The sequence below is a fragment of the Zhengella mangrovi genome, from assembly GCF_002727065.1.
GTDB lineage: Bacteria > Pseudomonadota > Alphaproteobacteria > Rhizobiales > Rhizobiaceae > Zhengella > Zhengella mangrovi.
Window position 1 is genome coordinate 1 of record NZ_PDVP01000017.1, and the last position, 55,689, is coordinate 55,689.

The following is a 55,689-nucleotide window of genomic DNA, read 5'->3' on the forward strand; positions in this document are numbered from 1 at the left end:
CGCCTTGAATTCCGGCGAATGCTGCTTCCGTTTCGACATCTCTGATCTCCTTCTCGTCGAAGATCAGCAGACAGCAATTCATAGCCTACGTCAGCGTCCGAAATTCGGGGGGCAGCTCATGTTCCTTGGACGAGGAACGGACCGTTGCGATGCGCAGCTACGCGCTGAAACCGGCATGTGCCCACCTGGTCCGGTAGTCGGCGTGGGCATAAGTCTTTCGAGTTCCGATATGGGGAAACGCGGCCGTAAGGAAGCAAGACCGATCCTCTCCACAGGGCGACATAAGTCCACCGCTGGGGAAGAGAACCGCATCGCCTTTTTTAAATATAGATTTCAGAAGTTTCGATTCCTAATAATAGGCCCGCCCGATCCGCCACTTGCCCTCGCAAAAGCGTCCTCCCCATCTGGCTGCCGCCGGATTTTCTCGTTGTTTTCGAGGGTTATTCGGTAGGGGCTGAGCACTGGCCCCGGTGCCAAGTGGTGCGGAAGCCGTCTCTCAGGGCCTATAGTCTCCGGACCTGATGACTGCGGCGATCTGGTCAATAGCTAGCAATTCTATGATTTTACAACTCGATCATGAATCGGTGAATTCACTCCGCTGGCAGATCCGTTCCAAGGAGAAGCGCCCGAAAACAAACAAAAGGTGAATTGCCTCTGGATTCACTTCTTGTTCTCGGTCCGATTTGGGGCCGTGAACAGTATGTCCGGTTACTAGAGTGAAATGGCCACAACAGACATTCACCAGCAGTCCCGGCATTCGAACCTTTGGTCCGGGTCGGTTGCTCATCGGTGACGCTCAATCGAAAGGCCCTTTGATGAAAGATTAGCCTTTCGGCATTGTCTCCACCATTGATTCTCGTCGCGCCATACCCTCGAACCATTCGGCCAAGCGCGGCCGGGACGAACGCCAGTCATGGTCGGGGAAGCGGAAATCCAGGTAGCCGAGGGCGCAGGCGCAGGCGATCTGGCCCGCGTCGATGTCCTGCCGCCCGGCGACCGTCGCCGCCATCCGGTCGAGCGAAGAATCGATCTTGTCCATCTGCCCCTGCAGCCATTCCGGCCACAGCTTTTCCGCAGGGCGCATGACGGTCTCGTAACGGGCGAGAAGGGCGGCATCCAGCAGGCCGTCTGCCAGCGCCTCGCGCGTGAGCACATCGAACCGCGCCGGCCCTTCGGCAGGGTACATGCGCGTTCCGCCATGCAGCGTATCCAGGTACTGGCAGATGACGCGGCTGTCGTAGAGAGCCGTTCCGTCATCGAGGATCAGCGCCGGAATCTTGCCCGTTGGGTTGACCTTGACGATCGACGGATCGCGGGCGACGGGACTGGCCGCGCAATCGACATGGGTGATCCTGTCCGCCAGGCCGGTTTCGTGCGCCAGCACCATGACCTTGCGGACATAAGGCGACGCGGGAGAAAAGAAGAGTCTCATCAGGCTTGTTCCCTCGGTTTCTGCTTTTCGGCCCGGACCCGGGTCAGGGCGCTGGTTTCTCCGGCCGACACGATGGTGTCCGACCCGGCCGGCGAGTGGCCGATACCGGCCGGCAGATCGCCGCGTTTCACGCATTCGCACAGGTACTCCCCGGCGAACTGCACGTGCTCGCGCATGATCGCTTCGGCACGCGTGGCGTCCCGCGCGGCAATGGCGCGAAGCACCCGGTGATGGTCGTCATGGCTGCGGACCATGATGTCGTGATCGAGCCAGATGATCAGGCGATTGGAGGCGAAAGGGATGTTCTGCGTCTGCCGGACGAAATCGGATATCCAGCGGTTGGCGGCCGCATCCAGCAAGGCATCGTGGAACCGAACGTTCATGTCGCGGTAGGGATCGATGTCGCGAGGATCCAGGCTGGCCTTGGCCAGCAGGCGGTCGCCGGTTTCCAGCCATGATTCGAGCGTCTCGATCCGCTGCGCCGGCAATCCCGTGCGCGCCGTGATGGCAGCAGCCTGGCCCTCGAGAACAGAGCGGGCGACGTAGGCCGCGCTGACATCTTCCAGCGAAAATTCGCGCACCGTGTAGCCGCGATTGGATTCATACTGCAGCAGACCCTCGTTGGCGAGATTGGCAAGGGCGGTGCGCAAGGGGGTGCGCGAGACACCCAGTGCCTCGGACAGCGGGATCTGCTGAAGCTTCTGCCCGGGGCGGATGTGCCCGCTCATGATGTGTTCCCGCAGGACATCCGTCACTTCTTCGGTGCTGGTTATGGCCATCAGGGATTTCCTTTCATGCCGTCTGCCGCCTCGAGGCTGCAGATCGTTGTCCTATGTGGCACGGGAAAAGTGAACAGCGCAACAAAAATGTATCCAATTATTGGCCCGCTGCAGAAAGATCGCTTGACATGTGCGCTGATTTCCACTTTTTGTATCCAAAATAAGGCATCGCGACATCCGGTCGCACATGCTGGGAGGATCCACTTGGGAAAGCGCGTGCTCATAACGGGCGGCGGCCGGGGAATCGGCCGGCGGATCGCCGAAGTCTTGGCCGGGGAAGGATACCGGCTGGTCGTTTCCGACATCGATGCGGCCAGCGCGGCGGCGGTGGCCGACGCTCTTCCGGGCTCCGGTCACAAGGCCGTTGCCTGCGACGTCCGCGATGAGGCGTCGGTTGCGGCGCTGTTCGGCGAGGCCGAAGCTGAAGGCCAGATTGGATCCATTATCTGCAATGCGGGCATCCTGCTGCTGCGCGAGGGCGGCGTCAGGCCGTCCATCGTCGAGACGACGCTGGAGGAGTGGCAGCGCTCGCACGACGTGAACCTGACCGGCGCCTTCCTGACGATCCGCGAGTTCCTGCGCCGCCGGACCGCGACGCCCGCAGACGGCGGCGGCCGCATCGTGACATTCACCTCTTCGGCCGCGCAACTGGGCGGATACCGGTCGTCGTCGGCCTATATTTCATCCAAGTCCGGCATCATCGGGCTGACCAAGGCTGCCGCCAGGGAATGCGCCGCCATGGGCATCACCGCCAATGCCGTCGCGCCCGGTCTCATCGATGCGCCGATGCTCCGCCTGTCTCTCAAGGAAGGCGACGAAGCGGCCGCTGCCGCCAACATCCCGCTCGGGCGCATCGGCACGACCGATGATGTCGCCGGCGCGGTCTCCTTCCTGCTGTCCGACAAGGCGTCCTACATCACCGGATCGGTGATCGACGTCAACGGCGGCTACAGGATGCAATGAGATGGACCGCGCGATCGAAAGCGGTCTCCGCCTGCTGTCCAATCTCCTGATTGCCGTTGCCGGCATCTGCCTCGCCCTGATGATGGTGCATGTCATCGCCGACGTCGCGCTGAAATATGTCGCCAATGCCCCCATCCCCGGCACGGCCGAGATCGTGGCGCATTATTACATGGTCGCTGCCGTGTTCCTGCCCTTGCCTCTGGTGGAACTGAACAACCGGGCGATCTTCGTCGACCTCTTCTACCACATGATGCGGCCGCTGCTTCAGCGCGCCTCCATGCTGCTGGCCTATGGCGCCCAGATCGCCTTCTTCGGCGTGCTCGCCTGGCAGACGTCGCACGACGCGATGGCTGCCTATGCCAAGGGCGACCTTGTCGAAGGCATCATCAACGTCATCATCTGGCCCGGGCGGTTCTTCCTGCCGATCGGCTTCTGGCTGGCGGTCGCCGTCTCGATCCTGCGGTTCCTGCAGGTCCTGACCCGTCGCGACTGGGCCGAGGTCACCTCGCCGACCCCGGGCGACAGCGCGCCGGAGGCCGTCTGATGGACCGTATCGAGATCGGATCGGCCGGCATCGTTGTCGCCCTGCTGCTGATCGGCCTGCGCGTGCCCGTCGGTGTCGTGCTGGGTCTTGTCTCCTTTGTCGGCATTGCCTCCATCACGTCGATGAAGGCGGCCTGGGGCATCCTGACGGCCATCCCCTACAGTTTCATTTCCAACTGGAGCCTCTCGGCTGTACCGATGTTCCTGCTGATGGGCTACATCGCCTCCCAGGTCGGACTGACCCGCGGCCTGTTTTCCTCCATGCGCATGTTCATCGGCGCCATCCCCGGCGGACTGGCCTCGGCCACGGTCGTCGCCTCGGCGCTGTTTGCCTCGGCCTCCGGTTCGAGCGTGGCCACGGCGGCGGCTTTCTCGCGCATCGCCGTGCCTGAAATGCTGCGCTCGGGCTACAAGGCGTCCCTGGCGACCGGCGCCGTCGCGGCCTCGGGCACGCTCGGTTCGCTCATTCCGCCCTCGGTGCTGATGATCCTCTACGGCATCTTCACCGGCACATCGATCGGCGCGCTCTTCGTCGGCGGCCTGCTGCCCGGCATCCTGTCGGCAGCCGTCTACATCGCCATGATCACCATCCGCTCCTGGGCCGATCCGTCGCTGGCCCCGGTTGTGCGGGAAACCTACACCCGGGAGGACCGGATCGCGGCGCTGAAGGACACCTGGCCGCTGCCGGTGCTGATCATCGGCATCCTGGGCGGTATCTTTGCCGGGGTCTTCTCGCCCACGGAAGCCGGCGCCATCGGCGCGGGGCTTGCCATCCTGATCGCACTGTTCCGGCGCTCGCTGTCCATGCCGGCGCTGTCACGGGCGATCATCGAGACGGCCGAGGGCACGTCGACGGTCTTCATCATCGCCATAGGCGCATCGATGTTCTCGGTCTTCATGGGGCTCTCGACCCTGCCCAACGCGCTCTCCGGCGCGCTGCTGCCGCATGTTGACAACATTTACGTGCTCATCGCCCTGATCTCGGTCCTGTTCATCGTGCTCGGCATGTTCGTCGAGAGCATCTCGCTCATGCTGCTCACCCTGCCGGTCATCCAGCCCATCCTGACCGGCATGAACGTCGACATGGTCTGGTTCGGGATCATCGTCATCAAGCTGCTGGAGATCGGCCTGATCACGCCGCCGGTCGGCCTCAACGTCTACGTCATGAAGAGTTCGCTCGGCGACCAGGTATCGCTGACGCAAATGTTCAAGGGCGCCTTCTGGTTCATCCTGATGGATATCGTGACCCTGGCGCTACTCGTCGAATTCCCGTCCATCACGCTGCTCCTGCCGCAACTCATGCAATGAGCGGCCGGACCGGATCCAGAGGCATTCACGCCATTCAAAACGGAGGAAACGAAATGCGAATGACCATGCTGAAGGGCCTGACGGCCGCCACGCTTCTCGCCGGGACGGCGCTCGCCGCCCACGCGGAGACCTACCAGATCAACGTCGGCTGGGCGCCGACGCACATCATCACCAAGAATGCCTATACCGATTTCGCCGAGTCGGTGAAAAAGGCATCCGGCGGCAACCTGACCTTCGAGGTCTTCACCGGCGGATCGCTGCTCTCCACCAAGGACACGCTCGGCGGCGTGGCCAACGGCGTCGCCGTGGCCGGCATGGTCACCGGTGCCTACCTGCCCGCCGACCTTCCGCTCGACAACACCGGCGCCGACATGGCCTTCGTGGCTGACAACCCGATTGCCGCGGCCTTCGCCTGGACCGAGCTGAACTTCGTCAACCAGAAACTCCAGGACGAGTGGAAGAAGAACGGCGTCGTCTTTGGCGGCGGCTATTCCACGCCGGTCTACAATTTCATCTGCACCTCCGAAGTCAAGTCGGCCGACGACATCAAGGGCAAGAAGGTCCGCACGGCCGGCGCGGCGCATGTCCGCTTCGCCGAATTCCTGGAAGCCGTTCCCGTGTCCGTCTCCTTCGCCGAGGTCTACACCGGGTTGCAGCGCGGTTCGCTCGATTGCGCCATGGCCGATCCGACCGCGCTGGTGTCCGGCTTCAAGATCGCCGAGGTCGCCAAGTACATCACCATGCTGCCGATGGGCACGCATTTCTCCGGCGCGTCCTGGGTCTACAACCCGGATTTCTGGAAATCGATCTCGGCTGACGACCGCCGGCTGCTGTTCGACCAGATGGCCCTGGCCCAGGCGCACATGCAGATCGACTACAACGCGCAGGTCGCGGAAAACCTGAAGGGCGGCGAGGCGCAGGGCGTCAAGATCGTCGAGCCCGATGCCTCCCTGAAGGGTAAGCTGGCCGAGTTCAAGGACAGCTATGTCGCCACGCTGCCGAAGGTGGAGATGGAAAGCCGCAAGGTCGAGGATCCGACCGACATCATCCAGGGCTATGTCGAGCTGGAAGCCAAGTGGAAGAAGCTGCTGGAAGGCGTCGACAACACCGATGCCGAGGCGCTGGCCGGCCTGCTGAAGAAGGAAGTCTTCGACAAGCTGGACGCCGGCACCTACGGCGTCAACTGATTGAAGCGATCCGCCGGGCGGCCCCACCGCCGCCCGGCGTTCCCGTCCCTGATTTCCGGATATCCAAAATGCCTGCACTCGATGACAACCGCCCCGTGGCGCTGGTGACCGGCGCAGCCGGCGGCATTGGCCTCGCCATCTCCCGCCGCCTCGCCGAGGACGGCTTTGCCGTCGTGATGACCGATATCAACGAGGAGCGGCTGGCCGCTGCCGCGCAAACGGTCGCCGGCGAGACATCGACCCGAACCGTCGACATGACGGATGTCGCGGCCCTTGAAGTGCTCGTGGCGGAGTTGCCGCGCCTGGATGCGCTGGTCAACAATGCGGGCATCTTCGATACCAATCCGGTCGAGAAGCTGACCGGAGACGATTTCCGCCGCATGTACGAGATCAACACGGTCGCGCTGTTCGAACTGTCGCGCCTGGCCGTCGCCAGGATGGCCTCGCAAGGCGGCGGGCGGATCGTCAACATCGCATCACGGGCGTTTCTCGGCGCGGTCAGTTGCGCGCATTATGCCGCCTCCAAGGGCGCCGTGGTCAGCCTCACGCGCTCCATGGCTCTGGAAGTGGCGTCAAGCAACATTCTCGTCAACGCCGTGGCGCCCGGCATCATCGACACGCCCCTGCTGCAGGCCTGGGACCAGGCCGAACGCGACCGCATGGCCCGCTACCAGCCGCTTGGCCGCATCGGCCAGCCGGAGGACATCGCCAACATGGTGTCCTTCCTTGCGTCACCGCGCACCGATTACATCACCGGCCAGGTCATCGTCGTCGATGGCGGCCGCTCGGTCGGAGGCGGCAATGTCTGACCGCCTTGAGGGGCTTGCCGTCATCACCGGCGCCGGCTCGGGCATCGGCAAGGAAACGGCCCGACTGTTCGCCTCCCGCGGCGCCAGGCTCGTGCTCGTCGACCGTGACGCGGAGGCGCTGTCGGCCCTTTCCGGCAGCGACTTCGCCGGCGCGATCGCCGCGACGCTTGCAGCCGATGTCGGCGATCCGGCAATGCCGGGGCAACTGGCCGCACTGCTGCGGCCGCATGGTGCACCGCGCTATCTCGTCAACAATGCCGGCATTGCTGCTGCGCCGCCGATCCTGGAGACGCAGGACAGCGACATCGAGCGGTTCCTTTCCGTTAACGTCGCTTCGGTGTTCCGGCTCTGCCGCACGCTGATCCCGATGATGCAGGGCGGCGACGCCGCCATCGTCAACGTCTCGTCCGTGTTCGGCCTGACCGGCGTCAGCGGCGTGTCGATCTATTCGCTGACGAAAGGCGCAGTCGCGGCCCTGACCGTGCAACTGGCGACCGAGTTCGGCCGCGACGGCATCCGCGTCAACGCGGTCGCGCCCGGTCTGATCCACACCCCGTTGACCGATGCGCGCATCCGTTCGGGCGCGCGGGCGCAGAAGCACATGATCGACGAGGCGCCGATCGGCCGCGCCGGGACGCCGGCCGACGTGGCCGAAGCCATTGCCTTCCTGTGTTCGGGCCGTGCGTCGTTCATTACCGGGGAAATCCTGAAGATCGACGGCGGCTGGATGAACGCCCGCCTGCCGCGCCAGTGAGACAAGACCATGACCTCTCCATCGTCCCTGCCTGACAGCGCCGATGTCGTGATCGTCGGCTCGGGTGCCGCCGGGCTTTGCGCTGCAATCACCCTGAAGCTTGGCGGGCTCGAGCCGGTCATCCTGGAGAAAACCAGCCATTTCGGCGGCTCGACGGCCGTCTCCGGCGGTGCCGTCTGGATTCCCGGCAATCCGCACAGCGAGGACGTCGGTCATCACGACACGCGCGAAGCCGCGATGGCTTACCTGGAAGCGGAAATCGGCAATCGTCTGAACCGTCCCGTGGTGGAGGCCTTCCTCGACAACGGCCCGGACATGGTGCGCTTCCTGGAAGCCAACACGGCCGTCCGCTTCGCCGCGCGCGCCACCGGGCCCGACTACCATCCCGACCTGCCCGGTGGAACGCTCGGCGGCCGCGTCATGGACCCGCTCGACTACGATGGCCGGGAACTCGGTGCGAACTTCGACAAGCTGCGCCCGCCGATCGACGAATTCACCATCCTGGGGGGCATGATGGTGGGTCGCACCGACCTTGGCCACCTGCCGAAGATGCTGCGGGATCCGAAGTCCTTTCTCTACGCCACCAGGGTCGTGGCCCGCCACTTGCTCGACAGGATGACGCACAAGCGGGGCACCCGCCTCGTGCTCGGCAATGCGCTGGCCGCGCGGCTGGGCAAGACCGTCTTCGACCTGGGTATTCCATTACTCCTGGACTCGCCGCTGACGGGGATCGAAAAGGACGCGGAAGGGCGCGTGGCCGCGGTGCGCTCGGGCGATGCGCGCATCGAGACGCGGCACGGCGTGATCCTGGCGGCAGGCGGCTTCCCCTCGAACGACGGGATGCGCAAGGCCCATGTCGAGCATGCGCAGTCGAGCGCGCATTATTCCATGTCGCCTGCAGGGAATACGGGCGACGCGATCATGCTGGGCAGCGAGGCCGGTGGAACGACCGGCAGGGACAACCTTCACCCGGCCTTCTGGACGCCGGTGTCGCGGTTGAAGCGGGCCGACGGGACGACCGTTTCGTTTCCGCACCTGTTCCTCGACCGCGCCAAGCCCGGCCTGATCGCCGTGACGGCGGAGGGAAGCCGCTTCGTCAACGAAAGCGCCTCCTATCACGACTTCGTATCCGGGATGATCGACGTCATGCGGGCCGGTGGCGAAACCCGCTTCCACCTGGTCTGCGACCACCGCTTCATCCGTCGCTACGGCCTGGGCGCGGTGCGCCCGTTCCCGGGGCGGATCGCGCCATTCCTGGAGAGCGGCTACCTGGCGCGCGGCGAAACCATCGCCGAACTGGAAGGCAGGCTCGGCCTGCCGAAGGATGCGCTCGTGCGCACGGTCGACCGGTACAACAGCCTTGCGGCAGCCGGCGAGGACAGCGATTTCCACAAGGGCGGCAGCGCCTACAACCGTTATCTCGGTGATCCCGAGAACAAGCCGAACCCGTGCCTGCGGCCGATCGACCAGGGACCTTTCTACGCGGTGCAGGTCTGGCCGGGCGATATCGGCACGTCCATCGGTCTCGTGACGGATGCATCCGCCCGCGTTCTGGATGGCGGGGGCGAGCCGGTTCCCGGTCTCTTTGCCTGCGGCAACGACATGAACTCGATCATGGCCGGTTCCTATCCCGGTCCGGGGATCACGCTCGGACCGGCACTGACGTTCGGCTACATCGCAGCGAAGCATATTCTTGAGCACAAGGAAGCCTTGAAATCTGACAACGCTTCAGCGTCGATGAATCGATAACGTGTCAACTCCGATTTGCAGGCTGCTCGATCAGCCAACAGTTTGTGCCATCGACTTTCATATGCGATGCCTTTCAAATCCTGTCGCTTCGCTGCCGATATTGTCCACTTTCAGGTAGCTGAAGTCTGATCGCGGCCGGCGGATTGAGCGGCGCAAAGCGGACGTCTACAAAGTCCTTCTTTGAAAGACGCAGTGGCCCCTCAAAGTGACTGCTCCGCCCACTCCACCGGGAATGGCTCTATCAGATTTTCTACCGTCACCTCAGGCCCCTGCCTTCCGTCAAGAATAGCCTCGACGATGTCCGGGGCCAGCAGGGTCAGGCGAAGCACGCGGTTGATATAGGATGGGCTGATCTTCTCTGCACGGGCGATGTCCTTGATCGTTGTGACCTCGCCGGATTCCAGCATGCGGTTCCAACGATGGACCCGCGCGAGCGCTTTAGCAAGCGTGCTGTCGATGCGGCGGCGGCTGTGAGCGGATGCACCATCAGGACCGATAATCCGCTTGGCGCTGCAGTGACGGGTCGTGGCAAAGAGAACCCGGACCGCAATATGCTGACCATTGTTCACGGTGCCGCCCTGCCCGTGATCGCGAGTTCGCGCGCTAGGCTAGGAAGCCCATCGGCCCGAAGGTGAATATCGAGTTGACCGACGATGATGGTGACACGTTCGACCAGCAGGTGGACGATGCGCCCCTGCTCGGCAGGGAAGAGTTCGTCCCACAACGGATCAAGTTTGATCAGGGCATCGCGGACATCAGTCTCGCTCATTCCTGTTTCTTCCCGCCGTATGGCCCGCCATGTGCCGGCGACGATCTCCAGCCGGCGAAACACGATGCGAAGCTGGTCGATGACCGCTTCATCCATCCGGCGGCACGGCCCCTCGCCCCTTGACTTCGTTCGTTCCCCACTTGATCCCGAGGTTTTCCGGCGGGATTGATGAAGATCATCTCCTGAAGACCCGCATCCCGCATAAACTGAAACAAGAACTCAGAAGGACTGCGCCTCGGAATTTCTCGGGAAAGGGTGAAGATCAAGATGACTGGCATCAAGGGGAAATACGCCGTTCTGACCGGCGCCTCGCGGGGAATCGGAAGACTTGTCGCCCGTGAACTCGTGCGCGAAGGCGTCAATGTCGCCATCGCTGCGCGTGATTTCGCAGCATTGTCGGAACTGGCCGGGGAACTCGGCAGTAAAGGTCCGGACGTTTTTCCGCTGCAGGTCGACGTGGCGACCCGGGATGGGCGGGAGAAACTCGTCGGCGAAGCCATGCGGCGTTTCGGCCGCATCGACATCCTGATCAACAATGCGGCTCTCGGGGTCTGGGCGAAATTCCATGAACAGGATGAGGCGCAGATCGAGGCCATGGTCGACACCAACCTCAAGGCACCCATGCTGCTGACGCGCAAGGTGCTGGATCACATGGTGAAACAGGGAAGCGGGCAGATCGTGAACATTGGTTCGCTATCCGGCAAGAAAGGCAATCCCTACCTCGGCGTCTATTCTGGAACCAAGGCCGGCATCATGGAATGGAGCAGTGCGCTGAGGGGTGAACTGAAAGACTTGGGCATTGGTGTATCGGTCATCTGCCCGACCTACGTCTCGGGAAAAGGTGTCTTTGCCAAGTTCGGTATCGACGCACCGCCTGCCGTCGGCACGGTCCCGGCGGAAAGGGTTGCGAAGGCGGTCGTCGACGCGATCGCACGCAATCCCGAGGAGGTCATCCTGTCCCCCCTTCCCGTGCGCCCGCTCCTGGCCATCAATGCGCTTTTCCCGGCCTTGGGGAGTCGCATCCTCTCCTCGCTCGGCGTGGTGAAAATGGCAGACAGGCTGACCGAAATGGAAAAGGACCTGGCAAACAAGTGACGCGTGGCGGCCAGGGCTCCGGTCGCCGTGACATGATCGGCCCGCTTCCAAGCGGCGTCTGTTCCGGCAGCAACAGCAGCCGTGATTGCGCGGCGCGCATTCCTTGAAGTTTGACATTTCCGGATGCGACCCGTCTAATTTACCCGGCAATTGACGCACCTCGCTTGCCAGGGGGAGCAGGACAAATGCGAACACTTGGTCCGGGATACGGTAATTTTCCGCTCAAGGCCTGGAGCCTTTTTCTTGTGCTCGTTGCCTCAATAGCCGCGCATGCTCAGCCCGTCGTCTATGGGCCGCAAGAGAACTATTCGGGCTTTACTGCCCTTCCCGGCATCGGCTCGTCTCCGGCAGGCGTCGATATCGGCGTTCTTCTTCCCTTCGATTTCAACCATGACGGCCGTGAGGACATGCTCCTCACGCAGTTCTACAATCCGCTTCTGGACCAGCCGTTGCCGGTGATCGTCTACCTCAACACGCCGGCCGGCTGGGTGGACGGAACAGCGGGCGTGTTCGCCGGCGCGATCCCGCAACTGGTGTCTGCCAATGGCTGGATCGTTGACGACTTCAATGGCGATGGCATGGATGATGTCTGGCTGACGGTCTACGGCTACGATGCCGGCAACGCGCCCGGCGACCAGAACCAGTTGTACCTCTCCCGGCCGGACGGCCGCTTCGACGATGTCAGCGCAACCCATCTGCCGCAACTGGACGACACCACCCATTCCGCCGCCAGCGGCGACATCAATGGTGACGGCTTCGCCGACATCTTTGTCGGAAACATCTTCGGTGCGAACACCATCGGCCCGTATTTCCTGATCAACGACGGCACTGGCCGGTTCACGCGGGACGACAGCATGATCCCGCAGGAAGTCCGCACCCTGAACCGGCGCTATACCTCGAGCCTGATCAGCGACCTGAATTTCGATGGCAACAATGACCTCGTGCTCGGCTTTCACGCCGGCCCCGATTATGCCCACCGCATCTGGTACGGAAACGGCGACGGCACCTTCAACGAAACCGTGCTGGGAACCCTGCCGGCAGGCTATTCCGCCAGCCCGTACCTGACATCGGGCGACCTTAACCGCGACGGCAATCCCGATCTTCTGTTTTCGGTGACGAGCGCCGGCTACCAGAACGCGGGAATCCAGGTGTTTCTCGGCCGCGCGGACGGCAGTTTCGTCGAGCACGACTATGCCGCGTCCCCCTATGTCGACCATGACCCCTATGGCAATACCGCTTGGGTTTACGAGATGCATCCCGTCCTGCTCAACGCCGGCGATTGCACACCCGACATCACCGCGCGGCTGCTCGGCTCACCCCTCTATCTGCAGAACGCCGGTACCATGACCTATTCGCAACGCACCGAGATGGTCGGGACCTCGCAACACGTTCAGGTGTATGACAATGACGGCGACGGCGGAACGGACCTCTTTTATCTCAACCCGTTCGAGACAAGCGCCGGACGTGCGCGCCTTCAGACCACCACGCCCGGCTGCGGGGTGACGCTCCTGTCCTCCGTCAGCCCAGGCAGCCGGTCCGTGCAAACGGGTCAGTCGGCAACGCTGTTCGCCAACATGATGAACACCAGCGGGACGGATGCGACCGGTTGCCACCCGGCGTTCGGCGCCCCGGTGGCCGGAAGCTTCTTTTATCAGTCGACGGATCCGGCAACCAACCAGCTCACCGGAACCCCGAACACCCCGGTCGACATTCCGGCTGGCGGCATCCGGACATTTCTCATCGGCTTCACGGCAAGCGAACAGATGTCCGCGCGTGAACTGCGTTTTGGTTTCCTGTGCGACAACAGCGCGGCCAGCGCCCCGGTCACCCGCGGCGTCAACACGGCCTCGATCGGCATTTCCGATACGCCGACCGCCGATATCATTGCCATCGCCTCGACACCGGTTGCGCCCGGTGTGATCTCCACGAACGGCACGGAAGGCAACAGCTTCTTCGCCTCGGCCGGGATCAATATCGGCACCGGAGAAACCCTGGTCATCGAACCGAGGCTGACGGTCCCGGGGCCGGCTGTTCTCGGAATTTGCGAGACCAATTCCGCAGGCGCCTGCATCGCTGGCCTGCAATCGTCGCTTACCGCGCCCTTCTCGACAGACCAGACACGGACATTCGCAGTTCACATCTCGGCCAATGGCCAGACCATTCCCGCCGATTACGCCCGCAACCGCATCCGTCTCGAGTTCCGGGAAATCACCAGCGGAGCGCTGCGCGGCGCGACAAGTGTCGCGGTAACAACCCAGCAGCTTGCGCAGCCGTGATTCCGGCTTGACGGATACCGGTCGTGTCCGATCGCGCCGCACAGCCAGGAAGGAAGAAGGCCTTCTTACGGCAGGAGCGAGATGAACTTGCCGGCAAGGTTCAGATGCGACCGCTCATGAAACCAGTTCTCGCCTCCATGTTCCAGCCAGGCCGGGTAGGCCGTGAGCACGAGCACCATGTCCAGGTCGTCGACCAGCACGACCAACTGGCCGCCGTGACCCCAGGCGAAATTCACCCGCCGCTTGCCCGCGTCCGCCTGCCACCACTGGTAGCCATATCCTAGATCGCGAAAGTAGCGACCGGCGTGGGTGAGACGGTCCGCCGTAACCCAGGCATCGTCCGAATAGTTTGCGAGCGATGCCTCGACCCAGTCTTTCGTAAGGACCTGCCTGCCATTCGCAATCCCGCCTTCCAGATAGAGCAGGCCGAATTTCGCATTCGTTCGCGCCGTGGCCTCCAGCACCGGATGGTAGAGGCCGGCCGGGTCTCGGGCCCAATCGCCGAGCCGTCCGCCGATGGGCCCGATGATCGCGTCCTCGGCAAGGCTCCGCAGATCGGCATCGCAGGCCCGCCCCACGATCACGCCGAGCAGGCGCGTTGACAGGTTGGAGTAGTTGAACGCACGGCCCGGGTCGTTCACCAGCGCGTACTCCGCGAGAAGCTTCAGGTTGTCTTCATCGATGAGCGTCTCCCACAGGGCGGGATCGGTCTCTTCCCACGGTAGCCCGCTGCGCATCTGCAACAGGTGACGGACGGTGATCGTCAGCTTCCTTGGATCGGTGATCCGGTCGGCGAGCTCGGGAAAGAACTTGATGACCGGCTGATCGGGATCGGGCAGGCAACCGCGCTGGTGGGCGACACCCACAAGGGCGGAAAAATAGGATTTCACAACCGATTGCATCAGGGAAGGCGTATCGATACCGCCTTCATTGAAATACCTCTCGGCAACCAGTTTCCCGTTCTTGACGACCAGGACGCTGTAAAGCCGCGGCAGCGCCTCCGCATCGCGATAAAATTCCGCGACCAGCATCGGATCCAGGCCCTCGGCTTCGGGAGTCGAGACGACGAAATCCTCGCGTTCGACAGGTGCGAAGGCCACGTTCTCCAGGTCTGCCGACGAAGGCCGCAGCATCTGCACTATCACCGGCCTGGCGGCAGCAACCTCGGCATCGTCGAGCCGAAATCCGATGAATCCGAGCCGGCCGCGAAGCGTTTCGAAAATCAGACTTTCTTCAGGGAGCGGCGCGGCAGCATAATCATAGGCCGTCGCCCCGCTGGCACTGCGCGCATAGCGGTCGGCCCCGGCGTCGAGCAGGTTTCGCACCACTTCGGTCCTCCCGAGCAGCGCGGCAATATGCAATGGCGTGGACCCCTGGGCATCGGTCAGGGCCGGGTCTGCGCCCGCCGCGAGCAGGGCTGCGGCCACTTTGGGCCGTCCGAATACCGCCGCAATGGTCAGCGGTGTCGATCCGAAATCATCGCGCTTGTCCAAATCCGTCCCGGCTGCAATATGGCGTCCGACGGCCGCCACGTCCCCCTGGATCACCGCCATTGGCAACGGCATGTCCGGCGGGGTGTTATCGGCGAACACGCCAACTGGCGACAGCAGAACGAAAAGCGCAAGTGCGAATAACCTCATATCCCTGACCGTCAAATCATGCGGGCAAGCCGCAGAATACATCATTATTCTCATAAGCCGGGACATGCACAGCCGCATTGACATCGGTCATGCAGGTTTCGACTTGTTCGACCCCCCCCCCAACAGTCCGGATCGAAAGCCGACGGAACGTCTATTCGAGACAACATTGTCGATTCACGGGACGCTCTGCCAGGCGCGCGTTCACCGGCCGGCAAAGGACATTTCGCATGCTCGCCGCAGGCGGCTTGTCACGACCCCGCCAGCAAGGCCGGCATGGGAAAACTCCACCGTCGTCCCGTTCGCAGAGCGCCGGCAGAAGGAAGCGAAGGCCGGCCCGCCGCGCGGCCCGGCCATGACGAGGCGATACGGAAACCGGCCACGCCTTCCGCAACCGGCTCTCGCGAACGTCAGTCGTAGGTGACCTGCTCTCCGTCGAAATAGACCGTGTGGGCGTCGCAGATGTTGATCTGCCAGGGTTCGCCCATCTCCTGCCCTCCATCGGTCGTGCGCCAGCCGACACGAACCTCGATGTCGCAGGGTCCATCCTTGACGAATTCCAGGGTCATGGCCTCCCCGGGACCCACCTCGTTGCCGCCGAGCCAGTTGTCGCTCCAGCCGTCACCCTCGTTGGCCTGGAAAGATGAGATGGTGTAGTCCGAGCTGTTCTCGATGTCGAACTTGAGATTTTCCGCAATCGCTTGCGTGCTGAAGACCGCCGAAGCGAGGCTTATTGCGACGGCAAAATTCCGAACCTGAGACATCTGTCTGCCTTCCCTGAACGGCTCTTACCCGGGGCTGGAAGGTCAGGAAAACCAACGCCCCGGGGGCAAAACCCCTGCACGATTGCTGTCTTGTTTTGCAAGCCCGCGATCGAGAAAATCACCAGTCTCAAATACTGTCAATCGAATCGTGACGGGCTTACCGGGCAGGCAGTCAGGGACCTCCAAAGCTCCGGATCAGATACGCTGGAACGCCGGCAAATCAGGGGATTTCACGAGATCGATCCGTCCGGTCCGGCCACGGTTCCCTCGTCATGGAGCCGGCCAATCGCGTGGTCCGGCAGGCCAAGCAGGGTGGCCAGGATCTCGTCGGTATGTTCGCCGAGGTCGGGCGCCCTCCCCGGCATGCCGCGCTCGTCACTGCCGACCGTCGCGGCGGCACCGGGCGTCAGGTAGGTCTCGCCTGTCAGGTGCGAAACCGGGTGGAAGAGCGGGTTGGCCTCGGAGATCAGGCCGGGATGGCCGATCGCCTCGTGCAGCGTGTTGTACGGCCCCCAGCAGACCCGCGTACCGGCAAACAGGGTCTCGACCTGGCTGAACGTCATGGCGCCGATGGCCGCCGCGACCAGCGGGTTGAGCCGCGCGCGATGCGTGAAGCGCACGCCTTCGTCGCGGCTGAAGTCGACACCGAGGCCGGTTTCCAGGGACGCGACCGCCTCCCCGAGGCAAAGCGTCCTGACGAGATCCGCCCATTGCGGCCGCGTCAGCGCGATGACGATGATCCGCTTGCCGTCCGCGGTCGCGAAATCCCGCCCGAAACTGCCGTAGAGGTCGTTGCCGAGGCGCGGACGGTCCTGCCCGCTCGCCGTGACTTCGCCGATCTGGCCGAGATGCCCTATGAAGGCCATGGCGACATCGCCGAGCGGCAGGCGGATCTCCGTCCCCTGCCCGGTCATCCGCCGCCGGCGTTCCGCGGCGAGCAGTGCGAAGGCGGCGTAGAGCCCGGCGGCGATGTCCCAGGCCGGCAGGACATGGTTGACCGGTTCGTCGCCGAGATTTGCAGGGCCGGTCATCAGCGGAACGCCGATGGCGCTGTTGACCGTGTAATCGAGCGCGGTCGTGCCATTGGCCCAGCCCATCACGCGCGCAGTGATCAGGTCCGGCCGAAGTGCCGCCAGCCCCTCATGGGCAAGGAAACCGTCATGCGGGAAATTGGTGACGAAGAGCCCGCCGTTCTCTCCCGGTGCGGTAACGATCTGGCGCAGCAATTCGCGCCCCGCCGGCGTGCCGAGATTGACGGCAATCGACTTCTTGCCCTTGTTCAGGCCCTCCCAGTAGAAACTGCGGTCGTTTTGCGCCTTCGGCCAGCGGCGATAGTCCGGTCCGCCACCGATGGGGTCGCAGCGGATCACCTCGGCCCCGAACTGCTGGAGATGCAGCGAACAACTGGGCGCGGCGATGAAGGAGGCCGCCTCGACAACCCGCAATCCGTCAAGAAGAGTGTACATGCATTCCCACCGTCGATTGGAACTGGCGCTTCGGCTCCCTAGGAAGCAGCGAATCCGGCGCGGCGCAACCGGAAACACGATGCAATCATCCGCGCAAACGGAACAGGCCGGTCGCCCGGCCCTGTTTCCATTCCGGTCCCCGGCCTGTTCCGCTTCAGCCCATGCAGGCGTGGAAAAGCTTCGTCGTGTTCGCCTTGGTCATCTTGACCGGGTTGCCACCGGCACTGGGGTCCTTGAGCGCCATCTTGACCATCTCGTCGATGCGGTCGGTGCCGACCCCGAGCGCCGTCAGGTTGGCGGGAATGCCGAATTCCTCCCGCATCGCCATCACGTGGTCGCGGAACCCGTTGAAGCCCCGCTTGATGCCCAGGTAGGCCGCGGCCTGCGCGATCCGGTCCTTGATGACGCGACGGTTCATGTCCAGCACCATCGGCATGACCACGGCATTGGTCGTGCCGTGATGCGTGTTGTAGACCGCGCCGATCGGATGCGAGATCGCGTGAATGGCGCCGAGACCCTTCTGGAAGGCGACGGCGCCCATGGCGGCCGCGCTCATCATGTGTGCCCGGGCCTCGATGTCGGTGCCGTCCGCGTAGGCGCGCGGCAGGTATTCCTTGACGAGGCGCATGCCCTCCAGCGCGATGCCCTGGCTCATCGGATGGTAGAAGGGCGACGAGAACGCTTCCAGGCAATGCGCGAAGGCATCCATGCCCGTCCCTGCGGTGATGGTCCTGGGCATGCCCACCGTCAGTTCGGGGTCGCAGATCGTGATGGTCGGCAGGAATTTCGGGTGGAAGATGATCTTCTTCACATGCGTCTTGGAATTGGTGATGACGCTCGCGCGTCCCACTTCCGAACCGGTGCCGGCCGTCGTTGGCACGGCCACGATCGGCGCGATGCCCTCCGTCGAGGCGCGGGTCCACCAGTCGCCGATATCCTCGAAGTCCCAGACCGGCCGCGTCTGCCCGGCCATGAAGGCAACCGCCTTGCCAAGATCGAGGCCGGAACCGCCGCCGAAGGCGACCACGCCATCATGGCCGCCATCCCTGAAAGCCTTGACGCCGGCCTCGAGATTGATCTCGTTCGGGTTGGGATCGACATCGGCGAACAGCGCACGGCCCAATCCGCCCTCCTCGAGAACGGACAACGCCGTCTGCGTGATCTCCATGCCGGCCAGCCCGCGGTCGGTCACCAGGAGCGGCTTGCTCATGCCGGCGGCCTTGCAGGCGTCGGCCAGTTCCCGGATGCGGCCGGCGCCGAATTTGATGGCGGTCGGATAGGACCAGTTGGCAACAGGGGTCATGCCTTTGCTTTCCTCAGGTGGTAGGACTTGGGACGGGTCAGGTTGTGATAGCCGATTTCCGACAGCGCCCCGCCGCGCCCGGTGTTCTTGCAGCCGTTCCAGCACAGCGCCGGATCCAGGTAGTCGGCACGGTTCATGAACACCGTGCCGGTCTCGATGTCGCGTCCGATCCGTGCCGCCCGCTCGGTGTCCTGCGTCCAGAGGGAGGCCGTCAGACCGAAGGCACTGTCGTTCATCAGCGCCAGCGCCTCGGCATCGTCCTTGACCGGCATGATGCCGACCACCGGGCCGAAACTCTCGTCGCGCATCACCCGCATCTGGTGGTTCACCCCGGTCAGCACCTGCGGCATCAGGTAGGCCCCGCCATCGTCTTCCGGAAAGCGCGCCGGGTCGATGAGCGCCTGCGCCCCGTCCCGGACCGCTTCGGCCGTCTGCGCCCGCACTTCCGCGGCGAAGCGGGTCGAGGCCATGGGGCCGAGCGTCGTTTCAGCGTCGAACGGGTTCCCCAGTTTCAGCTTGTTGACCCAGTCGACCGCCTTGCCGACGAAGGCGTCGAAGCGCGATTCATGCACGTAGATGCGTTCGATGCCGCAGCAGCACTGGCCGGCGTTGAACATGGCGCCGTCCATCAGAACATCGACCGCCCAGTCGATATCGGCATCGTCCATCACGTAGCCGGGATCCTTGCCGCCAAGTTCAAGACCGAGCGGCGTGAAGGTCCCTGCCGCAGCCCGTTCGATGGCCGCGCCGCTCCCCGTCGACCCGGTGAAATTGACGAAGTCGAACGACCGGGCCGCGATCAGGGCCTCGGTCGTCGCGTGGTCGAGAAAGACGTTGGCGAAGACGTCCTTCGGCATGCCGGCCTCGTCGAAGGCGCGGACGATCCGTTCACCGACCAGGAGCGTCTGCGTGGCATGCTTGATGATCACCGCGTTGCCCGCGATCAGCGCCGGCAAGATCGTGTTGATCGCCGTGAGATAGGGATAGTTCCACGGTGCGATCACCAGGACCACGCCATGCGGTTCGCGCTCGATGCGGCGCTCGAAGCTGGCGGACTCCTCGCTGATCAGCGGCGCCAGCGCCTTGCCGGCGATCGAGGCCATGTAGCCGGCGCGCTCGTTGACGCCGCCGAACTCGCCGCCGTAGCGCACCGGCCGGCCCATCATCCAGGCCAGTTCCGGCACCACCTCATCGACCATCGCGTTGAGCCGCTCGATGCCCGCCGCAACAAGGGCAATGCGCTCGTCGAGCGGCCGCCGTGCCCATTCCTTCTGCGCAGCCCGCGCCCGTGCCACCAGGGCCCCGGCAGCCGCCGCGTCCAGCAGCGGGCGCTCGGCATAGACCGATCCGTCGACCGGAGAAATGCATTTCGCTGTTTGTGTCATCTCATGCTCTCTCGAAGCCGCGCGCAATTTCCCAGTCGGTCACGACCCGGTCGAATTCCTCCTGCTCCCATTGCGCACATCGCGTGTAATGGTCAATCACATCGTCGCCCATCGCCTCGCGCAGCATTGCCGACGCGCTCAGCGTCCGGGTTGCGTCGCGCAGGGTCGCGGGCACCTCGGGCGCCTCGCGCGCGTCGTAGATGTCGCCGCTGGTCGGCGGGGCCAGCTCCATCTTCTCCTCGATACCCTTCATGCCGGCGGCGAGTTGCGCCGCCAGGGCGAGGTAGGGATTGATGTCCGAGCCGCTGATGCGGCACTCCACCCGCACACCCCTGGTTCCCTCGCCGCAAAGCCGGAAACCGGCCGTGCGGTTGTCGACCGACCATGCCGTCTTGGTCGGCGCGAAGGTGCCCTTCATGAAGCGCTTGTAGCTGTTCACGTAGGGCGCGAGGAACCAGGTGTAGTCCCGCGCATAGGCGATCAGGCCTGCCATGTAGTGGCGCATTGTCTGCGACATGCCGTAGTCGCCATCCTTGTCGTAAAAGGCATTGGCGCCATCGGCATCGAACAGCGACTGGTGGACATGGGCGGAACTTCCGACGCGCGCCTGGTGCCACTTCGGCAGGAAGGTCACGGCGCGGCCCTGCTGCCAGGCGATCTCCTTGGTCGCATGCTTGGCAATGGTGTGATGGTCGGCGGTCAGGAGTGCCGGCGCGTAGCGGATGTTGAGTTCCTCCTGCCCGGCCTCCGCCTCGCCCTTGGAGTTCTCGACCGGCACGCTCATCGCCACGAGGTGATTGCGCAGCGGGCGCATGATCGCCTCTTCCTTGGTCGTCTGCAGGATGTGGTAATCCTCGTTGTAGCCGCTGATCGGCTCCAGCGCGCGGAACCCGGACTTGCGGATCTCGTCGAACGACTTTTCGAACAGGAAGAACTCCAGTTCCGTCGCCATGATCGGGGTCAGGCCGATCGCCTCGAAGCGGGCGATCTGGCGCTTCAGCACCTCGCGCGGCGAATGGGCAACCGGCGCATGCGTGTGGTGATCGAGGAGGTCGCAAAGCACCATTGCCGTGCCTTCAAGCCACGGCACCGGACGGATCGTCGAGAGATCCGGCTTCATGATGTAGTCGCCGTAGCCCTGCCGCCAACTGGTCGAGGCATATCCTTCCGGCGTCGCCATCTCCAGGTCCGTCGCCAGCAGGTAATTGCAGCAATGGGTCTCCTCGTGGGCGCTGTCGATGAAGTGCCCGGCCGTGAAGCGCTTGCCCATCAGCCTGCCCTGCATGTCGACGAGACACACAAGAACCGTGTCGATCTCGCCGGCTTTCACCGCCTTTTTCAGAGTGTCGAATGTCATCATCGTCCGCGCCTTCTGTCGGTCCTACGAGGATGGCCGGGGGCAAGCCCCCGGCCAAAGTTGTGTTCCGGCTTGCCGGGCCCGGCAAGCGCGACGGTCAGGTCAGCTCTGGCTGTAGGGGAAGCCGGCGTGATTGATGACCTTGTTGTACTCCTTGAAGATCGAGATGACCTTGGCCTTCAGCTCGCTCTCCGCCGCGATCTCGTCCCAGAACTCGATCGCCGCATTTTCGACCTGCGCCCATTCCGCGGCCGGCACGGAGCGCAGCTGCAGCTTGTCGCCCGTCGCGCGAAGCTTGGCCTCGCCGCCCCAGTACCACTGGTTCCGGAACGTGTGGCTGGCTTCCATGCAGGACATGTAGATCTGCTTGAGATGATCCGGCAGGTCCGCCCACTTCTTTTCGTTGGCGAACCACGAACCGATCCAGGCGCCGGAAATGTTGTTGGTCAGGAAGTAGTCCGTGACGTTTGCCCAGCCGACCGTGTAGTCCTCGGTGATGCCCGACCAGGACATGCCGTCGAGTTCCCCGGTCTGGACCGCCACTTCGGCGTCCTCGTAGGGGATCTGCACCGGGATCACGCCGAACTTGGTCAGGAAGCGCCCGGCCGTCGGGAACGTGTAGAGCTTCAGGCCGCTGAGGTCCTCGAGCGACTTGATTTCCTTCTTGGTGTTGAAGTTGCATGGATCCTGGCCGGCAGCCGAGAGCCACACGACGCCGCCGACCTTCGCGTAGGCGTCACGCCAGATGTCGGCGAGCCCGTACTGCTGGAAGAGCACCGGCACGTCCATGATGGAGCGGGTCGCGAAGGGGAAATAGCCGCCGAAAATACCGACCTCGGTCGGCGATGCCATCGAATCGTCGTCGGAATGCACCGCGTCGATCGTCCCGGCCTGCATGGCGCGGAACAGTTCGCCGGTCGGCACGATCTGGTCGGCGAAGAACAGCTCGATCACCATCTCGCCGTTGGCCGCCTTGTTGAAGGCATCGACGAAGGGCTGGGTAACGTACTGGCCCAGCGTCGCGCCGGCGTAGGTCTGCATCCGCCAGCGGATCGGCTCCTGCGCGATGACGGGCGGGGCGGCCAGTGCGGTTCCGGCTGCAGCGCCTGCCACGCCGGTGGTCCTAAGGAATTGACGCCTGTTGAACATGCCATTCTCCTTTGTTGGTTTGCAGTCTCACCCTTGAAGTTTTCCCTGGAATTGCGACGGCAGCCACAAGGCCAGATCGGGGTACATCATCACGATCAGGAGGGTAATCATCATGACCAGGACGAACGGAATCACGGACAGGTAGATGTCACGCAGGCGGATGTCCGGCGGGGCCATCGCGCGCATCAGGAACAGGTTGTAGCCGAAGGGCGGCGTCATGTAGGCGATCTGGCAGGTGATCGTGTAGAGCACACCGTACCAGACGAGATCGAATTCCAGCGCCTTGACCAGCGGCACGTAGAGCGGCGCGACGATCACCAGCATCGCCGTGTCGTCGAGGAACGTGCCCATCAGCAGGAACGACAGCTGCATCAGGATCAGCACCTGCCAGCGGTCCAGCCCCAGCCGGTCGAGGAAGAAGCCCTCGATGGCCTTGACCGCGCCGAGCCCGTCAAAGACGGCGCCGAAGCACAGCGCGGCAAGGATGATCCACATGAACATGCAGGAAATGCCGAGCGTCTTGCGCACGGTGTTCTCGAACACCTCGCGCGTCAGCCGCCGCTTGATCACGGCCGCGGCCATGGCCGCCAGCGCACCGACCGCCGAGCTCTCCACCAGGCTGGTCACGCCCATCAGGAACAGGCCGTTCATCAGGAAGAAGATCGCCAGCGGCAGGATGCCGGCACGCAGCAGGCGGAACCGCTCGCCCCAGGTGATCTGCGCCCGCTCCTCCGCCGGAAGCGGTGGCCCGAGGTGCGGCTGGATCGAGCAGCGCACCGCGATGTAGACGATGAACAGGCCGGCCATCAGCAGGCCGGGGAAGACTCCGGCGAGCCAGAGCTGGCTGACCGGCTGGCGCGCGATCATGCCGTAAAGGACGAGCACGACGGACGGCGGAATGAGAATGCCCAGGCTCGACCCGCCCTGGATGACGCCCGTGATCATCTGCTTGTCGTAGCCGCGCCGCAGCAGTTCCGGCAGCGCGATCGTCGCGCCGATGGCCATGCCGGCAACCGACAGGCCGTTCATCGCCGAGATGATCACCATCAGCCCGATCGTGCCGATGGCCAGGCCGCCGGGGATCGGCCCGAACCAGACATGGAACATCTTGTAGAGATCGTCCGCGATCCGGCTCTCCGACAGCATGTAGCCCATGAAGATGAACATCGGCAGCGTCAGCAGCGGGTACCACTTCATCAGCTTGATGGATTGCGCGAAGGCGATCTCCACCCCGCCCGTGCCCCACAGCGGCAGCGCGGCGATCACGGCAACCGCGCCGATGACACCGAAGACGCGCTGGCCCGTCATCAGCAGCAGCATCATCGATGTGAACATGAACATGGCGATGAGCTGGTAGCTCATAGTCCGGCCTCCGTCTGGTGGCGGACATCGATGCCCTTGAGAAACAGGATGTCGCGGAACAGCTCGGCGATGGCCTGGAGCAGCATCAGGAAGATGCCGAGCGTGGCGATGGACTTGACCGGCCACATGTAGGGCCGCCAGACCGAGTGGGCCCGTTCGCCGTACTCGATCGCGTAGGTCGTGCTCGACACGCCGCCATAGAACAGGACGCACAGGTAGAAGATCAGGAACAGCACGGTGATGCTGTCGATGGCGGCCTTCCGGCGCGGCGAGAAATTGCCGTAGACCAAGTCCATGCGGACATGGTCCCCTAGGTGCATGGAATAGGGTCCGCCGAGCAGGTAGTAGGCCACCATGACGAACTGGGCGAATTCCAGCGTCCACAACGTCGGCGTGCCGGCATACTTGGAGATCGACGACCAGAGTAGCACGCCCATCAGCAGGAAGATCAGGTACATCGCAAAGCGCCCGACGCGGTAGTTCACCCCGTCGACGACCCTGACGAATCGGCTCATGGCGGTCAGCATCAGGCCGCACCTCCTCTCATCTCGATGGACCCGGACATGCCGGCCCGAAGCGTCGCGACAGCTTCGGCGATCCAGTGCGCGAGCCAGTCGCCCATGCTTGCCTGCTCGCCTTCCGTGGAGACCAGGTCGTTTCGCACTTCGATCATCACGTTCGCGAGGCCGCGTGGAAGCGCGTGAACCTTGAGCGTGTGGGTCACCCCGTCGACCGCCGCGTAGGGTTCATTGCGCCGGACATCGTGGCTGGAACGGGCGCCGCCGGCGATGGCCAGCATCGCATCGGCCAGCCGCGAATCGGCGTCGTGCAGGATGCCGATCTCGACCTCGCGCACCTGGCCGAAATAGACCGGCGTGAACGTGTGGATGGTAATGAGTGCCGGCGCGTCGTCCTGTCCGCAAAGGCGGTCGAGTTGCTTCGTCACCGCCTCGTGAAACGGAACGTAGATCCGCCGCGCCCGGGCCTGCCGTTCCGCTTCCGTCAGCCCCGCGTTGCCGGGGATGATCCAGGCCTCGCTGCGTGCCGGCATGGCTTCCGGGCTCGCCGCAGGGCGATTGCAATCGTGCAGCAACCTGGACATCCGGCTGGCGACGAGCGGCGCGTCGAGCGCTTCCGCCACACGCAGGGCCGTGCCGAGGGCACCGGGATCCCAGGCGACATGGGCATTGCTTCCCGCCCCATCGAGACCGAGGCCGGCGTAGTCGTCCGGAATGAAATTGGAAGCGTGTTCGCAGACAATCAGAAACGGCGCCGCGCCGCTCCCGTTGAACACTTCGACAGCGCTGTCGGACTGGTCGTCATCCGATGGAATTCGCGTCGTCATCCCGCCTCTCCTGCCGTAACCATATTTTCAGATCACGAAGAAACGTCAAGCGGAACTGAAACAAAATTTACATTCTTCTGCGACGGCGTTTATGATGACATCCTTGTTGACGGGAGGCGGACATGGCCGAAACGGAATTTGTCACGCTGGCCGAACGCATGCGCAGCGGGTTCAACGCGCTGACCCGTGCGGAGCGGCAACTGGCCGCTGCCATGCTGGAAAACTATCCGATGCTCGGGCTGGAAAGCATCACCGTTGTTGCGGAGACGGCAGGCGTCTCGACGCCGACCGTCCTGCGCATGGCCAAGAAATTCGGCTATTCCGGATTTCCGGAAATGCAGGCCGCGCTCCGCTCCGAGCTTCAGGCGACCATTTCCAATCCCATCGCCAAGCATGACCGCTGGGCGCAGTCGGCTCCGCAGGAACACATCCTCAACCGCTTCGCCGACGCGGTCACCGACAACCTGCGCCAGACGCTCGAGCGCCTCGACCCGCAGGAGTTCGATGCCGTTGCCGCCCTGCTGGCCATGCACAGGCGCCAGGTCCAGATCGTTGGCGGGCGGATCACCCGGTCGCTGGCCGAATACCTGTTCACCCACCTGCAGGTGGTCCGGCCCGGCGTGACGCTGGTCGCCTCCAATTCGAACGCCTGGCCGCACTACCTGCTCAACCTGAACGAGGGCGACATCCTGATCGCCTTCGACATCCGCCGCTACGAGAAGGACCTCGAACGGCTCGCCCAGATGGCCCGCGAGCGCAAGGCCAAGATCGTGCTGTTCACCGACCAGTGGGGATCGCCGGTGTCCAAGCTGGCCGATCACACCTTCCTTGCCCGCATCGAGGCGCCTTCCGCCTGGGATTCCTCCGTGGTCATCCTGTTCATCGTCGAAGCCCTGATTTCCGCCATCGAGACCCGCAACTGGACCCGGACACACGACCGGATGCGCGAACTCGAGGACCTGTTCGACCGCACGCGCCTTTTCGGCAAGCCATACTGACGCCCGCAAACCGCCATGGGCATCATGGCGAATGCGCCGCCGGCCCTAGGCAAACGTCCGTAGCGACCCTATGAACAGGATCGAAGGATCGCGCTGGTTTTCGGCCCCGCGTCCGGTGAGAGGATTGATTGATGGTCAGCAAAGCAGGTTTGGCGGAAAGCGGATCGCTCCGGTTTCCCTTTGAAACCATGCCGGACTACGGCGACATGGTCGAGGTGGCAGAGGGCATAGTGTGGACCCGCATCCCCCTGCCCTACCGGCTCGACCACGTGAACATCTATTTTCTCCGCGATGGCGCCGGATGGGCCGTGATCGATACCGGCATCCAGACCCCGGAAGCCAAGCAGGCATGGGAAAATCTCCTTTCCGGCCCGATGCGCGGCGAGACGATCACGCGGGTGATTGTCACCCATCACCATCCCGACCATATCGGGCTGGCAGGCTGGCTGTGCGAACGCTTCGATGCGCCGCTGCTGACGAGCTATTCCACCTACATGGGAAGCCAGTTCATCTCGCTCGGCCGCAGCGAGAACGTCACCCGCTACACGTTCGATTTCTATCGCGGCCACGGGATGAGCGAAGAACACGCCAGCCTCGTCGCGATCCAGGGCAGCGAATACCTGCGCCGGGTCGCGCCCCTGCCGGCCCATTTCCTCCGCCTTGTCATGGCGGACGTGCTGGAGATCGGCGGGCGCTCCCTGCGGGTGCTGATGGGCGACGGGCACGCCCAGGAGCAGGTCATGCTCTATTCGGAGGCCGACAATATCCTTTTTGCAGCCGACCAGGTGCTGGAACGCATTTCGCCCAACATCAGCGTTTTTGCCGGCGAACCCAACGGCGACCCGCTTGGACACTATCTCCGCTCGCTCCGGTTCCTGAGAAACGAGCTGCCGGCCGACGTCCTCGTTCTGGCCGGGCACCGGCGTCCGTTCTACGGGCTGCAGGCCCGCTGCGCCGAACTGGAAGATCACCACGAGGAACGCTGCGACCGGATCCGCGCGGCCTGCGCCGAGGCGCCGCATTCCGTCGCCGATCTCGTACCGTTGCTGTTTGCGCGCGAACTGGACGCCCACCAGATGAGCTTCGCGTTCACCGAGACCCTGGCGCACGTCAACCGGCTGGTGCGGCGCGGCGAGATCGAAACCGTCCGCCAGGGCGAAGGGATGGTCAGCATCCTCAAGCGCGACCGCTAGACCGAAGCGGCCGCTGCCGGGCCGCGCAAGCCCCTGCGTCTCAGTTTCCGGCTCAGGCCAGGAACTGGATCCAGACTGCAAGGCCGATCGCGGCGGTCACCACGAACACGCCGTTCCATGTAAACGCGACGACACGCGGCGTGACACCACCGATCCTGGAAATGATCATGACCGACGCCGTGAAAGGGGACGTCGGCGCAGTCAACGCCCACCCGGCCGTCAGTGCGAGGACCAGCGCAACGGGCGAGACGCCCATCTCCGCCGGGCTTGGCAGGAGTTGCGCAAAGAGAGAAACGAAAAGAATCGGGTTCAGTCCCACCTGCCCTGCCAGCGGAACCAGCATGATCGGGAGTACCAGCAGGATCCTCGCCGGAATGGCGCTCAGGTCGAATCCGGCAGCGGCGATCCAGCCGGCGAGCAGCGCACCCGATGCATTGCCGATGAAACCGGCGGTACCGAGAAGAACGAGTTCCCCCTTGAACGACGGCAGGTCGTCGAGGAGAAAGCGTCGGCTCCGTTCGCCGAGCACGGAAAGCCTGTGTCCCGCACCCGTTTCCAGGAGCACCCAGATCATCGAGATCATCGGCACCAGTGCCAGGACCGCGTGGGCTGGCGCGATGCCAGCACAGACATCGAGAAGGGCGGCCGGGATGGCCACGGCAAGGAGCAGCCATGCCAGCGGGATGAGCGATCGCGTATCGCTGGCAGCCGCCTGGTCCGGGGGCGTCACGACGGTTCCCTGCGGCAGGCTTTTCTTGAGCCGCCGGTCGGTCAGCCAGCCGATCGACACGAGGATCAGCGCCGAACCGAGCCCGTGGACGACGACGCTGCTCATCTGTGCTCCGGGAACCAGTGCCGACGTGATGACCACCGCGTAGGCCAGCGGCGACCAGCAGAGCGACGCCGCGAAGCCGCATTGCGCACCCTGAAGCATCCGCCTCGTCCGCAGCGCGCGAACCGCCGGCACGGGCTCCCGCTCGGCCGATTGGCGCGCCATCGTTCCAAGCAGGGAAAGCGCGCCATAGCTGAGGATCAGCGCGAAGACCTGGGCTCCGAATCCCAGCGCGAGATAGCGCCGGCCGGAAGGCTGGTTGGCCAGGAACAGTGCTGCGCGGCTGATTGCAGGGGAGCGGCCGGCGACATGCTGAAGCGTTGCCAGCGCGCAGAAGAAGGCGATGATGAAGCCGGCCTGGTCCAGTGCCGGTCCAAGCACGGTTCCCGGCTGCGCAAGGAAGAAAAGGCAGTAGGCGCCGAGCAGCGCCGCGGCTGCCAGGAAGATGCGCCGTGACCCGCGGACGTATGGCGCCAGCACGGCCAGGATGATGACGGCGAGCCCTTCGGCTGCCCGGGAGGTGCCCGCAGAAGGACTGACGCCCTGCACGATGTTCACCACCACGTTGAGTGACAGCAGCACGCCGATCGCCATCGCCATCCGGGCCGACGGCAGGGGTGAAGCGGGGGCGGGAGTTCCGATCATGGTTAGAACATTCACTCGAGGGCGGATTGGAGCCTCCACCATGAACGTGATCTAGCCGTTTTGGCAGCAAGATCAAATACCCGGACCGCAAAGCGATCGCCGCTCGCAAGTGCATCGTACCCGTTTTTGCCGTCTTCCCTGAACCGGGGCCTTCCGGACCCCGGCCATTGCACCACCCGGTCAGCGGAGCGTCGCCAGGTAGCGCATCGTGCGTCCGTCGACTTCCGGGTTGGCAAGGCGGGAGGCGAGTTCGCCTGCCGCGCCGATATCGTCCAGTTGCGACAGGTCGAGCGAGGCAAGCGCCGCCTTCGTCCGGTACCGCGCGGCCATGGCCGCGATGCCGGCGCCAAGGCGCTGCCACGGGCTGGAAACGGCCGTGCTGATGAGGCCATCGGTGCGGTGAGCGATTGTGTTGGTCATGATCCTGTCCTTCCCTTTGAATGCAGTGACAGTGTTCACGGCAGGTGTTCGCTCTGGTGGCCATTTGCCGGGAGGCCGGCGTGAAAATTGCGCCCCGGGCGTGAAATCTCCGTGAAATCGGCTAGTCTTGTCGCCGGGGTGAAAACAAGCGAGGCGGATGGATGGCCGTTGCCCTCTTCGGCGGCATGCACGTGACAGCCACGTCGCAGGACGGATCCGGCCTGCTGACCCGCAAGACGAGGCTGGTCCTCGCGGCGATCTGCGTCGGCGACGAGGCCGGCGTCAGCCGCGCCACCCTGGCCGGCTGGATCTGGCCGGACCGGGCGGAAGCACAGGCGCGAACCAGCCTGCGGCAGGCCCTCACCGCGCTGCGCAAGGCATTGCCGGTTATCCTGCCCGGTTTCGACCTGCACACAGACCAGGACGTGGTCAGGCTGTCGGGTTCCCCGCACGGCATCGATGTCCGGGCCTTCGGTCAACTGGCCAGGAGCGAGGCCCCGCAGGACCGCGCGAAGGCCGCCGGCCTTTATGCCGGCGAACTGCTCGATGGCGTCGACATGCCGGACACCATGGAAACCATGGTGCTGCAACTTCGCCGGCAACTGCACCAGCAGGCGCTGGACCTGGTCGAGTCCCTCAGCCTGACGGGAGACCTCGCGGAGGGAGACACGCAGGCCTGCGGAGATCTGGCGACCAGGCTGCTCGCGGTGGACCCGGCTGCGGAGGAAGCCCACAGGGCCCTGATCCGCATCCGCCTGGCCTCCGGCCAGGTCAACGCGGCGCGCAAGCAGTACGGAACCTGCGCCGGGGAAGTCATGCGCGCGTACGGTACCGAACCCGAAGTCCAGACCCGCCAGCTCATCGAAGCGATGGCCGGCACCGGGGAGCCCGTGGCCGGCAACGGGAAGGAAGGGCGCCAACCGGATTTCGACCACCACGACCTCTTCTCCCGACCGGCCGTGCTGTTTCTGCCCTTCGAAACGCTCAGCAGCACGCCGGACGATGCCCTGCTGGCGCTGGGCCTTTGCGAGGACATCCGGACCAACCTTTCCAGCTGGCGCTCCTTTCCCGTCATCGGCCAGGAGGCTCTTGGCGGCAGGACCGGCGACATTCTCGATCTGGCAGCCGGTGTGAAGGCGGCCTATGCCGTCAACGGCAGCGTCCGCCGGTCCGGCAACCAGGCACGGGTCGTCGCGCGCCTGATCGACGCCGTCAACGGCCAGGAACTCTGGAGCCAGACCTTCGATGGCGAATTGCAGGACGTCTTTGCCTTCCAGGACGAGATCAGCCGCCGCATCGTCAGCCAGATAGAACCCGAACTGAGCCAGGCGACGGCCCGCAAGATCGCTGTTTCACGGCCGGGCGACCTGACCGCCTGGGAACTTCTGACCAAGGCGGTCGATGCGGAAAGGCGCGGTGGCGACGGCTACGGGACGCCGGAGGCAAATCGCCTTCAGTGGGAATTCGTGACCGAGGCGATCAGGCGCGACCCGGACCTGTCGGAGGCCTGGGCGCGGCTGGCCCGCTGCAATTTCCGCGATTTCCTGATGGGTTGGGTGGAAGACCGGAACGCGGCGCTCCGGCAAGGACTGGAAGCCAGTGCCCGCGCCGTGCAGATCGACCCCGGCAATTCGCTGGCGCAGGCCTTTCGCGCCCAGTGCATCCTCTTCGGCACCAAGGACCCGCAGGCCGCCTTCGACCATGCGGCCGAGGCGGTGCGGCTGAACCCCTCGAACGTCATGGGCAACTTCATGATGGGGTGCACGCTCGTCTATTGCGGTGAACCGGAAACCGCCTTCGACCACTATGAAACGGTGCTGCGGCTCAACCCGGCCTTTCCGGCCAGGGGCGCCCTGTATTGCGACCAGATGATGTGCAAGGCGCTGGCGGGAAACGTGGAAGACGCCACGGTCTTCGCACGCCGGTCGATCGACATCGCGCCCAGCTACCTCCGCGGCCTGCAGCGCTGCGCCTCGGTCTTTGCCCATGCCGGCCTGATGGAAGATGCGCGCGAGGCGCTGGACCGGGTGGAGGCGCTCGGCGGCCCGTTTGACGAGACCTATCTTCGCGATACCTATCCCTTCGTCCGAACGCAGGACTTCGAATTCCTCGTCAGCGGCCTGAGAAAGGCTGGCTGGACGCCCCGGCAGACGAGTTGATGCGCCTCGCGATCGAACGGCCAACACATCCGCCTGTCCGGCCTTACACCTCGATCAGCCTGGCCTCCCAGCGTCCGCTGGTGACGGCCGCACGGACAAGGTCGAGGGTGAGCTTGCGAACGGCTTCCAGCGCAAACGTCGGCGGGCGGCTTCGCAATTCACACAGGTGAAGCGTACGGGAGAGTTCCGGCCCGACGATGGGGCGGAAGCTGACGGCCCCGCTTGCAAGCTGGTCGTGCATGAACAGCTTGGTGCCGATCGCGCAGCCGAGGCCGGCTTCCAGCGAGCCCGCGATGGCCTGCACCGAGTTCATCTGCAGCTTGGCGCGGCTCTCGATCTTCTTGAGCAGGCTGACGTCATCCATGATGGCGCGGGCGGAAACGCCCTGGCGCAGCAGGATGATCGGCTTCTCCAGGATTTCGGCAAACGTGATCGGCATGTCGCTGTCGCCGATGATCTCGCGCTTCCCGACAAGCACCATCCGTTCCTCGAGCACCGGCCGCGTCCTCAACTGGGGATCGTTCGGCGGATTGTAGACCAGCGCCATGTCGACGTCCGACGTCATCAGGTTCACCAGCGTGGCGCCGGACAGACTTTCGGTCAGGGCAAGGTCGACCCGTGGAAACTCCTTCAGGACGCGTTTGGCGAGGTCGACGCCGATCGCCTTGACAGCCGAGAACGCCATGCCGACTGACACCGCACCGGCGATCTCGCCCGGTTCGTCGCGCAGGTCCGCCTCTGCCGCCGCCATGGCCTGCAGGATCACCTGCGCATGGTCATGCAACCGGTGTCCCGCCGCCGTCGGCTCCATGCCGCGCGGCTTGCGCAGGAACAGCGTCACCCCGAGTTCGGCTTCCAGGTTGGCGAGGTGGTGGCTGAGCGCAGAGGCCGCCACGCGCAGGGTCTCGGCCGCCTGCGACAGCGTTCCGTGCTCGAAAATGGCGGTGAAGTACCGAAGCTGGCGGCTGTCCATGGTTTCTGTTTTTTCGAACGCAGCAATAGAAACATTGTAATATCCCGATGCCGCTGCATTGGCTAGGGTCTTGCGTGGAGGAAGAACCCCATGCCCGATGCCTATCAGCCGCTTGCCGGAATTCGTGTTGTCGAGATGAGCCACATGATCATGGGGCCATCCTGCGGCATGTTCCTGGCGTTTCTCGGCGCCGAGGTCATCAAGGTGGAGCCGCCCGAAGGCGACAAGACCCGGCATCTCACCGGCATGGGACGCGGCTTCTACCCGACGTTCAACCGCGGAAAGCGCTCGGTCACGCTGGACCTGAAATCGGCGGCCGGGCGCGATGCGCTGGACCGGCTGCTGGCAACGGCGGATGTGTTCGTCGAGAATTTCCGCGACGAGTCGCTCCGGAAGATGGGCTTCTCGCCAGACTTGCTGCGGGAAAAATACCCGGCCCTCGTCGTCGCCTCCTGCAAGGGCTTTCTTCATGGCCCGTACGAGAAGCGCACGGCGATGGACGAGGTCGTGCAGATGATGACCGGCATGGCCTACATGACCGGGCCGACAGGCAGGCCGCTGCGCATCGGTTCGTCGGCAAATGATATCATGGCCGGGCTGTTCGGGGCCTTCAGCGTGCTGGGCGCCCTGCTCCAGCGCGGCAAGGATGGAGACGGCCACGCGATCCGGATCGGCCTGTTCGAGAACTGCCTTCTGCTCGTGGCCCAGCACATGGTGCAATACGACATCGAGGGCCGCGAGGCGCCGCCCATGCCCGAACGGGAGTTCTCCTGGCCCGTCTATGACATCTTCGAGACCCTCGACGGCCGCCAGATCTTCATCGGCGCCGTGACCGAGGGCCAGTGGGACATCCTGTGCGATATCCTCGCGCTCGACCGGCTGAAGGCCGATCCGCGCCTGCAGACCCGCATGGACCAGATCGATGCCCGCGACTGGACCATCCCCGTCGTGGCCGATGCGGTTCGAAAGCGCGGCTTCGACGACCTGATTGCGGCCTTCGAACCGGCCGGCATCCCGTTTTCACCGATCCACAGGCCGGCCGAGATGTACCGCGATCCGCATGTCACGCGGCCGGGCGGACTGTACACGTCGACGCTGCCGGAAGGACAGACCTACCGGGCGCCCGGTTTCCCCTTCGAGGTTGACGGGGCGATCCCGGAACCGTTCGGCGTCAATATCGCGGCCATCGGCCAGGATACGGAAGCCGTGCTGACAGAAATCGGCCTGGATGCGGACACGATCGTCGAAGCGCGCGGACGGCCCGGGGAGAAAGCGGCATGACGAGGCTTGATCACATCTACCCCAATGACCGCGTGACCCTGCGCGAGGTGGGCCTGCGCGACGGACTGCAACTGGTGAAGTCCTGGCCGGACACCGCTGCCAAGCGGGCCTGGCTGGCCCGCGAACATGACGCCGGCGTGCGCCATTTCGAGATCGGATCCTTCCTGCCCGCCTCCCGGTTTCCGCAGTTTGCCGATGTAGAGGCCATGGTCGAGGCCGTGGCCGCCCTCGACGGCGCCCATTCTGCGGCCCTGGCGCTCAACGAGCGCGGTGCCGAACAGGCCATGACCACGGATGTGGGCGAGATCGTCTGCGTGATCTCGGCAACCGAGGAACACAGCCAGGCCAACATGCGCCGTTCGCGCGCCGATGCCATCGGGCTTGTCGCCACGGTGGCGGCAATGCGCGACCGGACCGCGCCGGACAAGATCGTCAATGCCGGCATATCGATGGCGTTCGGCTGCTCGATCGCCGGCGCCGTCGCTCCCGCGGAGGTCATACGGCTCGCAGAGGCCTGCCTGGAAGCGGGCGCCGACATCGTCGGCCTGGCCGACACGGTGGGATACGCCGGGCCGAAACAGGTCGGCGACCTGTGTCGGTCCATGCAGCGCCTGTGCGGTGACCGGCCCTTCTCCATCCATCTCCATGACACGCGCGGCATGGGCGTCGCCAATGCCGCCGCCGCGCTCGACAACGGCGCCCGCGTACTGGACGGGTCCCTGGGCGGTCTGGGCGGATGCCCGTTTGCCCCCGGAGCGACCGGCAACGTCGTGTTCGAGGATCTTGTTTTCCTGTGCGAAACCATGGGCTTCTCGACAGGAATTGAACTGGAGGATTTGAGACGTGCGCGCGAGATCGCCGAGGCGGCCATGCCCGGCGAAGCTTTCTACGGCGCGTTGCACAGGGCCGGCCCGCCGCAGATCGCGGCCTGGAAGGCCTGACACGACACGGGACACTTTTTCAGCATCAACCCACGGGAGGAAAAAATGGGTAGGATCAGGACACTCACGCTCGCGCTCGCCATGTCGGCGTCGGCTGCAACCATGGCACAGGCTGCCACCGAGATGCGGTGCAGCCACCAGCTCCCGCCCGCCCATCACATCGCAAAGGTGATCGACCGCTGGGCAGCGGAAGTGGAAAAGCTCTCCGACGGCGAACTGGACGTCCAGGTCTTCGGCGCCGACAGCCTCGTCGGGGCCAAGGAGAACATCGTCTCTGTCGCCAAGGGCGATATCGAATGCGCCTTCTCCGTCAATTTCCAGTGGGGCAAGACCCTGCCGATCATGAACGTCACGGTCGCCCCCTTTGCCTTCGGCGACATCGACATCTGGAAGAAATGGCCCGACTCCGAGGCCGCGGCCTTCCTCGGCGACAAGCTGATGGAAAAGGGCCTGCGCAACGTCGTCTGGCTGTTCACGACCAATTCCTCGGTCTTCACGACCAACGGGCGCTTTCTCGTCAAGCCGGAGGACTTCAAGGGCGTGAAGATGCGCGGCCTCGAACCCTCGTTCAACGCTTCGCTCGAAGCGCTGGGCGCAGCCCCTGCCTCCATGTCGGGCTCCAAGGTCTACCAGGCGCTGGCGACCAACGTCATCGACGCCGCGATCACCGACGTCGCGGCCGCCGTGTCGCGCAAGTACTACGAGGTGCAGGACCATTTCACCGTCCTGCCGGTGATCTCGGTCTATTTCCACGGTTACGTGAACCCGGCCTGGTATGACGGCCTGTCCGACAAGTCCAAGGCCGCGCTGGACCAGGCCGGCAAGGAGGCCGCGCAATGGGCTATCGACGCCTCCATCGAGGCGTCGGCCGATGCACCGGACCAGCTCAAGGCCAAGGGCGCGCAGGTGCACATCGCGACGGACGAGGAGAACAAGGCGCTCGAAGCGGTCATGCGGCCGGCCTTCGACGCGAAGTTCGCCGACAATGACGATGCAAAGAAACTGATCGAACTCATCGGCAAGATGTAAGGCCGGTCATGGCACATCCTGCATCGGACGGGGGAACCGGGCGCGTTCCCCCGCTCGTCATCCGCATCCTCGAATGGCCCGTGCGGCTGGGCGGCATGATCAGCACCCTGCTGATCCTCTTCGCCTTCGCACTGGTCGTCTTCGCCGTCTTCCAGCGCTACGTGCTCGACACGCCGCTCAAGTGGGGCGACGAGATGCTGGGCTACCTGCTCGTTGCCATCGTGATGAGCGGGGCGGCCGAGGCCCTGCGCCGGGGCGATCATATCGCCATCGACCTGGTCGCAGACCGGGTATCCGGGCGCGCACGCACCATCATCGACGTGATCGGCAACCTCGCCGTCCTGATCTTTTCCGCCATTCTCATGCTGAGCGCCGACGAGGCGGTCCGTTTCGCCTACAGCTTCGGATCCTACTCTCCGGGATACCTGGAAGCGCCGATGTGGATTCCCCAGTCCGCGCTCATCGTCGGCTCCGGCCTGCTGGTGCTCGCCGCCCTCGCCCGTCTGCTCGCACGGCTTGCCCCCGGAGCCCGCGCATGACCGTCGCCATCGTGTTTCTTGGCCTCATCGCCATGCTGCTCGCCGGCATGCCGATCTTCGCCGCGCTCGGGCTGACGGCGACCGTCATCCTCGTGATCTTCGAAGGCAGCGTCTCCAGCGTGGCCGACACGGTCTTCTCCCACCTCAACAAGGACCTGCTGACGACCATACCGCTCTTCGTGCTGATGGCGCAGATCCTGATCCGGGCGAAGGTCATCGACGATCTCTACGATTTCGCCTACACGCTCATCGGCCACGTGAAGGGCGGCCTCAGCGTTGCAACCGTCCTCGCCTGCACCATCTTCGCCGCGATTTCCGGCTCGTCCGTCGCCACCGCCCTGTCGATCGGCTCCAGCGCATTGCCGCAGATGAAGCGCTTCGGCTACCGGGAACGCGATGCGCTCGGAGTGATTGCCGCCGGCGGAACCCTCGGGATTCTGATCCCGCCCTCCGGCCCGATGATCCTCTATGCCATCGTGTCGGAAGCCTCGATCGGCGCGCTGTTCCTGGCCGGCATCCTGCCCGGCCTGATGCTGGCGTTCATCTTCGCCGTCTTCTGCCTTCTCCAGGCCCGCCGCCGCGACGAGATGTCCGCGCCGGACCGTGCCGCCTTCGCAGACGTGCTGCGCGCTGTTCGCCGCTCTGTCTGGGCGCTTCTCGCCCCGCCGGTGGTCATGGGTGGCATCTACCTGGGCATCTTCACCGCTTCCGAAGCGGCAGCCGCAGGCACCCTCTACGCGCTGGTGGTCGCCGTCGTCGTCTATCGCAATTTCGGCCTGCGCGATCTTTACGAATGCGCCTACCAGGCCATGCGCACGTCGATGATGGTGTTCATGATCATCGCCGGGGCGGCCATGTTCGGCCATGCCATCACCATCATCCGCCTGCCCGTCGGCGTCACCGAGGCCGTGGCCGGAATGGGGCTGGGCCCGCTCGGCTTCATCATCGCCGTCATGGCGCTGATCTTCGTGCTCGGCATGTTCCTCGAATCCATCGCGATCATCCTGATCACGACCCCGATCCTGCTGCCGACCATGATCCACCTCGGGATCGATCCGGTCTGGTACGGGATCCTGCTGATGATCAACCTGGAACTGGCGATGATCACCCCGCCGGTCGGCATGAACCTTTTCGTGATCAAGGGGATCACGGACGCGCCGCTCTCCGAGGTGGTCAAGGGCGCGGCACCCTTCGTGGGACTGATGATCCTGGGCCTGGCGCTGCTGATCGCCTTCCCGGGCCTGGCGACCTGGCTTCCCTACAGCGCCGGGTTCGGGCGCTAGGGACGGGCCTCAAGGCCCGCCCGGCGGCAGGCTTACTGCGCGCCCTGCGCCGCGGCCCGGCAGATCGCCTTCAGCATCACATGCGCCGAGGCCGCACCCGGATCGACATGCCCGATCGAGCGCGCGCCGAGCTTGGCGGACCGCCCGCGGCGGCTTTCCAGCGTCGCGGTATGGTCGCGGCCGCGTTCCGCCCCGGCAACGGCGGCATCGAGACACGCAAAGAGGTCGCCACCTCCGGCGAGCGCCGCGCGGGCGTCTTCCGCGGCCGGCGCCCAGGCGTCGATCATCGTCTTGTCGCCCAGGGATGCGCCGCCGCGCTTGAGGATGCCGGCATGCATGCCCTCGACCCAGGCCACCATGGCAGCAGCATCGAGGTTGAGACGGTCGGAGACCGCCTCTCCGGCAGAGCGGAAGGCGCTGGCGTAAAGCGGGCCGGAGGAAGCCCCCACGGCATCCAGAAAAGCCTTCGCCATCCGGTCGCAGGTCTGCGAGATCGTCTCGTCATTTGCCGACGAGGCAAGCGATTTGCGCACGGCCGTCCAGCCGATATCCATCGTGATGCCGTGGTCGCCGTCGCCGATCACGCCGTCGAGCTCGGACAGCCAGTCGCGGTTCTCTGCGATGGCCTCGCCAGCAGCCTGCATCATGGCGCGGAACAGGACAGGGGTGACGGCACCCTCGGTTACGAGGCTTGCCCGGTCGATGGCCGCGATCTCTTGGGAAGCCGCTGCGTGGCGGCGCGTTCGCGTGCCCCTGGCCGGCGGCAGCGCATTGCCGACCGTAAGGGCCGGCGTGCGGCACGGCGTGTCGAGCAGCTGCTTCAGGTCGCTGTCCAGCTTCATCAGCGTCACCGATGCACCGGCCATTTCCAGCGACGTCGCATATTCGCCGACCCAGGAGTGATGGATCGTCACGCCCCTGCTGGCCAGGGTCTGCGCCACGCGGCGGTGGATGATGTAGAGTTCCAGCGGACCGGTCGCACCGAGCCCGTTGACGAGCACGGCCACCTCGTCGTCTTCGGTCAGGCCCATGTCGGCAAGGATCGGCCCCATCAGTTCGTCGGTAACGGCATCGGCCGATTCCAGCTTGCCGCGGCGGATTCCCGGCTCGCCGTGCAGGCCCATGCCGATTTCCATCTCGTCATGCCCGATCTCGAAATTGGGCTTCAGGGTCTGCGGCATCGAACAGGCCGTCAGCGCCACGCCCATCGACCGCGTATTGGCATTGGCATGACGCGCGGCGGCCTCGCAGGCGGCAAGGTCGCGACCCTGCTCGGCGGCGGCACCGGCAATCTTGAAGACGAAGAAGTCACCGGCAATGCCGCGCCGCTCCCCGGAGCGGTCGGCAGGCGCGGAGGCCACGTCGTCGGTCACCTGGATCGAGCGTACGGGGATGCCCGCCGCCTCGCATTCTTCCGCGGCCATGTCGAAATTGAGCACGTCGCCGGTATAATTGCCGTAGAGAAACAGGATGCCGGCGCCGCCATCCACCGCCCGCGCGGCGTCCATGATCTGCTCCGGACTCGGCGAGGCGAAGACGTTGCCCACGGCGGCCGCATCGGCAAGCCCGCGGCCGACATAGCCGGCAAAGGCCGGCTCGTGGCCCGAGCCGCCACCGATGACGAGACCCACCTTGCCGTCGCGGGGACCGTCAACCGCGACCACGGCGCGGCCCGTCGGCCCTTCGACCGTCAGCATGTCGGGATGCGCCAGAACCATACCCTCGATGGCTTCGGCAATCAGGTCTTCCGGCGCGTTGATCAGTTTCTTGGTGCGGATCTCGGTCATGCTTTGCTCCTCCTCAGCGCCCTTTCAGGTAGTCTCGTGCCGCCGCGACCGTCTGGTCCAGCCAGGGCGTCTCCTTGTCACGCGCGCCCTGCACGTCGTCGCCCTTCGGCAGCCAGTGTTCCAGGATCACGCTCATGTCCGCCGGACAATGCGCCAGCTGGTCGAGGATCCACGGGATGGGCGCCCGCCCCTGGCCCAGCGGCACACCGTGGATGTAGAAGCCGACGCCATTGGTATCCGGCGTGATCACGTAGTCCTTCAGGTGCAGGTTGATCGCGTAGGGCGCCAGCAGGCGCACCGTCTCTTCCGGCCACTCGCCGGCACAGATGGAGTTGGCGACATCGAGGCAGACGCCCAGCGTGTCGTCGCCGACCGTTTCCAGCAGGTCCACCATGCGCGGCGACGGATAGTTGAAATGGTTCTCGATGGCGATGCGGATGCCCGCCTTGCGCGCCTTCTCGAGCAGCGGCCGCAGGCGCTCGGCGAGGTCGGGAACCGGGATCAGCGCGTCCTCGGCATCGAGCGCCACGCGCAGGATCCGGGCGCCGATGCGTTGACCGATCACGAGGTAGTCCGAAACCTGGCCGGCGTCGAAGCACTGGGTCCCCAGTTCGAGCGCGATGCCCTTGTCCTGCGCCAGTTCGTGGAGACGGTGCTGCTCCGCCTCGCTCAGCCGGTCCAGCGGCATGTTGTCGGCATATTGCACCACGTCGAGGCCGTAGCCGGCCACCGCGTCCAGCACGTCGAAGGGCGTCATCGGGACGGCAGGAACCTGGTCCTTGATCCCGATCGACCAGCGATAGGCATAGCTGCCCAGTCCAAGCCTCATGTCCGTTCTCCTCCCTCGGGCCGGACGGCGGCCGGTCTTCCTGACCGCGCCACCCGGGCGACATGCGTTCGCGATGGATTAATGGGGCGGACGCCGCGATGATATTAAGTTTTCCTACACACCTTGTTAATTTTTCAGATTCGGAACTGGCCCGCGCTTTTGCTAGGACCTTCGTCACGCCGTGACTGTCACTGCGGGAGGAAACCTTGGAAAACCTGCGGCCGCGCAACCTGCGCGCTTCGAACGTATCGCTTGCGATGCGCGCCTGGAACATCCGGCGCAAGGCGCTGCTCATGGGCGAAGTTCAGGGCCAGGGCTACATCGGCCAGGCGCTGGGGATCGCCGACGTTCTGGCGGCAAGCTATTTCCATGCGCTGGAATACCGGCCGGAAGATCCGGAGTGGGAAGGCCGCGACCGCTTCTATCTCTCCATCGGCCATTATGCCATTGCCCTCTACGCGGTGCTGATGGAAGCCGGTATCCTGCCCGAGGACGAACTGCAAACCTACGGCATGGACGACAGCCGCATGCCCATGTCCGGCATGGCGTCCTACACGCCGGGCATGGAAATCACCGGCGGCTCTCTCGGCCATGGGCTCGGCATCGCGGTCGGCGCGGCCATGGGCCTGAAGCGCAAGAAGAGCCCGGCGCTGGTCTACAATCTCATGTCGGACGGCGAACTGGGCGAAGGCTCGACCTGGGAAGCGGCCATGTCGGCCGTGCAGCACGGGCTCGACAACCTGGTCTGCCTCGTCGATTTCAACGACCAGCAGGCCGACGGCAGGACGACCGACGCGCTGGCGCGGGTTCCGGAAGAAGCCAAGTGGGCCGCGTTCGGCTGGCATGCCCAGCGCGTTGACGGCAATGACCTCGAGGCCGTCGTCGCAGCGCTCGATGCCGCGCGCAACCTCGCCGGTGCAAGGCCGCGCGTGATCATCTTCGATACCACCATGTGCAAGGGCGTCGACTTCCTGGAAAAGCGCGAGATCACCCACTTCGTCCGCGTCGAGGCCGATGAATGGGCCAAGGCCCTGGCCGTGCTGGAAAAGGGGAAACCGTCATGACGCTCGCCTCCATGGCCCGCAAGTATGAGCCGCGAAAGCCCGTCCAGGGTGACAAGGTGGCAACCTCGGCGATGATCGCGTCACTGGCCGCGGAAGGCTATGACACCGTCTCCGCGCCCTTCGGTCACGCGCTCGTCGACCTCGCCCGCAAGGACGAACGGATCGTCGGCCTGACGGCCGATCTCGGCAGGTATACCGACCTGCACATCCTCGCCGAGGCGATGCCGGACCGGTTCTACCAGATGGGCATGGCCGAACAGCTGCTGATGTCGGCGGCCGCCGGCCTGGCGCGCGAGGGCTTCCTGCCCTTTGCCACCACCTATGCCGTTTTCGCGTCGCGGCGCGCCTACGATTTTATCGCCATGGCCATCGCGGAAGAGAACCTGCCGGTCAGGATCGCCTGCGCCCTGCCGGGCCTGACGACCGGCTACGGTCCGAGCCACCAGGCGACCGAGGATCTCGCGATCTTCCGCGGCCTGCCCAACATGACCATCATCGATCCCTGCGACGCCGACGACATCCGGGGCATGGTGCCCCAGATCGCTGCCCACGACGGCCCCGTTTATACCCGCCTGCTGCGCGGCAAGGTGCCCACGGTGCTGACCCGCCACAAGCCGGACTACCGCTTCCGGCTCGGCAAGGCGCAGATGATCCGCGAGGGGCGCGACGTTCTCGTTGTCGCTTCGGGCATCATGACCATGCGCGCGCTCGACGCGGCGGCAGTGCTGGCCGCCGACAATATCGATGTTGCCGTGCTGCATGTACCGACCATCAAGCCGCTCGATACCGCGACGATCCTGGAAGAGGCCGGCCGGGGCGGCCGCCTCGTGGTCACCGCGGAAAATCACTCGGTGAACGGCGGCCTGGGCGAGGCGGTCGCCCGCGTGCTGCTGACCAATGCCGTCACGCCGGCCTTCCGCATGATCGGGCTGCCGGACGAATTCCTGGAGGCCGGTGCGCTCCCGACCCTGCATGACATGTACGGGCTCTCGGTCGCAAAGGTCGCCGAACAGATCAGGGGCTGGCTGTAACGGCCGCTCCGGAACATGAAACCCAAACCGATCCGGGAGACTATGGCCATGGGCCTGCTAGATGGAAAATTCGCAATCGTGACCGGCGCCGCGAGCCCGCGTGGACTGGGCAAGGCGACAGCCGCCCTGTTTGCCGAGCACGGCGCGACGGTCGCGATCCTCGACCTCGACGAAGCTGCCGCGAAGGCAGCGGCTGCCGACCTGCCGGGCGAAGGCCACGTCGGCCTGGCCTGCAACGTCACCGACAAGGCGGCCTGTCAGAAGGCAGTTGCCGAGATCGAAAGGCTCTGGGGCCGCATCGATGTGCTGGTCAACAACGCCGGCATCACCCAGCCGCTGAAGATCATGGACATCCAGCCGGACAACTACGACGCCGTTCTCGACGTCAACCTGCGCGGCACGCTCTACATGAGCCAGGCCGCCATCCCCGGCATGCGGGAACGCAAGGGCGGCGCCATCGTCAACCTGTCGTCGGTATCGGCGCAGCGTGGCGGCGGCATCTTCGGCGGCCCGCACTACTCTGCCGCCAAGGCCGGCATCCTCGGCCTGACCAAGGCCATGGCGCGGGAACTGGCGCCTGCAGGCGTGCGCGTCAACGCCATCTGCCCCGGGTTCATCGCCACCGACATCACCGCCGGCAAGCTGACGCCGGCTATGAAGGAACAGATCCTGGAAGGCATTCCCATGGGCCGGGCCGGCGAGGCATCCGACGTTGCCGGTTGCGCTCTCTTCCTGGCCAGCGACCTCTCTGCCTATTGCACCGGCACGGAAGTCGACGTGAACGGCGGATCGCTCATCCATTGATCCCCGGACGGCCCGGACAGGGAGCCGGGCCGATCAGACCTGCCAATGTTTCGTTTCTGAAGGAGGAAAGAAAATGATGAAACGTCTCGCCATGGCCATCCTGGCCACCACCATGCTCTCTTCGGCCGCCAGCGCCGAGGAAGTGATCTTCGCCCACGGCGCCAATGCCGGCAACCCGCGCTTCGTCGCGGCGGAAAAGTGGGCCGAGCTGTTTTCCGCCTGCACCGACGGCAAGGACACCGTCAACGTCGCGCCGTCCGCCACCATGGGCAACGACGTCGAAATGCTGACCTCGGCAACCGGCGGAGTCATCCAGGTGACGGCCAACAGCCAGGGCGCCATGTCGCAGATCGTTCCGGAAATCGGCCTGCTCGGCCTGCCCTTCCTGTTCAAGGACCTGCCGACGGCATGGAAGGTTCTCGACGGTGACGTCGGTGCCATGCTCGACAAGCGCGCGCAGGATTCCGGGCTGAAGATCCTCGGCTTCTGGGACAACGGCATCCGCAATGTCACCCATGTCTCCAAGTTCGTCAGCGAGCCGGCAGACATCAAGGGCATGAAGATCCGCACGCCCCCGGACCAGATGACCGTCGACATCTTCGAGGCCCTCGGCGCCGCCCCGGCCCCGCTGGCCTGGTCGGAACTGCCGACCGCGCTGCAGTCCGGTGTCTTTGACGGCCAGGAAAACCCGCTGACCAACATCTACTCGGCCAAGCTGCACGAGATCACGCCCTATGTGACCATGACCGGTCACAAGTACGAGTCGACGCCCGTCGTGGCCGGCCTGTCCTGGTGGCAGGGTCTCGACGAGAAGACGCAGGGCTGTGCGATCGAGGCAACGAAGGAAGCCGGCAAGCTGCAGCGCCAGATGTCGCTGGAAGGCGACGAGACACTCCGTCCGAAGATGGAAGCCGAGGGCGCCAAGTTCGCCGAGGCCGACAAGAAGGCCTACCAGGAAGCCACCGCTTCGGTCTACGAGAAGTATGCCAAGCAGTACCCGGACCTGGTCGAAGCCCTGAAAAAGGCTGCGGCAGAGTGATGACCGGCGCCGGCGGACCCGTCCCCGGCGCAGCGAGGAAGGGGGCTTCCCCCTTCCTCCGCCTGCTGGCCGGCTTGACTTTCCTGCTGGAAAGCAGCGGCAAGGTGATCGCCGTTGCCTGCCTGGCCTTCATGTTCGTGGCCCTGCTGACCAACGTGATCCTGCGCTATGCCTTCGATTCCGGCATTCCCTGGGCCTACGAGATCCACGCGGTGCTGCTGCCCTGGCTGGTCGCAGGCGGCCTCGTCATCGCCTCGGCGCGCGGTCGCAACATCGCCATCACGCTGCTGGCCGAAATCCTGCAGGGCCGCAAGCGCCTCGTCCTGCAGGCCATCATCCAGGTGACGATCATCATCATCGCGCTCGGCGTCCTGTGGTCGGGGCAGCCGATCCTCAAGGCATCGCGCTTCCAGACGCTCTCGACGCTCGGCATCAAGCAGGTCTGGGGCTATGCCAGCCTCGTCTATGCCTTTGCCGCCATCGCGCTGATCGCCTTCGCCGACCTCGTCCGCGTGTTCCGCGGTATCGACGTGATGGACCACGACCCCGAGAACGCGAGCTTGAGCTAGAGCAATTCCAGCGAAAGCGGGCACCGGTTCCGCGTTCGGGATCGCGTCAAGACATGAGATGAGAGCATGGGCGCGGTTCAAAGAGGCGCGAGAGATGCTCCGGGCGCGCGACGCTGCTGCAGACGACCCGTGACGGCTCCGGGAAAACCGTCGACACAGACTTCCGGGAGGAGACGACGATGGCCCTGGCCATGATCTGGGTTTTCATGATTTTGCTGGCGCTGGCCGTACCGGTCGCCCATGCCATGCTGGGCGGCGTCGGCGTGGCCCTCATTCTCGACGGCAAGCCGCTGGCGGTGATCCTGCAGCGTCTCTACACGCCGACGCAGAGCTTCCCGATGCTGGCCATCCCGTTCTTCATCCTGGCCGGCAGCCTGATGATGTCCGGCAAGTTCGGCGTCTACCTCGTCAATATCGCCCGCCTGCTCGTGGGCAACTTCAAGGGCGGCCTCGGCCAGGTCTCCATCATCGGCTCGGTCATGTTCGGCGGCGTATCCGGCTCGGCTGTGGCCGATGCCACGGCGCTCGGCAACGCCCTCATCCCGGTCCAGCTCAAGGAGGGCTATCCGAAGGGTTTTGCCGCGGCGATCAACTCGGCCTCGTCCACCGTTTCGGTCCTGATCCCGCCGTCAATCCCGCTCATCCTGTTCGGCCTCGTCTCCAACGTCTCCATCGTCGACCTCTTCGTCGCCGGCATCCTGCCCGGCCTGATGCTCGGGATCGGCATGTTCGCCATGGTCTGGTGGGTGGCCCACCGGCGCAACCTGCCGCGCGCCCCGCTCGAAGGCGGCTTCCAGGCCTTCAAGGGACAGATTTTCACGGCCGTCCCGGCGCTGCTCATGCCGGTCTTCGTCATCGGCACGCTGCGCTTCGGCATCGCCACGCCGACCGAAGTCTCCGTCATGGCGGTGGCCTATGCCCTGTTCGTCAGCGGCTTCGTCTACCGCGATCTCAATGCCCGGCTGATCTGGGCCGCCTGCGTGGAAACCGCGATGATGACCGGCGCGGTGATGTTCATCATCATGGCCTCGTCGACCATCCAGTGGCTGCTGACCGTCGAGCGCGTACCGCAGACGCTGGCGATCTGGGTCACGTCGTCCTTCTCCGAGCCGTGGATGATCATCCTTGCGATGAACATCGTCATGCTCGTCGTCGGCGCCTTTCTCGATCTGCCTGCGGCCGTCCTGCTGCTCGGACCCCTGTTCGTGACCGTCGGTCAGGCCATCGGCCTCGACCTCGTGCAACTCGGCCTGATGATGGTCGTCAACCTGTCCATCGGCCTCTACACGCCACCGGTCGGGACGACGCTCTTTATATCCGCCGCCATCGCGCGTACAGGCATCGGCGAGGTCGTGAAATCGCTCATGCCGTTCTATTTCGTCGCGCTGATCGTACTGCTGCTGATCTCCTACGTCCCGGCCCTGACGATCTACTGACGCCGCCTTTCAAAGTGACGTCGGCGCCACCTGGATCAGGCCGGAGCCGGTCTCGAGCCGGAATTCGCAGCCGAAATCGGCCAGCACCTGGCGGGCCTGCGTCTCGTGCGCCGCGCTTTCGCCGGCCAGCCAGTCGGCGAAGCGGTTGACGATGCGCCGGTTGAAATGGCGCGGCGGGCAGACGAACCAGTAGGCCGGGAAGTCGATCACCGGGAAGGCGGAGGAAAACGGAACGAGGTTGCCGCTGATGAGGTCGGGCAGGCACAGCGTGACACTGTCGAGCGCGAGACCGCCGCCCTGCTTGGCAAGCTCGATGGCCATGGAGGAGCGGTCGAAGCGAAGCGGGTAGTTGAGATCGGGGATGGTGACATTGTTCTGCGCCAGCCAGAGATCCCAACGGAAAATCGTCTTGACGCTGTCGATCAGCCGCGCCTTCCTCAACTGTTCCGCCGGGTCGTCAGACAGCCCGCGCAGCGTTTCGAGATAGTCCGGGCTGCAGATCGGCAGGACCAGGTCGTTCATGATCCGCCGTTCGCTGAGGCCCGCCCATCCGCCGAGGCCGTAACGCAGGTCGAAATCGACCGCCTCCGTCTCGAAGGCGGAGAAATCCGGTGTGGCGTCGATGCGGATGTTCCATTCCGGGTTCTCGGTCAGGAAGCTGTTGATCCGCGGTCCCAGCCAGCGCACGCCGAAGCTCGGGCTGACGCGGATGGTCAGGTTGCGCACCTCGCGCTGGCGGGCGATGGAACTGCGCGCATTGCGAATGGCGCTGAACGCCTGGGTCGTGGTCTGGAACAGCCGGTCGCCGTCCAGCGTCAGGATCAGCTTGCGCTTCTCCCGACGGAACAGCCGCACGCCGAACTGGCCTTCCAGGTTGCGGATCTGCTGCGAGACGGCGGAGGGCGAGACGCCCAGTTCGAGCGCCGCCTTGGTGATCGACCCGAGTCGGGCAACGGCCTCGAAATATTCCGTCGCTTTGATGTTGATATCGCGCATGACCATCCGAAAGCGCATTTTCGCGCCTTGCGCAAGCGCCTTGGCGCCAAGGCGGGCGCCCGGACAGGAACGCAGGGGACCTGCGGCAGTCCGGCACACCGCCTGCTCAGCACTTTGTCATCCGGGCTGGACCATTGTCCGCTCGATCCCCGGCACGCCAGTGCCCAAGGTTGAGCCCGCCATGTTCCCACACTGCCCCCCTGCCCGATGCGCATACTCCTGATCGAGGACAACAAGAAGCTTGCCGACGTGATCTGCGACGCGATGCGCGCCCAGACGCTGACCGTCGACTGGATGGCGACTGCCCGTGACGGCGAGGCGGCCATGCTGGCCATGACCTATGACGCCGTCGTGCTCGACCTTGGCCTGCCCGACCGCGATGGCCTCACGCTGATCGGCCCGATCCGCCAGATTGCACCGACCATGCCCCTGCTCGTGCTGACAGCACGCGATGCCTCCACCTGCATCATCGAGGCCCTGGAAAAGGGCGCCGACGACTTCCTGGCCAAGCCCTTCGTCATGGGCGTGCTGATCGCCCGCGTCCGCGCCATCATGCGCCGCGGCGTGGTGACACAGGAGACCGTCCTGCGCCACGGCAGGCTGGAACTGGCGCCCGCGTCCCACTCGGTCAAGGTCAACGGCCTCGACCTGTCGCTCAGCCGGCGGGAGTTTGCCGCGCTGGAACTCTTCCTGCGCCGGCCGAACCGGGTCCTGTCCAAGGCGGACATGGAAGATGCCCTCTACGGATTCGGCGAGGAGCCCAGTTCCAATGCGATCGAGGTGCTGGTCCACCGCTTGCGCAGGAAGCTGGAGGAAGCCAGGTCTCCCGTCGACATCCACACCATGCGCGGCATCGGCTACATGCTGGCGGAACGTCCGTCGTGATCTGGTCCAGGCGGACGCTGTTTCAGCGGCTGGTCATCGCCATGTCGGCGGTCGCCGTGGTCGAGATCGGCCTGAGCGCGAGCTTTCTCTACGTCCGCTTCCAGTCGGTCGACCGGAAACTGCGGGAGGAGACGCTCTCCATCTTCGCCGACGATTTCGCAAGCGATATCCGCGCCGATCCGTCGATGCAGGACGCAGCCGTCGCCAATCTGACACTTCGCATCCGCGCGCTGCATGGCGAATTCGCCGTGATCGCGGCCGATGGCCAGGTGCTGCTCTCCTCCCTGGCCGGCAAGCGGCCGCTGGTCCCGGCCGTTTCGGGCCGGCATCGCTTCTACTTTCTTCCGCCCACCGACGGCGGCAAGGCGCTGTTCGGCATGTCCATGCCCGTCGCGCTAGGCCAGGCGACCGATATTCTCCAGATCGCCTTTCCACCCCAGCACATCGTTTTCGATACCATCCTGGAGGAATTCATCGGCGATATCGCCTGGCTCTGGATCCCCTTCATCCTGTTGTTGCTGCTGGTCAACACGGTCGTCCTTGCGCTGACCCTGAGACCGCTCCGGCTCGCAGCGGAGGAGGCCGCCTCCATCCGGCCATCGAGCATGACCACGCGGCTGACCGAGGGCCAGATGCCGAACGACGTGCTGGCCCTGGTACGCGCCGTCAACGGCGCTCTGGACCGGCTGCAGGCCGGTTTCCTTGCCATGGAACGGTTTGCCGCACATCTCGCCCATGAACTGCGAACGCCGCTTGCCGTGGCCAAGGCGCGCATCTCACGCCTGCCCGACGCCGCCGCCCGCGATGTCGAGGCGGATTTCAACGGCATGGAACGGGTCATCACGCAGTTGATCGACCATGTCCGGGTCGGCACCATCCACTTCGAGGCCGGCGATCGCGTGGACCTCGGCGCCCTGTCCGCGACGCTCGCACGCTTCATGGCGCCCATGCTCGTCCAGGCCGGGCGGAGGCTCGAACTGGACTGCCCGCCGGGCCCGGTCGTGGTCGCCGGGGCGCAGGACTTCCTGTTCCGGGCGCTGCGCAACCTGGTCGAGAATGCCATCCGGCACTCCCCGCCCGGCGGACTGGTCTCCATCCGCGTGTTCCGGACCGGGATCGCCGTGGAAGACGAGGGGGAGGGCTATTCCGATGCCCGTCTGCATGGCACGGACGAGCCGGACGACGCGACCGGCGATCGCTCGGAAGGTCTTGGCCTCGGCCTTGCCATCGTCTCCGAAACGATGGTCGCGCATGGCGGCAGGCTGGTCCTTGCCAACCGCGCGCAAGGCGGTGCCCGCGCGGCCATGACCTTTCCCGAACCGCCTTTTGCCGGACCGGACCTCAGCGAGTCGCGGTGAGCACGAGGCCCCGGATGCCGAAGCCCAGGGAGACCGGAAGGACCTCGATCGCGCCGCGATCGAACCCTGCCTCGGTCAGGAGATCCACGGCTTCCCCCCGGTCGAAGGTGCGGTGCGTCTCCGCTTCGCAGAACCGCCATTTCTCCATCGTGGCGCGTTCCGTGACATAGAGGCAAAGCCGCCCGCCGCCTTTCAGAACCCGGAAACAGTCCCGCATGTCATGGCCCGCGCGATCGAAGAAATAGGCGACGTTGACCGCCAGGATCCGGTCGAACGACTGGTCGGCGAAGGGCAACGGGGAAAACGGCCCTTCCCGCAGGTCGAGCCGCGACGCACGGATGGCCGCCGCGTTCTTGCGCCGGGCCATGGCAACCATGGTGGGCGAGTGGTCGACAGCCGTGAGCATTCCGCCGTCGAGATGGGTCAGGACCCGCTTCAGCCCCCGGCCGGACCCGAACCCCAGTTCCAGGACGTGATGATCCGGCCGGATATCAAGGTCATGGATCGCGGCGAGATAGGGTTTCCAGTTGAAGTGGGACATCAGGTGCCCGAGAACCCAGCCCGCACGCCCGTCCGGGCGGCGAAGCTGGTGTCCCGTGGCGGCCCAGACGTCGCGCCGCTGCAGGCCGGCGCTCATGCACCGGCTGCCTTCACCTTGCCGATCAGCTGCTTGATCACCAGCCGGCGGTTGTTGTCCCAGAGCGGCCGGTCGGCATTGGCCGGGATGGTCAGCGCCTTTTCGAGCACTTGCAGGGCATGGCCGTACTCGTGCTCCCCGTAGAGGAAATCGCCGTAGAAATACTCCGCGTCCAGGCTGTCCGGCGCGATCTGGACGGCCTGTTCCAGCAGGTGACGGGCCTTCTTGTTGTCGCCGAAGCCGATGGGGAAACCCGGAACCCGGTAATAGAGGACGGCAAGACTGGTCGTGGCCCCGGCATCCAGCGCCGCCGGGTCGATGTCATAGGCCTGCTGAAGCAGGTCGCGGGCCTGTTTCGCCAGTCCGAGCGCGGAAAACGCGCTGGCCATGGAAGCCCGTTCGCTGGTGATGATCCCGTCCCAGATCAGCGCCTCGGCGTGCCCGGGGTATTTCCGCACGAGATCGTCGGCCTGCTTGCCGAGTTCGTTCATCAGCGCGGTCTGCCGGTCGCCTTCGCGCATGGTGAATTTCAGCGTTTCCCATTGTCCGCGGACAGTGGCGATATCGGCCTGCATGGCCGAAGCATCGTCGGCGCGGGCCGGCTGGCTCGCCAGTGCGCAGGCGAACAGGCCGATGGCCGCGATGGTCTTGAAGGTGAGACTAGACATGGGATGCATCCTCGCTTGGTATTGGGTCGATGGTCCGGGCATGCCCCGGAACGATCGTGCTGGTCCGGGGAGTGACGAAACGGTCCACCATCCGTGGAGCCAGGGCCTGGAGCGCCATGAACAGGCGCTCGGCGGGAGATGGATAGACATGGTCCCTGCCCTGTTCGACGCCGCGCCAGATCTGCCGCGCGACCCGCTCGGGGCTGTCGGCTTTTCCTTCCGGCACGTAGGCCTTGAGCCGCGCCGCTGCATCGGTGGCAGTTGTCCGGGGTGCGGCATAAGTGACGGCGATGTTGCGTGCACGCAATTCGCGCCGCATGGCCACAGACACGCCCTTCACCGCCGCCTTGGACGCCGAGTACGCGGCGAAATGCGCTAACGGGATCTCGCCCAGCATGGAGCCGATGTTGACGATGCGCGGCGACCGCCCGCGTTCCAGCAGGGGAACCAGGTCACGGGTCAGGAACATGGGCGCCGTGACATTCGTCGACATCATGGCCAGGACAGTTTCGTCCGGCATCGCGGTCAGGCTGCCGGCGGCGATCACCCCGGCATTGTTGACCAGGATGTCGAGCCCGCCCCAGGCCGCGCCGATGCTGTCGGTGATACCGGCACGCCCGGCTTCGCTGGTGATATCGGCCGGCACGACCAGGTGCACCTGGCCCGGGTCGAGCAGGGTTCGGGTTTCGCGCAGGGCGTCGGCCCGGCGGCCGCTCAGGCACAGGCTTGCCCCGCGCCTTGCGGCCTCGACGGCGAGAGCGCGCCCGATGCCCGACCCCGCCCCCGTCACCAGCACGCGCCGTCCATCAAGCGGCCCGGGCAATGTTCGCCTCCTGCCCGAGGTCCTCGAAGATGGCCCCGTAGAGACGGTAGAACATTTTCGACTGGCCGATGATCAGGTCCTGCACGTCCCTGTCGGTGAACCCGTTGATGACCGTCTGGAAAAAGGCGACGTGGTCCTGGTCGAGCGCCCCGTGCGAGCGCAGGTAGGAAAAGCCCTTCTCTTCCGAGGTCCCGAAGCGGGCCTTGAGCGTATCGGCCACGCGGTCAGCCAGCAGCACCGAAAGCCCTTCCAGCACGTGGACACTTCCCAGCATGGCATAGGGACTGATGCGCTCGACCGCGTAATAGGTGTAGGCCACCATGATCCGGCAGGCCGCCCCCCCTTCTCCGGCCTCCACGGCGGCGGCGTCACCGCCAAGCGCCGCGATGTCGTCGAGGATCCACTTCTCGTGGCCCCTTTCCTCTTCCATGTATTCCACCAGCGCATCCTGGTAGCGCTCGTCGCGGGTCCGCGAGGCCGTCAGCGCCAGGAGCGGGAAAGTGTGCTTCACGTGGTGGTAGGCCTGTTCGAGAAAGGCAAGGTAGGTCTGCAGGCTGGCGCCCTGCGCAATGCCCTGCTGGACGATCGGAATGCGGAAGAAGGCGTCGCGTTCGGCTGCGGTTTCGGCCTGCAGGCGTTCATAGAAAGTCATGATGGCACCTTTCAGAGGCGGGGGAAATGTCGCCGGCCTGTTCGGCGGCGAGCGGGGAATGGTTGCGCGCAAGAAAATCACGGACCCGCGCGCGGACGATCCGGCCGTTGGACGTGAGAAGCCCTGCCCGGGCTGCATCGGCAAGCGACAGCGCGGCGATCCGGACCGGAATGGCGAAGTCAGGCAGGTCCCGGCAAAGGGACGTCACCGCCGCCCGCATCGCGTCCATCGAACCGTCCGCGATCCAGGCCTCGCCCTGCGGCGAAACGATCAGCAGCGCGTCGAGCGCAGCGCCGTCGCCACCCGTGACAGCGGCAAGGGCAATGCGCGGATCGGCCATCAGCGCGGCCTCGATCCATTCGGGCGAAATGTTGCGCCCGAAGGACGTGACGATGAGGTTGTCCTTGCGGCCATGGACAGTCAGGAATCCGTCCGCGTCGATTGAGCCGAGATCGCCGGTGCGCCAGGCCGGCCCGGCCGCAGTGCCGCCGAGATAGCCTGCCATCACGCCCGCGCTGGAAACGACGATCTCGCCCTCGTCGATGGCAATCGACACGCCGTCCAGCGGCTGCCCGGCCGTCCCTGTCCGCCGGGCACCCGGACGGTTCATCGCAACGACCGAACAGCATTCGGACAGCCCGTAGCCTTCGAACACGGGGATTCCCATGCGTTCGGCCGCCTCCAGCACGGGTGCCGGGACCGCCGCGCCGCCGACGGCAACGAACCGGAGGCTTGCCGGTGGCGTTAAGCCGAGCGCCTGCAGTTCCCCGACCAGGCTGCGAAGCAATTGCGGCACCAGCACGATCGCCGTCGGCCGGCGGGATGCCAGAAGCGGTGCCAGGCCGCGCCCGTCACCAGCGGCAACCCGGGACGCGAAAGCCGTGGCGAAATGCGCCCGCGCGCCGCAGAGGATCGGCAGGAACACCGCGCAGATCGTTTCCAGCAGCATCGGCAGGGGCAGGACCGAGAGGTAGCTGTCGGCGGCCGACCCGCCGCTGGCACTCGCCAGGCCCCGCGTCACGGCCTCGATCTGGCGCGTCGAATGGACCACGCCCTTCGGCGTTCCGGTGCTGCCGGAGGTGTAGATGACCAGCCGGAAATCGTCGCAAGGCGCCGGACACGTGCCGCCTGCCCCGTCGTGGGACAGGGCATGGGCAGGCACGCCGAATCTCGCGGCACGGGCGCGGTGGCTTTCCGTGGTGACGATGGCGTCGATTCCCGCATCGATGACGATCCGGCCAAGCTGGTCGTCGCTGAAAAACAGGGGCAGCGGCACCAGTGTCCTTCCGCGATGGGCCGCTGCCAGCATCGCGATGACGTAGTCGAGGCCGTTGGGGGCGGCGAGGCCGATGGTCGGCCCCTTGTCTTCCATCCAGCGCGCGGCATCGGCCAGCCTGTCGCGCAGGTCACGCCAGGTCAGCGCACCATTATCGTCGCTGAGCGCGATCCCGCCGGGCCGTGCTGCGGCTTGCCGCTCGATGGCATCAAAGAGAAAGCGCATGACCGGCCTCCGGGCGGGGAAGGATGACGGGCCGGACCGCGCCGGGATTGGCCAGCGCGAAGACGGCCGGTTCGTGGTCGTAATAGCTGCCCCAGCGCTGGAACCCTGCCACGCGCTGCCGGTCGGCAGGCGCCAGCATCAGCGGCGCCAGGCCCATGCGGGTCAGCATGCGTGCCAGGCGCCGGGTCAGCGTGAAGAAGCACCAATCGAAGCCGTTCTGCTGGCCGTAGCGCACGATGTCACCGATGAAGCGCGGCGTCAGTCCGGGATCGCGGCTGGCCAGCGAGGACACCTCGAAAATCCGCTCGCGCGCCACGAACTGCCCGGTCTGCGCGCCGATGATCTCCTCGACGGCACCATCGAGGTAGCATTCCGAGAAGAACCCGTCGCCGGCAAAACGCAGTCCGGCCGCGCAGACGAAGCGCCCGTCCGGGCCGGCCTTCGCGGCGATCGTCTCCGGGAACCCCGCCAGGGACGCGCCGTAACTGGCCAGGAAGACAGAAGAGATGAGGTGTTCCGCATCGCCGCGGTCGGCGGCCAGACGCCCCAGGATTGCAATCGGATGCATGCGAGCCCGTCCTTTCGTGTGACGGGTGCAAGCTCGCTTGCGTCGCTTACGGGCGGCTTACAGAAACGCGGCAAGTCCATGATGTTTCTGCGGCGGGAATGGGCTGTCCCCTCGCCCCTGTCCCGGAATGCCCGGCGCAACCCGGACCGATGGCTGTCAGGAGGCGTATCCGAGCCAGGATTCGAGCCGTTCCCAGCTTTCGTCCATGGCGAAGGTCGGCGACAGGAACGGGATGCCCACGTGGCCGAAGCGCAGCGACAGCTGGCCCTCCGCATGGCTTTCCGTCGCGCCCGCGATGGCGCCGAGATACAGTGCCGAGGCCAGGCCCGTCCGGTCGGACCCGCTCTTGCAATGAAGCAGGATCGGCTTCGGCGCGTCACGCATCAGGGCGACGAGTGCGCGGGCCTGTTCGTCCGTCAGCTCGCGCTTGGCCTGCATGGCGAAATCCACGTGACGGATGCCAAGCGCCTTCGATTCCCGGATTTCGCCGTCATACCACGCGCTGCCGGGCTTGGCGCCGCGCAGGTTGATGACGGTTTTGATCCCGTAGTCGCGATGGTAGCGGGCAAGGCTGTCCGGAGTGACCTGCGCTGCCCGGTAAAGCTGCCCCGGCAGGACTTCGTAGAAATTGCCCGTCAGTTGCAGGCCGGCGAGGTAGATCCCGGTCAGGGCCAGCAGCAGCACCGGCAACCCCAGCAACTTCAGGATCATTCGTCTTGAGTGGTTCATGCTTCCGTCTCCACCGCCCGACCGGTCGTTGCGCATCATCACGCTGCGTCATCGTGGCGCTTCTACGGCGGCCCGATGACGGCGGTATGTCGGCAATTCCCCGGTATGTTGAGGCGGCCACGCAACCGGACCGCTTCGTCCGTCGAAACGGCCGTGGCGGATGCGCCACGGCCGCGGTTCAGCCTGCGCCGTCAGTCGGTCTCGCCGACCTCCTGGCCGCCATCGTCGTCCTCGGCATCCCGGGCCTGGCCGCTGTCCTCGTTCGCTGCGATCACGGAGACCTTGCCCGTTGCGGTATCGACCGCGAAATCGTGCTCGGCGCCATCCTGTCCGAGGATGGAGACCTCATAATTGCCGACGCCGTTTTCCAGGTTGAACTGGAGTTCGGACACCTTGCCCGGTGCTTGCGCCAGGGCCGCGTCGATCGCTGCACCCGCGGACAGTTTCGCCGCGGCCAGCGCCTGCATCTCCTGCGCATCCGCCTGTGCCGATCGTTCGGCCGCAAAGGCCTGCGGGGCAAGGCCCGCGCCGAGCGCGGCTGCGAGCACGGTGGCGGCAATGGTCTTGGACTTGGTCATGTGGTTCTCC

General features: G+C 65.1%; 53 protein-coding genes. 25 read left to right on the top strand and 28 right to left on the bottom strand.

All coding sequences use genetic code 11. From position 1 onward, the window contains the following. Nucleotides 1-823 precede the first annotated feature (823 nt). Together CSC94_RS19925 and CSC94_RS19930 are read right to left on the bottom strand one after the other, a co-directional pair. The gene (locus CSC94_RS19925; RefSeq protein WP_099308139.1) at nt 824-1,432 is read right to left on the bottom strand and encodes a glutathione S-transferase; all 609 of its coding nucleotides are present in this window, start codon (nt 1,430-1,432) and stop codon (nt 824-826) included. Beyond that, nucleotides 1,432-2,211, bottom strand: a complete 780-nt coding sequence (locus CSC94_RS19930) for a GntR family transcriptional regulator (protein ID WP_099308140.1) — start codon at nt 2,209-2,211, stop codon at nt 1,432-1,434. The genes CSC94_RS19925 and CSC94_RS19930 overlap by 1 nt, the downstream gene beginning before the upstream one ends. Nucleotides 2,212-2,427: 216 nt before the next feature. Here CSC94_RS19930 and CSC94_RS19935 point away from each other — a divergent pair, with 216 nt between their 5' ends. The 7 genes from CSC94_RS19935 to CSC94_RS19965 all read left to right on the top strand — a co-directional run bounded on the left by CSC94_RS19935 (nt 2,428) and on the right by CSC94_RS19965 (nt 9,524). Next, the gene (locus tag CSC94_RS19935) at nt 2,428-3,174 is read left to right on the top strand and encodes an SDR family NAD(P)-dependent oxidoreductase (RefSeq protein WP_245408426.1); all 747 of its coding nucleotides are present in this window, start codon (nt 2,428-2,430) and stop codon (nt 3,172-3,174) included. Between the two features lies 1 nt (nt 3,175). Then, nucleotides 3,176-3,718, top strand: a complete 543-nt coding sequence (locus tag CSC94_RS19940; RefSeq protein ID WP_099308142.1) for a TRAP transporter small permease — start codon at nt 3,176-3,178, stop codon at nt 3,716-3,718. Continuing rightward, nucleotides 3,718-5,025, top strand: coding sequence for a TRAP transporter large permease (locus CSC94_RS19945; protein ID WP_099308143.1), 1,308 nt, complete (start codon nt 3,718-3,720; stop codon nt 5,023-5,025). The genes CSC94_RS19940 and CSC94_RS19945 overlap by 1 nt, the downstream gene beginning before the upstream one ends. Before the next feature lie 59 nt (nt 5,026-5,084). Continuing rightward, entirely contained in the window at nt 5,085-6,212 is a 1,128-nt protein-coding gene (locus CSC94_RS19950) for a C4-dicarboxylate TRAP transporter substrate-binding protein (protein WP_165784522.1), read from the top strand. A gap of 68 nt (nt 6,213-6,280) precedes the next feature. Further along, nucleotides 6,281-7,021, top strand: coding sequence for an SDR family NAD(P)-dependent oxidoreductase (locus CSC94_RS19955; RefSeq protein WP_099308145.1), 741 nt, complete (start codon nt 6,281-6,283; stop codon nt 7,019-7,021). Further along, nucleotides 7,014-7,775, top strand: a complete 762-nt coding sequence (locus CSC94_RS19960) for an SDR family NAD(P)-dependent oxidoreductase (RefSeq protein ID WP_165784523.1) — start codon at nt 7,014-7,016, stop codon at nt 7,773-7,775. Before CSC94_RS19955 ends, CSC94_RS19960 begins: the two co-directional genes overlap by 8 nt. A 9-nt stretch (nt 7,776-7,784) precedes the next feature. Then, on the top strand, nt 7,785-9,524 hold the full coding sequence (locus CSC94_RS19965; protein WP_099308147.1) for an FAD-dependent oxidoreductase: 1,740 nt from the start codon (nt 7,785-7,787) through the stop codon (nt 9,522-9,524). A gap of 200 nt (nt 9,525-9,724) precedes the next feature. On the opposite strand, the gene CSC94_RS19970 is transcribed toward CSC94_RS19965, so the two are convergent. Together CSC94_RS19970 and CSC94_RS19975 are read right to left on the bottom strand one after the other, a co-directional pair. Beyond that, nucleotides 9,725-10,093, bottom strand: a complete 369-nt coding sequence (locus CSC94_RS19970; protein ID WP_245408427.1) for a hypothetical protein — start codon at nt 10,091-10,093, stop codon at nt 9,725-9,727. Continuing rightward, entirely contained in the window at nt 10,090-10,389 is a 300-nt protein-coding gene (locus tag CSC94_RS19975) for a hypothetical protein (protein WP_099308148.1), read from the bottom strand. The genes CSC94_RS19970 and CSC94_RS19975 overlap by 4 nt, the downstream gene beginning before the upstream one ends. 171 nt (nt 10,390-10,560) lie before the next feature. Between CSC94_RS19975 and CSC94_RS19980 the strand changes: the two genes are divergently transcribed. Beyond that, nucleotides 10,561-11,388, top strand: a complete 828-nt coding sequence (locus CSC94_RS19980) for an SDR family NAD(P)-dependent oxidoreductase (RefSeq protein ID WP_133122941.1) — start codon at nt 10,561-10,563, stop codon at nt 11,386-11,388. Nucleotides 11,389-11,573: 185 nt separating this feature from the next. Continuing rightward, nucleotides 11,574-13,664, top strand: a complete 2,091-nt coding sequence (locus tag CSC94_RS19985) for an FG-GAP repeat domain-containing protein (RefSeq protein WP_099308150.1) — start codon at nt 11,574-11,576, stop codon at nt 13,662-13,664. Between the two features lie 65 nt (nt 13,665-13,729). Here CSC94_RS19985 and CSC94_RS19990 read toward each other — a convergent pair whose 3' ends face one another. From CSC94_RS19990 to CSC94_RS20035, 10 genes are all read right to left on the bottom strand, one after another. Beyond that, complete coding sequence (locus CSC94_RS19990) at nt 13,730-15,346, bottom strand: serine hydrolase (protein WP_165784524.1); 1,617 nt, start codon at nt 15,344-15,346, stop codon at nt 13,730-13,732. Between the two features lie 365 nt (nt 15,347-15,711). Further along, nucleotides 15,712-16,065, bottom strand: a complete 354-nt coding sequence (locus CSC94_RS19995; RefSeq protein ID WP_099308152.1) for a hypothetical protein — start codon at nt 16,063-16,065, stop codon at nt 15,712-15,714. A 230-nt stretch (nt 16,066-16,295) separates the two neighbouring features. Continuing rightward, the gene (locus CSC94_RS20000; RefSeq protein ID WP_099308153.1) at nt 16,296-17,531 is read right to left on the bottom strand and encodes a CoA transferase; all 1,236 of its coding nucleotides are present in this window, start codon (nt 17,529-17,531) and stop codon (nt 16,296-16,298) included. A gap of 154 nt (nt 17,532-17,685) precedes the next feature. Beyond that, on the bottom strand, nt 17,686-18,834 hold the full coding sequence (locus CSC94_RS20005; protein ID WP_099308154.1) for an iron-containing alcohol dehydrogenase: 1,149 nt from the start codon (nt 18,832-18,834) through the stop codon (nt 17,686-17,688). Beyond that, on the bottom strand, nt 18,831-20,219 hold the full coding sequence (locus CSC94_RS20010) for an aldehyde dehydrogenase family protein (RefSeq protein ID WP_099308155.1): 1,389 nt from the start codon (nt 20,217-20,219) through the stop codon (nt 18,831-18,833). The genes CSC94_RS20005 and CSC94_RS20010 overlap by 4 nt, the downstream gene beginning before the upstream one ends. A 1-nt stretch (nt 20,220) precedes the next feature. Then, on the bottom strand, nt 20,221-21,579 hold the full coding sequence (locus CSC94_RS20015) for a glutamine synthetase family protein (protein WP_099308156.1): 1,359 nt from the start codon (nt 21,577-21,579) through the stop codon (nt 20,221-20,223). A 99-nt stretch (nt 21,580-21,678) separates the two neighbouring features. Beyond that, nucleotides 21,679-22,725 carry a TRAP transporter substrate-binding protein gene (locus CSC94_RS20020; RefSeq protein ID WP_099308157.1) on the bottom strand — a complete coding sequence of 349 codons (1,047 nt, stop codon included), beginning with the start codon at nt 22,723-22,725 and terminating at the stop codon, nt 21,679-21,681. A 27-nt stretch (nt 22,726-22,752) separates the two neighbouring features. Continuing rightward, nucleotides 22,753-24,087: a TRAP transporter large permease gene (locus CSC94_RS20025; protein ID WP_099308158.1), complete on the bottom strand. Its 1,335-nt coding sequence runs from the start codon at nt 24,085-24,087 to the stop codon at nt 22,753-22,755. After that, nucleotides 24,084-24,614: a TRAP transporter small permease subunit gene (locus CSC94_RS20030; RefSeq protein WP_099308159.1), complete on the bottom strand. Its 531-nt coding sequence runs from the start codon at nt 24,612-24,614 to the stop codon at nt 24,084-24,086. The genes CSC94_RS20025 and CSC94_RS20030 overlap by 4 nt, the downstream gene beginning before the upstream one ends. Beyond that, nucleotides 24,614-25,432 carry an N-formylglutamate amidohydrolase gene (locus tag CSC94_RS20035; RefSeq protein WP_099308160.1) on the bottom strand — a complete coding sequence of 273 codons (819 nt, stop codon included), beginning with the start codon at nt 25,430-25,432 and terminating at the stop codon, nt 24,614-24,616. Before CSC94_RS20035 ends, CSC94_RS20030 begins: the two co-directional genes overlap by 1 nt. A 122-nt stretch (nt 25,433-25,554) precedes the next feature. Between CSC94_RS20035 and CSC94_RS20040 the strand changes: the two genes are divergently transcribed. After that, the gene (locus CSC94_RS20040; protein WP_099308161.1) at nt 25,555-26,430 is read left to right on the top strand and encodes a MurR/RpiR family transcriptional regulator; all 876 of its coding nucleotides are present in this window, start codon (nt 25,555-25,557) and stop codon (nt 26,428-26,430) included. A 131-nt stretch (nt 26,431-26,561) separates the two neighbouring features. Next, the gene (locus CSC94_RS20045; protein WP_099308162.1) at nt 26,562-27,623 is read left to right on the top strand and encodes an MBL fold metallo-hydrolase; all 1,062 of its coding nucleotides are present in this window, start codon (nt 26,562-26,564) and stop codon (nt 27,621-27,623) included. Between the two features lie 52 nt (nt 27,624-27,675). Here CSC94_RS20045 and CSC94_RS20050 read toward each other — a convergent pair whose 3' ends face one another. After that, entirely contained in the window at nt 27,676-29,100 is a 1,425-nt protein-coding gene (locus CSC94_RS20050) for a hypothetical protein (protein ID WP_133122942.1), read from the bottom strand. Nucleotides 29,101-29,280: 180 nt separating this feature from the next. Continuing rightward, nucleotides 29,281-29,520, bottom strand: coding sequence for a hypothetical protein (locus tag CSC94_RS20055; RefSeq protein ID WP_099308164.1), 240 nt, complete (start codon nt 29,518-29,520; stop codon nt 29,281-29,283). Between the two features lie 161 nt (nt 29,521-29,681). Between CSC94_RS20055 and CSC94_RS20060 the strand changes: the two genes are divergently transcribed. Then, nucleotides 29,682-31,679 carry a BTAD domain-containing putative transcriptional regulator gene (locus CSC94_RS20060; protein ID WP_099308165.1) on the top strand — a complete coding sequence of 666 codons (1,998 nt, stop codon included), beginning with the start codon at nt 29,682-29,684 and terminating at the stop codon, nt 31,677-31,679. A gap of 43 nt (nt 31,680-31,722) precedes the next feature. On the opposite strand, the gene CSC94_RS20065 is transcribed toward CSC94_RS20060, so the two are convergent. Next, a complete protein-coding gene (locus CSC94_RS20065; protein WP_099308166.1) occupies nt 31,723-32,652 on the bottom strand; it encodes a LysR family transcriptional regulator in 930 nt (309 codons plus the stop codon). Between the two features lie 90 nt (nt 32,653-32,742). Here CSC94_RS20065 and CSC94_RS20070 point away from each other — a divergent pair, with 90 nt between their 5' ends. From CSC94_RS20070 to CSC94_RS20090, 5 genes are read left to right on the top strand one after another with little or no spacing between them, the layout of a single operon-like run. Next, on the top strand, nt 32,743-33,933 hold the full coding sequence (locus CSC94_RS20070) for a CaiB/BaiF CoA transferase family protein (RefSeq protein WP_099308167.1): 1,191 nt from the start codon (nt 32,743-32,745) through the stop codon (nt 33,931-33,933). Continuing rightward, on the top strand, nt 33,930-34,874 hold the full coding sequence (locus tag CSC94_RS20075; RefSeq protein WP_099308168.1) for a beta/alpha barrel domain-containing protein: 945 nt from the start codon (nt 33,930-33,932) through the stop codon (nt 34,872-34,874). The genes CSC94_RS20070 and CSC94_RS20075 overlap by 4 nt, the downstream gene beginning before the upstream one ends. 45 nt (nt 34,875-34,919) lie before the next feature. Next, the gene (dctP, locus tag CSC94_RS20080) at nt 34,920-35,903 is read left to right on the top strand and encodes a TRAP transporter substrate-binding protein DctP (protein ID WP_099308169.1); all 984 of its coding nucleotides are present in this window, start codon (nt 34,920-34,922) and stop codon (nt 35,901-35,903) included. Between the two features lie 8 nt (nt 35,904-35,911). Beyond that, entirely contained in the window at nt 35,912-36,442 is a 531-nt protein-coding gene (locus CSC94_RS20085; protein WP_099308170.1) for a TRAP transporter small permease, read from the top strand. Beyond that, a complete protein-coding gene (locus CSC94_RS20090; protein ID WP_099308171.1) occupies nt 36,439-37,725 on the top strand; it encodes a TRAP transporter large permease in 1,287 nt (428 codons plus the stop codon). The genes CSC94_RS20085 and CSC94_RS20090 overlap by 4 nt, the downstream gene beginning before the upstream one ends. Before the next feature lie 32 nt (nt 37,726-37,757). On the opposite strand, the gene dhaL is transcribed toward CSC94_RS20090, so the two are convergent. Together dhaL and CSC94_RS20100 are read right to left on the bottom strand one after the other, a co-directional pair. Next, complete coding sequence (gene dhaL / locus CSC94_RS20095; protein WP_099308172.1) at nt 37,758-39,512, bottom strand: dihydroxyacetone kinase subunit DhaL; 1,755 nt, start codon at nt 39,510-39,512, stop codon at nt 37,758-37,760. Between the two features lie 13 nt (nt 39,513-39,525). Further along, a complete protein-coding gene (locus CSC94_RS20100) occupies nt 39,526-40,341 on the bottom strand; it encodes a sugar phosphate isomerase/epimerase family protein (RefSeq protein ID WP_099308173.1) in 816 nt (271 codons plus the stop codon). A gap of 257 nt (nt 40,342-40,598) precedes the next feature. On the opposite strand from CSC94_RS20100, the gene CSC94_RS20105 reads away from it, so the two are divergent. The 6 genes from CSC94_RS20105 (at nt 40,599) to CSC94_RS20130 (ending at nt 46,284) form a co-directional block, all read left to right on the top strand. After that, nucleotides 40,599-41,405, top strand: coding sequence for a transketolase (locus CSC94_RS20105; protein ID WP_099308231.1), 807 nt, complete (start codon nt 40,599-40,601; stop codon nt 41,403-41,405). Beyond that, entirely contained in the window at nt 41,402-42,436 is a 1,035-nt protein-coding gene (locus CSC94_RS20110; protein ID WP_099308174.1) for a transketolase family protein, read from the top strand. Before CSC94_RS20105 ends, CSC94_RS20110 begins: the two co-directional genes overlap by 4 nt. 42 nt (nt 42,437-42,478) lie before the next feature. Next, nucleotides 42,479-43,240, top strand: coding sequence for an SDR family NAD(P)-dependent oxidoreductase (locus CSC94_RS20115; RefSeq protein WP_099308175.1), 762 nt, complete (start codon nt 42,479-42,481; stop codon nt 43,238-43,240). A gap of 73 nt (nt 43,241-43,313) precedes the next feature. Next, on the top strand, nt 43,314-44,279 hold the full coding sequence (locus CSC94_RS20120; RefSeq protein ID WP_165784526.1) for a TRAP transporter substrate-binding protein: 966 nt from the start codon (nt 43,314-43,316) through the stop codon (nt 44,277-44,279). Further along, nucleotides 44,279-44,848: a TRAP transporter small permease gene (locus CSC94_RS20125; RefSeq protein WP_099308176.1), complete on the top strand. Its 570-nt coding sequence runs from the start codon at nt 44,279-44,281 to the stop codon at nt 44,846-44,848. The genes CSC94_RS20120 and CSC94_RS20125 overlap by 1 nt, the downstream gene beginning before the upstream one ends. A gap of 179 nt (nt 44,849-45,027) precedes the next feature. Then, nucleotides 45,028-46,284 (top strand): TRAP transporter large permease, encoded by a 1,257-nt coding sequence (locus tag CSC94_RS20130; protein ID WP_099308177.1) that lies wholly within the window; start codon nt 45,028-45,030, stop codon nt 46,282-46,284. Nucleotides 46,285-46,293: 9 nt separating this feature from the next. Here the strand turns inward: CSC94_RS20130 and CSC94_RS20135 are convergent, their stop codons facing one another. After that, nucleotides 46,294-47,280, bottom strand: a complete 987-nt coding sequence (locus tag CSC94_RS20135; RefSeq protein WP_099308233.1) for a LysR family transcriptional regulator — start codon at nt 47,278-47,280, stop codon at nt 46,294-46,296. Nucleotides 47,281-47,487: 207 nt separating this feature from the next. Here CSC94_RS20135 and CSC94_RS20140 point away from each other — a divergent pair, with 207 nt between their 5' ends. Both CSC94_RS20140 and CSC94_RS20145 read left to right on the top strand, forming a co-directional pair. Next, a complete protein-coding gene (locus tag CSC94_RS20140; RefSeq protein WP_099308178.1) occupies nt 47,488-48,165 on the top strand; it encodes a response regulator transcription factor in 678 nt (225 codons plus the stop codon). After that, nucleotides 48,162-49,523, top strand: coding sequence for a sensor histidine kinase (locus CSC94_RS20145; protein WP_099308179.1), 1,362 nt, complete (start codon nt 48,162-48,164; stop codon nt 49,521-49,523). The genes CSC94_RS20140 and CSC94_RS20145 overlap by 4 nt, the downstream gene beginning before the upstream one ends. On the opposite strand, the gene CSC94_RS20150 is transcribed toward CSC94_RS20145, so the two are convergent. The 8 genes from CSC94_RS20150 to CSC94_RS24695 form a co-directional block, all read right to left on the bottom strand. Continuing rightward, nucleotides 49,507-50,160, bottom strand: a complete 654-nt coding sequence (locus tag CSC94_RS20150) for a class I SAM-dependent methyltransferase (RefSeq protein ID WP_099308180.1) — start codon at nt 50,158-50,160, stop codon at nt 49,507-49,509. The two genes, CSC94_RS20145 and CSC94_RS20150, sit on opposite strands and share 17 nt — an antisense overlap. Continuing rightward, nucleotides 50,157-50,828: a tetratricopeptide repeat protein gene (locus CSC94_RS20155; protein WP_245408429.1), complete on the bottom strand. Its 672-nt coding sequence runs from the start codon at nt 50,826-50,828 to the stop codon at nt 50,157-50,159. The genes CSC94_RS20150 and CSC94_RS20155 overlap by 4 nt, the downstream gene beginning before the upstream one ends. After that, on the bottom strand, nt 50,821-51,651 hold the full coding sequence (locus CSC94_RS20160; protein ID WP_099308182.1) for an SDR family NAD(P)-dependent oxidoreductase: 831 nt from the start codon (nt 51,649-51,651) through the stop codon (nt 50,821-50,823). The genes CSC94_RS20155 and CSC94_RS20160 overlap by 8 nt, the downstream gene beginning before the upstream one ends. Continuing rightward, nucleotides 51,635-52,303, bottom strand: coding sequence for an iron-containing redox enzyme family protein (locus CSC94_RS20165; RefSeq protein ID WP_099308183.1), 669 nt, complete (start codon nt 52,301-52,303; stop codon nt 51,635-51,637). The genes CSC94_RS20160 and CSC94_RS20165 overlap by 17 nt, the downstream gene beginning before the upstream one ends. Continuing rightward, complete coding sequence (locus CSC94_RS20170) at nt 52,290-53,804, bottom strand: AMP-binding protein (protein WP_099308184.1); 1,515 nt, start codon at nt 53,802-53,804, stop codon at nt 52,290-52,292. Before CSC94_RS20170 ends, CSC94_RS20165 begins: the two co-directional genes overlap by 14 nt. Further along, the gene (locus CSC94_RS20175; RefSeq protein ID WP_099308185.1) at nt 53,788-54,372 is read right to left on the bottom strand and encodes a thermostable hemolysin; all 585 of its coding nucleotides are present in this window, start codon (nt 54,370-54,372) and stop codon (nt 53,788-53,790) included. Before CSC94_RS20175 ends, CSC94_RS20170 begins: the two co-directional genes overlap by 17 nt. 156 nt (nt 54,373-54,528) lie before the next feature. After that, a complete protein-coding gene (locus CSC94_RS20180) occupies nt 54,529-55,101 on the bottom strand; it encodes a dual specificity protein phosphatase family protein (RefSeq protein WP_099308234.1) in 573 nt (190 codons plus the stop codon). 191 nt (nt 55,102-55,292) lie between these two features. Further along, entirely contained in the window at nt 55,293-55,679 is a 387-nt protein-coding gene (locus CSC94_RS24695; protein ID WP_165784527.1) for a PepSY domain-containing protein, read from the bottom strand. Between the last annotated feature and the right edge of the window lie 10 nt (nt 55,680-55,689).

Excerpts from the sequence above, each read along its gene's own strand:
- CSC94_RS19925 (WP_099308139.1), bottom strand. The coding sequence starts at position 1,432 with ATGAGACTCTTCTTTTCTCCCGCGTCGCCTTATGTCCGCAAGGTCATG.
- CSC94_RS19930 (WP_099308140.1), bottom strand. The coding sequence starts at position 2,211 with ATGGCCATAACCAGCACCGAAGAAGTGACGGATGTCCTGCGGGAACAC.
- CSC94_RS19940 (WP_099308142.1), top strand. The coding sequence starts at position 3,176 with ATGGACCGCGCGATCGAAAGCGGTCTCCGCCTGCTGTCCAATCTCCTG.
- CSC94_RS19945 (WP_099308143.1), top strand. The coding sequence starts at position 3,718 with ATGGACCGTATCGAGATCGGATCGGCCGGCATCGTTGTCGCCCTGCTG.
- CSC94_RS19950 (WP_165784522.1), top strand. The coding sequence starts at position 5,085 with ATGACCATGCTGAAGGGCCTGACGGCCGCCACGCTTCTCGCCGGGACG.
- CSC94_RS19955 (WP_099308145.1), top strand. The coding sequence starts at position 6,281 with ATGCCTGCACTCGATGACAACCGCCCCGTGGCGCTGGTGACCGGCGCA.
- CSC94_RS19960 (WP_165784523.1), top strand. The coding sequence starts at position 7,014 with ATGTCTGACCGCCTTGAGGGGCTTGCCGTCATCACCGGCGCCGGCTCG.
- CSC94_RS19965 (WP_099308147.1), top strand. The coding sequence starts at position 7,785 with ATGACCTCTCCATCGTCCCTGCCTGACAGCGCCGATGTCGTGATCGTC.
- CSC94_RS19975 (WP_099308148.1), bottom strand. The coding sequence starts at position 10,389 with ATGGATGAAGCGGTCATCGACCAGCTTCGCATCGTGTTTCGCCGGCTG.
- CSC94_RS19980 (WP_133122941.1), top strand. The coding sequence starts at position 10,561 with ATGACTGGCATCAAGGGGAAATACGCCGTTCTGACCGGCGCCTCGCGG.
- CSC94_RS19985 (WP_099308150.1), top strand. The coding sequence starts at position 11,574 with ATGCGAACACTTGGTCCGGGATACGGTAATTTTCCGCTCAAGGCCTGG.
- CSC94_RS19990 (WP_165784524.1), bottom strand. The coding sequence starts at position 15,346 with ATGTATTCTGCGGCTTGCCCGCATGATTTGACGGTCAGGGATATGAGG.
- CSC94_RS19995 (WP_099308152.1), bottom strand. The coding sequence starts at position 16,065 with ATGTCTCAGGTTCGGAATTTTGCCGTCGCAATAAGCCTCGCTTCGGCG.
- CSC94_RS20000 (WP_099308153.1), bottom strand. The coding sequence starts at position 17,531 with ATGTACACTCTTCTTGACGGATTGCGGGTTGTCGAGGCGGCCTCCTTC.
- CSC94_RS20005 (WP_099308154.1), bottom strand. The coding sequence starts at position 18,834 with ATGACCCCTGTTGCCAACTGGTCCTATCCGACCGCCATCAAATTCGGC.
- CSC94_RS20010 (WP_099308155.1), bottom strand. The coding sequence starts at position 20,219 with ATGACACAAACAGCGAAATGCATTTCTCCGGTCGACGGATCGGTCTAT.
- CSC94_RS20015 (WP_099308156.1), bottom strand. The coding sequence starts at position 21,579 with ATGATGACATTCGACACTCTGAAAAAGGCGGTGAAAGCCGGCGAGATC.
- CSC94_RS20020 (WP_099308157.1), bottom strand. The coding sequence starts at position 22,725 with ATGTTCAACAGGCGTCAATTCCTTAGGACCACCGGCGTGGCAGGCGCT.
- CSC94_RS20025 (WP_099308158.1), bottom strand. The coding sequence starts at position 24,087 with ATGAGCTACCAGCTCATCGCCATGTTCATGTTCACATCGATGATGCTG.
- CSC94_RS20030 (WP_099308159.1), bottom strand. The coding sequence starts at position 24,614 with ATGCTGACCGCCATGAGCCGATTCGTCAGGGTCGTCGACGGGGTGAAC.
- CSC94_RS20035 (WP_099308160.1), bottom strand. The coding sequence starts at position 25,432 with ATGACGACGCGAATTCCATCGGATGACGACCAGTCCGACAGCGCTGTC.
- CSC94_RS20040 (WP_099308161.1), top strand. The coding sequence starts at position 25,555 with ATGGCCGAAACGGAATTTGTCACGCTGGCCGAACGCATGCGCAGCGGG.
- CSC94_RS20045 (WP_099308162.1), top strand. The coding sequence starts at position 26,562 with ATGGTCAGCAAAGCAGGTTTGGCGGAAAGCGGATCGCTCCGGTTTCCC.
- CSC94_RS20050 (WP_133122942.1), bottom strand. The coding sequence starts at position 29,100 with ATGATCGGAACTCCCGCCCCCGCTTCACCCCTGCCGTCGGCCCGGATG.
- CSC94_RS20055 (WP_099308164.1), bottom strand. The coding sequence starts at position 29,520 with ATGACCAACACAATCGCTCACCGCACCGATGGCCTCATCAGCACGGCC.
- CSC94_RS20060 (WP_099308165.1), top strand. The coding sequence starts at position 29,682 with ATGGCCGTTGCCCTCTTCGGCGGCATGCACGTGACAGCCACGTCGCAG.
- CSC94_RS20065 (WP_099308166.1), bottom strand. The coding sequence starts at position 32,652 with ATGGACAGCCGCCAGCTTCGGTACTTCACCGCCATTTTCGAGCACGGA.
- CSC94_RS20070 (WP_099308167.1), top strand. The coding sequence starts at position 32,743 with ATGCCCGATGCCTATCAGCCGCTTGCCGGAATTCGTGTTGTCGAGATG.
- CSC94_RS20075 (WP_099308168.1), top strand. The coding sequence starts at position 33,930 with ATGACGAGGCTTGATCACATCTACCCCAATGACCGCGTGACCCTGCGC.
- dctP (WP_099308169.1), top strand. The coding sequence starts at position 34,920 with ATGGGTAGGATCAGGACACTCACGCTCGCGCTCGCCATGTCGGCGTCG.
- CSC94_RS20085 (WP_099308170.1), top strand. The coding sequence starts at position 35,912 with ATGGCACATCCTGCATCGGACGGGGGAACCGGGCGCGTTCCCCCGCTC.
- CSC94_RS20090 (WP_099308171.1), top strand. The coding sequence starts at position 36,439 with ATGACCGTCGCCATCGTGTTTCTTGGCCTCATCGCCATGCTGCTCGCC.
- dhaL (WP_099308172.1), bottom strand. The coding sequence starts at position 39,512 with ATGACCGAGATCCGCACCAAGAAACTGATCAACGCGCCGGAAGACCTG.
- CSC94_RS20100 (WP_099308173.1), bottom strand. The coding sequence starts at position 40,341 with ATGAGGCTTGGACTGGGCAGCTATGCCTATCGCTGGTCGATCGGGATC.
- CSC94_RS20105 (WP_099308231.1), top strand. The coding sequence starts at position 40,599 with ATGCGCGCCTGGAACATCCGGCGCAAGGCGCTGCTCATGGGCGAAGTT.
- CSC94_RS20110 (WP_099308174.1), top strand. The coding sequence starts at position 41,402 with ATGACGCTCGCCTCCATGGCCCGCAAGTATGAGCCGCGAAAGCCCGTC.
- CSC94_RS20115 (WP_099308175.1), top strand. The coding sequence starts at position 42,479 with ATGGCCATGGGCCTGCTAGATGGAAAATTCGCAATCGTGACCGGCGCC.
- CSC94_RS20120 (WP_165784526.1), top strand. The coding sequence starts at position 43,314 with ATGATGAAACGTCTCGCCATGGCCATCCTGGCCACCACCATGCTCTCT.
- CSC94_RS20125 (WP_099308176.1), top strand. The coding sequence starts at position 44,279 with ATGACCGGCGCCGGCGGACCCGTCCCCGGCGCAGCGAGGAAGGGGGCT.
- CSC94_RS20130 (WP_099308177.1), top strand. The coding sequence starts at position 45,028 with ATGGCCCTGGCCATGATCTGGGTTTTCATGATTTTGCTGGCGCTGGCC.
- CSC94_RS20135 (WP_099308233.1), bottom strand. The coding sequence starts at position 47,280 with ATGCGCGATATCAACATCAAAGCGACGGAATATTTCGAGGCCGTTGCC.
- CSC94_RS20140 (WP_099308178.1), top strand. The coding sequence starts at position 47,488 with ATGCGCATACTCCTGATCGAGGACAACAAGAAGCTTGCCGACGTGATC.
- CSC94_RS20150 (WP_099308180.1), bottom strand. The coding sequence starts at position 50,160 with ATGAGCGCCGGCCTGCAGCGGCGCGACGTCTGGGCCGCCACGGGACAC.
- CSC94_RS20155 (WP_245408429.1), bottom strand. The coding sequence starts at position 50,828 with ATGTCTAGTCTCACCTTCAAGACCATCGCGGCCATCGGCCTGTTCGCC.
- CSC94_RS20165 (WP_099308183.1), bottom strand. The coding sequence starts at position 52,303 with ATGACTTTCTATGAACGCCTGCAGGCCGAAACCGCAGCCGAACGCGAC.
- CSC94_RS20170 (WP_099308184.1), bottom strand. The coding sequence starts at position 53,804 with ATGCGCTTTCTCTTTGATGCCATCGAGCGGCAAGCCGCAGCACGGCCC.
- CSC94_RS20175 (WP_099308185.1), bottom strand. The coding sequence starts at position 54,372 with ATGCATCCGATTGCAATCCTGGGGCGTCTGGCCGCCGACCGCGGCGAT.
- CSC94_RS20180 (WP_099308234.1), bottom strand. The coding sequence starts at position 55,101 with ATGAACCACTCAAGACGAATGATCCTGAAGTTGCTGGGGTTGCCGGTG.
- CSC94_RS24695 (WP_165784527.1), bottom strand. The coding sequence starts at position 55,679 with ATGACCAAGTCCAAGACCATTGCCGCCACCGTGCTCGCAGCCGCGCTC.